Source organism: Deinococcus aerophilus (genome assembly GCF_014647075.1).
Lineage (GTDB): Bacteria > Deinococcota > Deinococci > Deinococcales > Deinococcaceae > Deinococcus > Deinococcus aerophilus.
This window is the reverse complement of record NZ_BMOM01000013.1, coordinates 1-55,500: the sequence shown is the minus strand read 5'-3', so window position 1 is coordinate 55,500 and position 55,500 is coordinate 1. Positions and strand designations below refer to the sequence as shown.

The 55,500-nt window shown below is 67.8% G+C and carries 58 protein-coding genes and 1 pseudogene (1 of these 59 only partly in view); 39 read left to right on the top strand and 20 right to left on the bottom strand.

All coding sequences use genetic code 11. The features are described 5' to 3' along the window. On the bottom strand, positions 1–635 hold the 5' portion of the coding sequence (locus tag IEY21_RS09575) for an acetamidase/formamidase family protein (protein ID WP_188903808.1). It extends 346 nt beyond the left edge of the window; 635 of the gene's 981 nt are visible here — the first part of the coding sequence; the start codon lies at positions 633–635; its stop codon lies off the left edge, out of view. Between the two features lie 31 nt (positions 636–666). Between IEY21_RS09575 and murF the strand changes: the two genes are divergently transcribed. From murF to rpsI, 14 genes are all read left to right on the top strand, one after another. Continuing rightward, the gene (gene murF, locus IEY21_RS09570) at positions 667–1,965 is read left to right on the top strand and encodes a UDP-N-acetylmuramoyl-tripeptide--D-alanyl-D-alanine ligase (RefSeq protein ID WP_188903806.1); all 1,299 of its coding nucleotides are present in this window, start codon (positions 667–669) and stop codon (positions 1,963–1,965) included. Between the two features lie 50 nt (positions 1,966–2,015). After that, positions 2,016–2,774, top strand: coding sequence for a hypothetical protein (locus tag IEY21_RS09565; protein ID WP_188903804.1), 759 nt, complete (start codon positions 2,016–2,018; stop codon positions 2,772–2,774). Between the two features lie 310 nt (positions 2,775–3,084). Next, entirely contained in the window at positions 3,085–4,263 is a 1,179-nt protein-coding gene (pilM, locus tag IEY21_RS09560; RefSeq protein WP_188903802.1) for a type IV pilus assembly protein PilM, read from the top strand. Further along, the gene (locus tag IEY21_RS09555) at positions 4,256–4,951 is read left to right on the top strand and encodes a fimbrial assembly protein (RefSeq protein ID WP_188903800.1); all 696 of its coding nucleotides are present in this window, start codon (positions 4,256–4,258) and stop codon (positions 4,949–4,951) included. Before pilM ends, IEY21_RS09555 begins: the two co-directional genes overlap by 8 nt. Before the next feature lie 34 nt (positions 4,952–4,985). After that, the gene (locus IEY21_RS09550; RefSeq protein ID WP_229753010.1) at positions 4,986–5,597 is read left to right on the top strand and encodes a type IV pilus inner membrane component PilO; all 612 of its coding nucleotides are present in this window, start codon (positions 4,986–4,988) and stop codon (positions 5,595–5,597) included. Further along, complete coding sequence (locus IEY21_RS09545) at positions 5,594–6,919, top strand: hypothetical protein (RefSeq protein WP_188903797.1); 1,326 nt, start codon at positions 5,594–5,596, stop codon at positions 6,917–6,919. Before IEY21_RS09550 ends, IEY21_RS09545 begins: the two co-directional genes overlap by 4 nt. Before the next feature lie 3 nt (positions 6,920–6,922). Beyond that, complete coding sequence (locus IEY21_RS09540; protein WP_188903795.1) at positions 6,923–8,950, top strand: secretin N-terminal domain-containing protein; 2,028 nt, start codon at positions 6,923–6,925, stop codon at positions 8,948–8,950. 119 nt (positions 8,951–9,069) lie between these two features. Then, entirely contained in the window at positions 9,070–10,218 is a 1,149-nt protein-coding gene (gene aroC, locus IEY21_RS09535) for a chorismate synthase (RefSeq protein ID WP_188903793.1), read from the top strand. Between the two features lie 197 nt (positions 10,219–10,415). Continuing rightward, positions 10,416–11,015 carry a shikimate kinase gene (locus IEY21_RS09530; RefSeq protein ID WP_188903791.1) on the top strand — a complete coding sequence of 200 codons (600 nt, stop codon included), beginning with the start codon at positions 10,416–10,418 and terminating at the stop codon, positions 11,013–11,015. Then, positions 11,002–12,066 carry a 3-dehydroquinate synthase gene (aroB, locus tag IEY21_RS09525; protein WP_188903789.1) on the top strand — a complete coding sequence of 355 codons (1,065 nt, stop codon included), beginning with the start codon at positions 11,002–11,004 and terminating at the stop codon, positions 12,064–12,066. The genes IEY21_RS09530 and aroB overlap by 14 nt, the downstream gene beginning before the upstream one ends. 90 nt (positions 12,067–12,156) lie before the next feature. Next, entirely contained in the window at positions 12,157–12,600 is a 444-nt protein-coding gene (gene aroQ, locus IEY21_RS09520) for a type II 3-dehydroquinate dehydratase (protein ID WP_188903787.1), read from the top strand. Further along, a complete protein-coding gene (locus IEY21_RS09515) occupies positions 12,597–13,427 on the top strand; it encodes an alpha/beta hydrolase (protein ID WP_188903785.1) in 831 nt (276 codons plus the stop codon). The genes aroQ and IEY21_RS09515 overlap by 4 nt, the downstream gene beginning before the upstream one ends. A gap of 239 nt (positions 13,428–13,666) precedes the next feature. After that, positions 13,667–14,122, top strand: a complete 456-nt coding sequence (rplM, locus tag IEY21_RS09510) for a 50S ribosomal protein L13 (protein WP_188903783.1) — start codon at positions 13,667–13,669, stop codon at positions 14,120–14,122. Between the two features lie 2 nt (positions 14,123–14,124). Continuing rightward, positions 14,125–14,526, top strand: coding sequence for a 30S ribosomal protein S9 (gene rpsI / locus IEY21_RS09505; RefSeq protein ID WP_188903781.1), 402 nt, complete (start codon positions 14,125–14,127; stop codon positions 14,524–14,526). 85 nt (positions 14,527–14,611) lie between these two features. On the opposite strand, the gene IEY21_RS09500 is transcribed toward rpsI, so the two are convergent. Together IEY21_RS09500 and IEY21_RS09495 are read right to left on the bottom strand one after the other, a co-directional pair. Beyond that, positions 14,612–15,079 carry an NfeD family protein gene (locus tag IEY21_RS09500; RefSeq protein ID WP_188903779.1) on the bottom strand — a complete coding sequence of 156 codons (468 nt, stop codon included), beginning with the start codon at positions 15,077–15,079 and terminating at the stop codon, positions 14,612–14,614. 5 nt (positions 15,080–15,084) lie between these two features. Further along, positions 15,085–16,005: an SPFH domain-containing protein gene (locus IEY21_RS09495; RefSeq protein ID WP_188903777.1), complete on the bottom strand. Its 921-nt coding sequence runs from the start codon at positions 16,003–16,005 to the stop codon at positions 15,085–15,087. Between the two features lie 95 nt (positions 16,006–16,100). Here IEY21_RS09495 and IEY21_RS09490 point away from each other — a divergent pair, with 95 nt between their 5' ends. Then, a complete protein-coding gene (locus tag IEY21_RS09490; protein ID WP_188903775.1) occupies positions 16,101–17,534 on the top strand; it encodes an ATP-binding cassette domain-containing protein in 1,434 nt (477 codons plus the stop codon). 53 nt (positions 17,535–17,587) lie between these two features. On the opposite strand, the gene IEY21_RS09485 is transcribed toward IEY21_RS09490, so the two are convergent. Then, on the bottom strand, positions 17,588–18,523 hold the full coding sequence (locus tag IEY21_RS09485; protein ID WP_188903773.1) for an SMP-30/gluconolactonase/LRE family protein: 936 nt from the start codon (positions 18,521–18,523) through the stop codon (positions 17,588–17,590). A gap of 138 nt (positions 18,524–18,661) precedes the next feature. Between IEY21_RS09485 and IEY21_RS09480 the strand changes: the two genes are divergently transcribed. Continuing rightward, positions 18,662–19,228 (top strand): PsbP-related protein, encoded by a 567-nt coding sequence (locus tag IEY21_RS09480; RefSeq protein WP_188903771.1) that lies wholly within the window; start codon positions 18,662–18,664, stop codon positions 19,226–19,228. A gap of 40 nt (positions 19,229–19,268) precedes the next feature. Here IEY21_RS09480 and IEY21_RS09475 read toward each other — a convergent pair whose 3' ends face one another. Continuing rightward, entirely contained in the window at positions 19,269–20,114 is an 846-nt protein-coding gene (locus IEY21_RS09475) for an HAD family hydrolase (RefSeq protein ID WP_229753009.1), read from the bottom strand. A gap of 154 nt (positions 20,115–20,268) precedes the next feature. After that, positions 20,269–20,742 carry a 50S ribosomal protein L19 gene (rplS, locus tag IEY21_RS09470; protein WP_188903769.1) on the bottom strand — a complete coding sequence of 158 codons (474 nt, stop codon included), beginning with the start codon at positions 20,740–20,742 and terminating at the stop codon, positions 20,269–20,271. Between the two features lie 225 nt (positions 20,743–20,967). Here rplS and IEY21_RS09465 point away from each other — a divergent pair, with 225 nt between their 5' ends. Continuing rightward, complete coding sequence (locus IEY21_RS09465; protein ID WP_229753008.1) at positions 20,968–21,783, top strand: hypothetical protein; 816 nt, start codon at positions 20,968–20,970, stop codon at positions 21,781–21,783. A gap of 63 nt (positions 21,784–21,846) precedes the next feature. Here IEY21_RS09465 and IEY21_RS09460 read toward each other — a convergent pair whose 3' ends face one another. Then, positions 21,847–22,374, bottom strand: coding sequence for a GNAT family N-acetyltransferase (locus IEY21_RS09460; protein WP_188903765.1), 528 nt, complete (start codon positions 22,372–22,374; stop codon positions 21,847–21,849). A 157-nt stretch (positions 22,375–22,531) separates the two neighbouring features. Here IEY21_RS09460 and lipB point away from each other — a divergent pair, with 157 nt between their 5' ends. From lipB to IEY21_RS17115, 3 genes and pseudogenes are all read left to right on the top strand, one after another. After that, positions 22,532–23,248 carry a lipoyl(octanoyl) transferase LipB gene (lipB, locus tag IEY21_RS09455; RefSeq protein WP_188903762.1) on the top strand — a complete coding sequence of 239 codons (717 nt, stop codon included), beginning with the start codon at positions 22,532–22,534 and terminating at the stop codon, positions 23,246–23,248. 2 nt (positions 23,249–23,250) lie between these two features. After that, on the top strand, positions 23,251–24,237 hold the full coding sequence (gene lipA, locus IEY21_RS09450; protein WP_188903760.1) for a lipoyl synthase: 987 nt from the start codon (positions 23,251–23,253) through the stop codon (positions 24,235–24,237). Positions 24,238–24,376: 139 nt separating this feature from the next. Further along, a pseudogene (locus IEY21_RS17115) lies at positions 24,377–24,445 on the top strand (HNH endonuclease); the annotation flags it as partial. A gap of 6 nt (positions 24,446–24,451) precedes the next feature. Here IEY21_RS17115 and IEY21_RS09440 read toward each other — a convergent pair. Continuing rightward, complete coding sequence (locus IEY21_RS09440; RefSeq protein WP_188903758.1) at positions 24,452–25,015, bottom strand: phosphotransferase-like protein; 564 nt, start codon at positions 25,013–25,015, stop codon at positions 24,452–24,454. A gap of 111 nt (positions 25,016–25,126) precedes the next feature. Between IEY21_RS09440 and IEY21_RS09435 the strand changes: the two genes are divergently transcribed. From IEY21_RS09435 to IEY21_RS09415, 5 genes are all read left to right on the top strand, one after another. After that, on the top strand, positions 25,127–25,996 hold the full coding sequence (locus IEY21_RS09435; protein WP_188903756.1) for a CBS domain-containing protein: 870 nt from the start codon (positions 25,127–25,129) through the stop codon (positions 25,994–25,996). 73 nt (positions 25,997–26,069) lie between these two features. Beyond that, a complete protein-coding gene (locus IEY21_RS09430) occupies positions 26,070–26,978 on the top strand; it encodes a histone deacetylase family protein (RefSeq protein WP_188903754.1) in 909 nt (302 codons plus the stop codon). A 152-nt stretch (positions 26,979–27,130) separates the two neighbouring features. After that, positions 27,131–27,763, top strand: coding sequence for a Crp/Fnr family transcriptional regulator (locus tag IEY21_RS09425; RefSeq protein ID WP_188903752.1), 633 nt, complete (start codon positions 27,131–27,133; stop codon positions 27,761–27,763). Between the two features lie 127 nt (positions 27,764–27,890). Then, positions 27,891–28,958 (top strand): DNA double-strand break repair nuclease NurA, encoded by a 1,068-nt coding sequence (locus IEY21_RS09420; RefSeq protein ID WP_188903750.1) that lies wholly within the window; start codon positions 27,891–27,893, stop codon positions 28,956–28,958. After that, positions 28,955–30,799 carry an ATP-binding protein gene (locus IEY21_RS09415; RefSeq protein WP_188903748.1) on the top strand — a complete coding sequence of 615 codons (1,845 nt, stop codon included), beginning with the start codon at positions 28,955–28,957 and terminating at the stop codon, positions 30,797–30,799. The genes IEY21_RS09420 and IEY21_RS09415 overlap by 4 nt, the downstream gene beginning before the upstream one ends. Before the next feature lie 93 nt (positions 30,800–30,892). Here the strand turns inward: IEY21_RS09415 and IEY21_RS09410 are convergent, their stop codons facing one another. The 5 genes from IEY21_RS09410 to IEY21_RS09390 form a co-directional block, all read right to left on the bottom strand. Further along, positions 30,893–31,582, bottom strand: coding sequence for an anti-sigma factor (locus IEY21_RS09410; RefSeq protein ID WP_188903746.1), 690 nt, complete (start codon positions 31,580–31,582; stop codon positions 30,893–30,895). A 59-nt stretch (positions 31,583–31,641) separates the two neighbouring features. Further along, a complete protein-coding gene (locus IEY21_RS09405; protein ID WP_229753007.1) occupies positions 31,642–32,187 on the bottom strand; it encodes an RNA polymerase sigma factor in 546 nt (181 codons plus the stop codon). A gap of 114 nt (positions 32,188–32,301) precedes the next feature. Continuing rightward, complete coding sequence (locus tag IEY21_RS09400) at positions 32,302–32,580, bottom strand: Sec-independent protein translocase subunit TatA/TatB (protein WP_188903744.1); 279 nt, start codon at positions 32,578–32,580, stop codon at positions 32,302–32,304. A gap of 95 nt (positions 32,581–32,675) precedes the next feature. Then, positions 32,676–33,407, bottom strand: a complete 732-nt coding sequence (locus IEY21_RS09395) for a ferritin-like domain-containing protein (protein WP_188903742.1) — start codon at positions 33,405–33,407, stop codon at positions 32,676–32,678. Positions 33,408–33,474: 67 nt separating this feature from the next. Then, a complete protein-coding gene (locus tag IEY21_RS09390; RefSeq protein ID WP_188903741.1) occupies positions 33,475–34,236 on the bottom strand; it encodes a ferritin-like domain-containing protein in 762 nt (253 codons plus the stop codon). 212 nt (positions 34,237–34,448) lie between these two features. Here IEY21_RS09390 and IEY21_RS09385 point away from each other — a divergent pair, with 212 nt between their 5' ends. From IEY21_RS09385 to dusA, 3 genes are all read left to right on the top strand, one after another. After that, a complete protein-coding gene (locus tag IEY21_RS09385; RefSeq protein ID WP_229753006.1) occupies positions 34,449–35,426 on the top strand; it encodes an RluA family pseudouridine synthase in 978 nt (325 codons plus the stop codon). A 72-nt stretch (positions 35,427–35,498) separates the two neighbouring features. Next, positions 35,499–35,735 (top strand): hypothetical protein, encoded by a 237-nt coding sequence (locus IEY21_RS09380; RefSeq protein ID WP_188903739.1) that lies wholly within the window; start codon positions 35,499–35,501, stop codon positions 35,733–35,735. A 74-nt stretch (positions 35,736–35,809) separates the two neighbouring features. Further along, positions 35,810–36,844, top strand: a complete 1,035-nt coding sequence (gene dusA / locus IEY21_RS09375; RefSeq protein ID WP_188903737.1) for a tRNA dihydrouridine(20/20a) synthase DusA — start codon at positions 35,810–35,812, stop codon at positions 36,842–36,844. A 15-nt stretch (positions 36,845–36,859) separates the two neighbouring features. Here dusA and IEY21_RS09370 read toward each other — a convergent pair whose 3' ends face one another. Together IEY21_RS09370 and IEY21_RS09365 are read right to left on the bottom strand one after the other, a co-directional pair. Further along, positions 36,860–37,702 carry a hypothetical protein gene (locus tag IEY21_RS09370; RefSeq protein ID WP_188903736.1) on the bottom strand — a complete coding sequence of 281 codons (843 nt, stop codon included), beginning with the start codon at positions 37,700–37,702 and terminating at the stop codon, positions 36,860–36,862. Between the two features lie 219 nt (positions 37,703–37,921). Beyond that, complete coding sequence (locus IEY21_RS09365; RefSeq protein WP_229753005.1) at positions 37,922–38,995, bottom strand: M42 family metallopeptidase; 1,074 nt, start codon at positions 38,993–38,995, stop codon at positions 37,922–37,924. 39 nt (positions 38,996–39,034) lie between these two features. Between IEY21_RS09365 and apaG the strand changes: the two genes are divergently transcribed. Next, complete coding sequence (gene apaG / locus IEY21_RS09360) at positions 39,035–39,448, top strand: Co2+/Mg2+ efflux facilitator ApaG/CorD (RefSeq protein WP_188903731.1); 414 nt, start codon at positions 39,035–39,037, stop codon at positions 39,446–39,448. Positions 39,449–39,486: 38 nt separating this feature from the next. On the opposite strand, the gene queA is transcribed toward apaG, so the two are convergent. Both queA and IEY21_RS09350 read right to left on the bottom strand, forming a co-directional pair. Further along, positions 39,487–40,584 carry a tRNA preQ1(34) S-adenosylmethionine ribosyltransferase-isomerase QueA gene (queA, locus tag IEY21_RS09355; RefSeq protein WP_188903729.1) on the bottom strand — a complete coding sequence of 366 codons (1,098 nt, stop codon included), beginning with the start codon at positions 40,582–40,584 and terminating at the stop codon, positions 39,487–39,489. Between the two features lie 13 nt (positions 40,585–40,597). Next, a complete protein-coding gene (locus IEY21_RS09350) occupies positions 40,598–41,170 on the bottom strand; it encodes a LabA-like NYN domain-containing protein (protein WP_188903727.1) in 573 nt (190 codons plus the stop codon). Between the two features lie 180 nt (positions 41,171–41,350). Between IEY21_RS09350 and IEY21_RS09345 the strand changes: the two genes are divergently transcribed. The 3 genes from IEY21_RS09345 to IEY21_RS09335 all read left to right on the top strand — a co-directional run bounded on the left by IEY21_RS09345 (position 41,351) and on the right by IEY21_RS09335 (position 44,956). Continuing rightward, positions 41,351–42,640 (top strand): aspartate aminotransferase type Ic, encoded by a 1,290-nt coding sequence (locus IEY21_RS09345; RefSeq protein ID WP_188903725.1) that lies wholly within the window; start codon positions 41,351–41,353, stop codon positions 42,638–42,640. A 33-nt stretch (positions 42,641–42,673) separates the two neighbouring features. Further along, positions 42,674–43,195 (top strand): MarR family winged helix-turn-helix transcriptional regulator, encoded by a 522-nt coding sequence (locus IEY21_RS09340; RefSeq protein ID WP_188903723.1) that lies wholly within the window; start codon positions 42,674–42,676, stop codon positions 43,193–43,195. 87 nt (positions 43,196–43,282) lie between these two features. Further along, a complete protein-coding gene (locus tag IEY21_RS09335; protein WP_188903721.1) occupies positions 43,283–44,956 on the top strand; it encodes a VOC family protein in 1,674 nt (557 codons plus the stop codon). Between the two features lie 28 nt (positions 44,957–44,984). Here the strand turns inward: IEY21_RS09335 and IEY21_RS09330 are convergent, their stop codons facing one another. The 3 genes from IEY21_RS09330 to lepB are packed head-to-tail and all read right to left on the bottom strand — an operon-like array spanning position 44,985 to position 46,924. Further along, positions 44,985–45,680 carry a DUF2259 domain-containing protein gene (locus IEY21_RS09330; RefSeq protein ID WP_188903719.1) on the bottom strand — a complete coding sequence of 232 codons (696 nt, stop codon included), beginning with the start codon at positions 45,678–45,680 and terminating at the stop codon, positions 44,985–44,987. 36 nt (positions 45,681–45,716) lie between these two features. Continuing rightward, a complete protein-coding gene (locus tag IEY21_RS09325; RefSeq protein ID WP_229753004.1) occupies positions 45,717–46,238 on the bottom strand; it encodes a hypothetical protein in 522 nt (173 codons plus the stop codon). Continuing rightward, complete coding sequence (gene lepB / locus IEY21_RS09320; protein ID WP_229753003.1) at positions 46,235–46,924, bottom strand: signal peptidase I; 690 nt, start codon at positions 46,922–46,924, stop codon at positions 46,235–46,237. The genes IEY21_RS09325 and lepB overlap by 4 nt, the downstream gene beginning before the upstream one ends. A 178-nt stretch (positions 46,925–47,102) precedes the next feature. On the opposite strand from lepB, the gene IEY21_RS09315 reads away from it, so the two are divergent. The 7 genes from IEY21_RS09315 to IEY21_RS09285 all read left to right on the top strand — a co-directional run bounded on the left by IEY21_RS09315 (position 47,103) and on the right by IEY21_RS09285 (position 55,371). Beyond that, positions 47,103–47,435, top strand: coding sequence for an FKBP-type peptidyl-prolyl cis-trans isomerase (locus IEY21_RS09315; RefSeq protein ID WP_188903717.1), 333 nt, complete (start codon positions 47,103–47,105; stop codon positions 47,433–47,435). A gap of 181 nt (positions 47,436–47,616) precedes the next feature. Further along, entirely contained in the window at positions 47,617–48,375 is a 759-nt protein-coding gene (locus IEY21_RS09310) for a DeoR/GlpR family DNA-binding transcription regulator (protein ID WP_229753002.1), read from the top strand. A 48-nt stretch (positions 48,376–48,423) separates the two neighbouring features. Then, complete coding sequence (locus tag IEY21_RS09305; protein ID WP_188903715.1) at positions 48,424–49,695, top strand: ABC transporter substrate-binding protein; 1,272 nt, start codon at positions 48,424–48,426, stop codon at positions 49,693–49,695. Between the two features lie 193 nt (positions 49,696–49,888). Beyond that, a complete protein-coding gene (locus tag IEY21_RS09300; protein ID WP_188903713.1) occupies positions 49,889–50,794 on the top strand; it encodes a carbohydrate ABC transporter permease in 906 nt (301 codons plus the stop codon). Next, a complete protein-coding gene (locus IEY21_RS09295; RefSeq protein ID WP_188903711.1) occupies positions 50,791–51,663 on the top strand; it encodes a carbohydrate ABC transporter permease in 873 nt (290 codons plus the stop codon). Before IEY21_RS09300 ends, IEY21_RS09295 begins: the two co-directional genes overlap by 4 nt. A 209-nt stretch (positions 51,664–51,872) precedes the next feature. Continuing rightward, the gene (locus IEY21_RS09290) at positions 51,873–53,897 is read left to right on the top strand and encodes a beta-galactosidase (protein ID WP_188903708.1); all 2,025 of its coding nucleotides are present in this window, start codon (positions 51,873–51,875) and stop codon (positions 53,895–53,897) included. Next, positions 53,890–55,371, top strand: coding sequence for a glycoside hydrolase family 36 protein (locus IEY21_RS09285; protein WP_188903706.1), 1,482 nt, complete (start codon positions 53,890–53,892; stop codon positions 55,369–55,371). The genes IEY21_RS09290 and IEY21_RS09285 overlap by 8 nt, the downstream gene beginning before the upstream one ends. Positions 55,372–55,500 lie beyond the last annotated feature (129 nt).

Here is a 55,500-nt window from a genome sequence, read left to right as displayed (position 1 = left end):
TGGGCAGCGTGCAGATCGCCCACCGAGAGCAGCGCGCCGGGAACTTCCACCGGCAAGTACAACACGCTGCCGGCCACCAGTTGCCGGATGTCCATGTTGCCGCCCACCTGCCGGGGCGGGGCGGTGGGGTGCGGCCCGTCTGCTGCCGGGGCCACCCCCACCACTCCCGGAAACGGTGCGAGGGGCAGGCGGATACCGGGCAGGAACTCCGTGTGTCCGCCGGCCCGCAGGTCCCAGAAATGGGTGTAGGGCTGGAGGCCCTCCTCCGCCAGCGCGGTGTCCAACAGACCAATGCCGTCCGGACGACAGCCGGTCCAGCCCCAGGCCGCGGGCACGATCTCCAGCATCTCGATCTTCAGGGCGTCGCCCGGCTGCGCCCCCTCCACGAAGACCGGACCGGTCAGCGGGTGGCCGCGCGGTCCTGTACGGGCAGGACACGCATCGGCGCGGATCAGGGCCTCCAGAGCGGCGGGGGTCTGCAGCTCTCCGGCCACCACCCGCCGCGCCACTCCTCCGTCCGAGGCGTCCAGGGTCTCGAGGGTCACCGTGTCACCGGGCCGGACCTCCAGCGCGGGGGGCAGCGCCCGGTCCCAGACGGTGTGGATGTGGTTGCTGTTCAGGTGGTGGTCGCTCACGCACTCCAGGCTAGCGAATATCCTGGGCCCGATGCCTGATCCCCACGCCGCCCTGCCCTTTTCCGCCGCCGTTCACCCGCAGGCCCGGCCTGCCGCCCGCCTGACCTGGGACTCGCGCGAGGCCTCTCCCAAGGTGGCCTTTGTGGCATTGCCCGGCGAGAAGATGCACGGCAACCGCTTCGTGGAGGCGGCGCTGGAGGCGGGCGCTCCCTTTGTACTCACCGATCTGGACGTGCCGCGCGCCGTGCGGGTGGACGACGCGCAGGCCGCCCTGTTCGCCTGGGCACGGGCCGAGCGGGCCCGGAATCCCCTGGTCGTGGGCATCACCGGCAGTGCGGGCAAGACGACCGCCAAGGCCTATGCGGCGGCGGCGCTGGGCGCCCACTTCATGCCGGTGTACAACACGCCACCCGCCATCGCGTGCTTTCTGATCGAGTACGGAGCCTCGCCCCGGCCGCTGGTGGTCGAGATGGGCATCGACCGCCTGGGCGAGATGGCTGAACTGGTGGATCTGGTGCGCCCGGACGTGGGGGTGGTCACGAGCATCGGTCCCGCGCATCTGGAACAGCTGGGCAGCATAGAGAACATCGCCCGCGAGAAGGGCGTCCTGCTGGAGAGAGTGCGCGGGCTGGTGGGGGCACAGGCCGCGCCGTTCTACGCTGACCGTCCAGGGGTCGAGAGCTATGGATTCGGGAATGTGACGCACGCAGGCCAGGAACTGAGCATCACTCCACAGGGCGTCACCTTCACCTTCGGCGGCCAGACGGTGAGCCTTCCCCTGGCCGCCCGCGTCCAGGCTGAGGCTGCCGTCCTGGGGCTGGTGCTGGCACAGCGAGCGGGGCTGAACGTGGCAGAGGCGGCCGGAAGACTGGGCGAGGTCAGCGTCCCGGGCGGGCGCTACCGCGTGCACGGAGGCCGCTTCACCGTGATTGACGATGCCTACAACGCCTCACCGGTGGCCGTCAGCGCCGCACTGAACGCCCTGCATGCCCTGCCCGGCCGCCGCATCAGCGTACTGGGGCGCATGCTGGAACTCGGCGAGACCGAGCGCGAGTTGCACGCGGCCGTGGGCCGGGAAGCGCGGGCGTGTGCCGATCTGACCTTCGGCGTGGGGGCCTTTGCCGCCGAACTGGGGGAACGGGCCCATGCCAGCGTGCCCGAGTTGCTGACCGATCTGCTCAGCGAGGTCCGGGACGGCGACGTGGTGCTCGTCAAGGCCAGCCGGGGCATCTCCTGGACCCCCGAGCGGCGGGCCCAGGAGGGCGTGGGGCTGGATGTGGTGGTGGACGCCCTGCTGCGCCATCGGGATGCGGACGGGAGGCCCGGCTGAAGAGCCAGCCGCCTCACGCCCCTCAGCCGGGGGCCAGGAACAATGGCCGCATGCGCTCCCTGTTGACCGTGGCTTTCGGCCTGTGTGTGCTGGCCGCCTGTGTCCCCGCACCCACCCGGCCCGTGGTCAGGGCCGCCCCGTCCTCCACGGCCGCGCCGGCCGACCCCACCTTCCGCGCCGCCTTTGGTCCCGAGGGCGTGGCGTGGGTTGCGGGCGGTCGGGCGTGCGTGGCGCGCGCGCCCTCCTACCGGCCAAACTGCCCCAAACTACCGCCCGCCGTGGACGTGGGCTGGAACGGTGGAGACGCCTGGGCCGCTGTTCCGGGGCCGGGCGCGGTGGTCACGTTGGACCGCTCGGCACAGACCGTGGTGGCGGGCCGGGTCACCGCCCTGAGCACCACCCGGATCTACCGCGAGGACGGCAGCGCCGTCACCTATGCGGGGGCCGACACCCGCGGGGTGATCGGCGGCCCCACCGCGGCCCTGACCGGCGGAGACGGCAACGATTACGTGCTGCTGGCAGGCAACCTGATGCGTGTTTCCGACGGCGCGCGGCTGGAACAGGGAGCTGGACCGCTGCTGGTGGCCACACCCACCGGGGCACAGTCGGCGGATCTGCCCGCAGTGGTCACCGTGTCTGGCCGCTACCGCCTGAGTGGCACCCGGCTAGAGCGGCTCGACGCGACGGGCCGGGTGGTGGCCACGGTAGCCCACGGACCGGGCCGGGTCGGCCTCGTCGGCTCGGAGGTCGTGACCGTCAGCCCGGACGGCCAGGTGCGGTCCTTTGGCGTAGACCTGCAGGAGCGCTGACCTCGGGACCGCTTGGCTGCGGGCCCCCCTTCTGCTCCGCCGCTCTGTGCGCCGGGGTCCGGCCCTTCATGTTGCCTGGGGACAGGCAAGTGCGGGACGCCGGAACCGGGCGGTCAGGCACAGAAAAAGCCCGCATGGCAGCGCATACGGAGGGTGTCAGAGTTCGGTAAGCGGTGGAATGGTTGCATGAAGGCGTCCATGCGCCTCTCCTTTCCCGGCCCCCTCGCCCGCAGCCATGTTCTCCTCATCGGCCCCCAGACAGGCTCCACCAGATGAGAAACCCTTAAATCCACCCCCTTCTGGAGGGAGAATGTCGAGTTTTATTCAACGCTTAGTCAATCCGCGGCCCACCGCGCTGGGTGTGGAGATCGGCACCAGCGCCATCAAGGTGGTGGTGCTGAAGGCCGGCGCGCCGCCGTCACTGCAACACGCCGTGATGACCCCCACACCCGTCGGCAGCATGCGCGACGGCATGGTGATCGAGCCGCAGGCCGTCGCCACCGCGCTCAAGGGCCTGCTCGCCGAGCACCGCATCACCACCCGCTACGCCGTCACCGCCGTGCCCAATCAGTCGGCCGTGACGCGCAACATCATGGTGCCCAAGATGGACCGCAAGGACCTTCAGGAGGCCATCAAGTGGGAGGCCGAGCGCTACATTCCGTACCCCATTGATGACGTGAGCATGGACTTCGACCTGCTCGACGACCCCGCCACCATCCCCGAGGACGGCCAGATGGAGGTCGTGATCGCCGCTGCCCCCACCGAAGCGGTGGCCCGGCAGATCGAGGTGCTGCGGCTCGCGGGCCTGGAACCCACGGTGATCGACCTCAAGAGCTTCTCGGCGCTGCGGGCCCTGCGCGGCAACCTGCTGGGCGAGCACCTCAACAAGACCACCCTGTCGGGCATCAACTACACCGAGGCCGACGAGGTGGCGCTGACCATGGAGATCGGCGCGAGCAGCTCGGTGATCAATCTGGTGCGCGGCGAACGGGTTCTGATGACCCGCAACATCAACGTGGCGGCCGACGACTTCACCACCGCGCTGCAAAAAGCCTTCGATCTGGACTTCAACGCCGCCGAGGACGTCAAGATGGGCTACGCCACGGCGACCACCCCCACCGAGGACGAGGAGGACCTGCTCAACTTCGACATGGCGCGCGAGCAGTACAGTCCGGCGCGGGTCTTCGAGGTTGTGCGGCCCGTGCTGGGAGACCTGATCACCGAGATCCGCCGGTCGCTGGAGTTCTACCGCGTGCAGAGCGGCGACGTGGTGATTGACCGGACCTTTCTTTCCGGCGGCGGGGCCAAGCTGCGCGGCCTGGCGGCGGCCATCAGCGACGCACTGGGCTTCCGGGTCGAGATCGCCAGCCCGTGGCTGAGCGTGCAGACCGATCAGGCCAACGTGGATACCGGCTACCTGCAGGTCAATGCGCCGGAGTTCACGGTGCCGCTGGGGCTGGCGCTGCGGGGGGTGAGCGGCCGTGATTGAGATCAACCTGCTGCCCGCGCAGTACCGCGTGCGCTCCGAACCCAGCGTGTGGCGTTTCGCCGCCTACGCCCTGGTTCCGCTGACCGCCGCGGCCATCCTGATTCCGGAAGTGATCACCGCCACCCGTGTGGGCGACCTGACGCGCCAGATCGACGCCCTGAACGGCGAGATCACCGCCCTGGGCCCGGCCGAAAGAGAGTTCCGGGCCCTGATGGCGGAGAAGAATCAGCTCGAGCAGGTGACCGGGGTGGCCGAACAGCTGCGCGCAACCAAGACCTACTGGACCAATGACCTGGCCGCCTTCACGGCCCGGCTGCCCAACGACAGCAGCGTGGCGGTCCAGACCATGAGCATTCACAACATCAACGCCGACAACCTGGGCACCCTGCAACAGGGCGGCATCTACGTGGGCAAGAACGTCACCCGCGAGGTCGAGCTGACCGGCTCGGCGCGCAACCAGCAGGCGGTGGTCAACCTGCTGAGGACCTTCGAGACCGACCCCAATTTCGGCGTGAACTTCCGCTCGCTGCAAAACGACAAGGACAAGGGGCTGTACACCTTCTCGGCCACCGTGGGCATCGTCGGCGCGGCGGCTCAGGATGCCGCTGCCCCGACAGACCCAGCGGCAGCTCCGGCGGCGGCCCCTGCCGCCCCGGCCGCCACCCAAGGAGCGGGCCGTGCCAACTAAGAACAGACTGTCTCCCAAAAACATTTTCCTCATCGTGCTCGCGGTGTGCTTTCTGGTGCTCGTGCTGTGGTATGTCCTGCGTTTCCAGCCCCGGCAGCAGCAGATCGCAGATCTGAGCGGCCAGCTGGAACCGCTGCAGACCCAGGCCATCAAACTGCGCTCCAACGTGGCCCAGGTGCCGGCCCTGCGCGAGAACGTGGCCCAGCTGCGCGTCACCCAGCAGGAATTTCTCACTGCGTTGCCCAGCACCGCCAATTTCGGCTCCGTCCTCGACGGTTTGCGCCAGACCACGGCGGCCACCGGCGCGACCATGAACAACTTCACCGTGCAGGGCGGTCAGGCAGACGGGCTTCCCGGCGGCGTCCGGCCCATCGGGCTGAACCTGGGCATCAGCGGAAAGTTCTCGCAGCTGTTCGAGACGCTGCGGACGCTGGAGACTGCCGGGCGCTTTACCACCGTGAGCAGCGTGGCGTTTCAGCTGCCCACCGCGACCAGCTTCAATCCTGATCTGGAGGGCACGCTGGGCCTGACGGTCTACACCTTCGACCCGGCGCAGGCGGCCAGCGCGCCCGCCGGCGAGACGTCCGCCCCCAGTGCCCCGAGCGCCCCCCCCGCCCCGGCCAGCACGCCAGGAGGAGTCCAGTGACGCGCGCCCCCGAGAAAGCCACCCAGCCCGAGCAGACCGTCCAGAAGGCCCCCACGAAGGTTTCTGCCGTGGCCCTGTCCCGCGAGATGAAGCTGCTGCTGCTGCTGCTCGTGATGGTGGCGCTGATCGGCGCGTGGTACCTGTGGACGAGCAGCCGTGACGCCGAAGAGCTGGCCGGACCGCAGCCTGACGGCGCTGCCAGCGCCCCGGCCAGCAGTGGACCCCGCCCCACGCCCGCCCCCGTACCGCAGACCGTACCGGTCGCGCCCGCCGGAACCCCCTCTGATGCCAGCGCTCCCAGCCCTGCCCTGACCGTCGAGGCGAACGGCCCGGTAGAGGTCGAGACCATTCCTCCCTTTCCCACGGCGCCTGAAGAAACGGCTCCTCCGGCGGCCCCCAGCGGCATCAACCCGCAGGCCGTGGTGGCCACGGCGCCCAGCGCCAACCCGTTCCGTCCCCTGAACCTCGACGAGCAGCCCGGAAGCGCGGCGGCCCCCGCCCCCACGATTGCGCCCGTGCCGACCGCCAGCGCACCGGTGAGTGTGCCGCGCCCCGCCGCGCCCGTGGCCCTGTCGCCGGTCAATACTGCCGGCACCGGCCCGCTGGCCCTCAGCCCCATTCCCGGTGCCAGCGGCAGCGTCAGCGTGGCGTCCGGCCCGGTCAGCGGCGCTCCCATTGCCGACAGCCCGATCAGCGGCGGCGCCCTCCCCATCCCCGTGATTCCCGGAGGCGACGGCAGCGCGGCGCTGCCCAGCCCGGCCAACCCCATGGCGGCCACTCCCGCCGTGCCGGCACCGGCACCGGCACCGGTGGTCGTTCCCCCGCCCAAGCCCATCGTTCCGCCCGTCACCGGCGTGCGCGTGCCCCAGGTGACCCGTGTGCCTGCGGCGGGCACCCCGGCCCCCTCCCCGGCCGGAGCCACCCCCGCGCCCAGTGCTCCGACCGTCGGCACGACCGCCCCCGGCAACCCCAGCGCTGGCCTCGGCGCCGCTGGAGACGCCCCCACCAGCCTGCCCACCCCAGGCACGCCTCAGGTCATCACGCAGCTGGGCCTGGGCGGTCAGGCCGCCGGTTCCCCGGACGCGTCTGCTCCTGCCGCCAACCCGCTGGAACAGTACCTGCAGGCCCATGACCTGGCCTTCGACGCCGCAGTGCTCGGGCCGGTGAACACCGCCATCTTCCGCAGCAAGGACGGCTTCGTGGTCGTTGCGGTGGGACAGACCCTTCCCGATTCTCAGGTCACGGTCAAGGAAGTCAGCACGAACAGCGCCGTCCTGGCCCTCGGCAACGACCTCAAAACCCTCGCACTGGACAAAAGGTGAGCCATGATTAACCGATTCGCACTCCTGCTGACCGCCGCGCTCGGCATGGCCGCCGCGCAGACCGCTCCCGCCCCCACGTCCCCCCTGTCGCTGCCCTCCAGCGCCCGCATCGCCGATCCCCAGCTGTCGGGGTCCGCCGTCACCTTCGAGGTCCGGCGCACGGGCAGCGACCTCGCCTCCATGCTGATTGCCCTGGCGATGAGCGCGGGCTACGAGATCATCATCGAGCCGTCCGTGGACGCGGTGTTGAAGGCCAACAGCGTCTCGGTCATGCCCCCCGGCACCCCGGCAGCCGCCACCGACGCCAGCAACATCGTGGGCTACTCCTTCAAGAACAAGCCCTTCAATGAGGTCTGGCCCCTGGTGCTCGACATCTATGGCCTGAGCTACGAGTCGCTGTCCATCGGCAGCAAGCCGGTGCTGCGCGTGGGCATCAAGCCTATCCAGAAGATTGTCCGGCTGCCCAGCGCCCTGAGCGCGGCGGCCACCGAGCGTCAGCTCAAGCTGTCCTTTGGCAGTCTGAAGCAGATCACCAGCAGCCAGACCAATGCGGCCGGACCTCAGGCCAGTGCGAGCACCACCGAGGCGACCCAGGAAGAGATCATCCTCGACTCGCCCACCATGCGCATCGTCGCCGAACCCACCTCCAACAGCATCATCATCCGGGGCACCAACCAGGAAGTCGCGCAGGTCGAGCGGCTGCTCTCGCAGATCATCGCGGCCCAAAACAACGGACAGGCTTCCCCCGTCACCGCCGTGCAGCCGCCCCAGATCGTGCAGCGCGTCTACACCGTCAAGGGGCAGCAGGACGACATCAGCGCCGTGTTCAAGGCCCAGTACCCCGAGCTCCGGATCACGCCGGTCGGCACCACCGGTCAGCTGATCCTCTCCGGCACCCAGACCCAGATTGACGCGGCCCTGGCGTTGGTGGCCCAGGTGGACCGCGCCGCACCGGTGGCGGCGGGAGCCCAGACCGTCCAGCGCGTCTTTACCCTGATCAATGCCAGCGCCGAGGAGGTCAAGGCCACCCTGGAAGGCACGCTGGCCCGTGACCTGACGCCCGCCACCCCGAACCTCGCCAACGTGCCGGTCAACGCCACCGACGCCAACGGCAACGCCGTGACCGTGACCGTGCCGACCACCAAGACCAGCGCGGGTCAGACCGACGCGGCCGCCCAGAAGGCGACCCCGGCGGCCACAACCCCGGACGGAGCGACCATCATCGCCGACGTGCGAACCAACTCGCTGATCGTGCGCGGCACCCAGACCCAGGTGGAGCAGATCGCCGAGCTGGTGCCGCAGCTCGACCGGGTCGTTCCGCAGATCAACGTGCAGGTCCGCATTCAGGAGATCAACGAGACGGCGGCGCGCAGCCTGGGCGTGGACTGGAAACTCGGCTTCGGCGGCTTCAATGTCAGCCTGGGCGGCGGCGGGCTGGCGGCCTCCTTCGACCCCACCCGCAGCCTGGTGGGCTTCAACCTGGGGCCGACCCTGAACGCCCTGGAATCTCAGGGCATGTCCAAGAGCGTCTATGACGGCTCGGTAACCATGCAGAGCGGGCAGCGTTCGCTGGGCGGCGGCGGCAACACCCAGAATGCCTCCAGCGCGGCGGCGGCGAGCATCAAGAGCGGCGGACGCCTGGAACTGAACATCCCGTCCAGCGCGGGCAACATTGAAAAGCAGATCGATTACGGCGTGAACCTGGACTTCTTCAGCCCCCAGGTCGCCCCCGACGGCTCGATTACCCTGCGGGTGCGCGGTCAGGTCAACTCCCTGACCAGCCCGATCCCCGAAACGGGACTGCCCAACGTCCTGCAGTTCACCAACAGCGAGGCGCAGAGCCTGATCACCTTCAAAAGCGGTCAGACGGTGCTCCTGAGCGGGCTGCTCAGCACCAAGGAAAGCAACACCAAGGCAGGCACGCCCTTCCTGAGCAGCCTCCCGGTGATCGGCGCAGCCTTCGGAAAACAGAGCACCAACCGCACACAGTCCCAACTGCTGGTGGTCATCACGGGGACCATCGTTCAGTAAAGCCCCCCTTCTCCTTCCAGCGTCCCCCGCTCCGGCGTGGGGACGTTTTCGTGTTGCCCCGGCCCCTGTTTGGTCATGGTGTGGGGCCGCCGGACGGGCGGGCGCTACAGTCCATCCATATGAGGTATCTGACCGCCGGGGAATCACACGGGCCGCAGCTGACGGCCATCATCGAGGGGGTGCCGTCGGGTCTGCCGCTGGGCAAGGGCGACATCGATCCGTGGCTGCGGCGGCGGCAGGGCGGTTACGGACGCGGGCGGCGCATGGTCATCGAGACCGACGAGGCGGCCATCCTCAGCGGCGTGCGGGCAGGCCGGACCACGGGTGCGCCCATCACGCTGGCCATCGAGAACAAGGACCACCGCAACTGGACCGAGATCATGTCGCCCGAGCCGGGGGGCGAGCCGCGCAAGAAGGCCCTGACCGACGCCCGCCCCGGCCACGCCGATCTCACCGGCGGCATCAAGTACCGCCACAAGGACCTGCGCGACGTGCTGGAACGCGCCAGCGCCCGCGAGACGGCCGCGCGGGTGGCGGTCGGCAGCGTGACCCTCAAGCTGCTCTCGGAACTGGGCGTGCAGGGCGCGAACTACGTGGCGAGCCTGGCCGGCATCGAGACCCGGCAGGCCTTCAGCTGGGACGCCCTGGACGCCATTGAGGACAGCGATCTGCGCACACCCGACGCCGACGCCGCGCAGCAGATGCGCGAGCGCATCGACGCGGCCAAGAAGGACGGCGACACGCTGGGCGGCATCCTGGAGGTGCGCTTCCGGGGGCTGCCGGTGGGCCTGGGCAGCTTCGTCCACTGGGACCGCAAACTCGACGGACGCATTGCCCAGGCGTGCCTGAGCGTGCAGGCCATGAAGGGCGTGGAGGTCGGACGGGCCTTCGACAATGCCCTGAAGGCCGGCAGCGGCGTCCACGACGCCATTCATTACCGGGAGGGCACCTACGCCCGCGACACCAACGGCGCGGGCGGGCTGGAGGCCGGCATGACCAACGGCGAGGAACTGGTCGTGCGGGTCGCCATGAAGCCGATTGCCACGCTGATGAAACCGCTGCCCACTGTGAATGTCGTGTCTCACGAGGCCTCCGACGCGGCCCGTGAGCGCAGCGACACCACCGCCGTGCCCGCCGCCGGGGTGATTCTGCAGTGCGTGATCGGCTGGGTGCTCGCCGACGCGGTCCTGGAAAAGTTCGGCGGCGATACCCTGGCCGAGGTGCAGGAGCGCGTATCGGCGGCCCGCGCCTACGCCCAGACCTACTGACCGTCATGGGTGCCGATCCTGCTGGGGCAGCGGCCTCCGCGCCCGCCCCGCCTGATACCCCGCTCACCGGCCTCCTCGCCGAGCGTGTGCAGCACGCCCTGCACGGGCTGTTGACTTTCCCACCCGAGCCGCCGGAAGCAGCCTCAGATCGTGCCATTGTTACGCCGCTTACGGGCGAGTCGCTTAGACTGTCCCCCATGTTCAGTTCGGGCCTGATCGAACGCCCAGTCGACTGGGTGGCTCTGGCAGGCTTCATGGGAACCGGAAAAAGCCGTGTGGGTTGGGAACTTTCCCGTGCGCTGGCGCTGCATTTCGTGGACACCGACAAGCTGATTACCAGGGTGGTGGGCAAGAGCATTCCCGAGGTGTTCGCACAGGAGGGCGAGAGCTACTTCCGCGCCTGCGAGGCCGAGGTCGTGCGCCGGGTGTCGCGGCTGGAACACGCGGTCATCAGTCTGGGGGGGGGCACCTTCATTCATGAGGACAACCGCCGCGCCCTGCTGGAACGCGGCCCGGTCGTCGTGCTGTGGGCCACGCCCGAGACCGTCTATCAGCGCACCAAGCACAGCGACCGTCCGCTGCTGCGCGTCGAGGACCCCCTGGGCCGCATCCGCAGCCTGATGGACGAGCGTGAGGGTGTGTACCGCCAGGGCACCATCCACGTTCACAGCGACGGGCGGCCCTCCGAGGAGATCGTGGAGGAGATCATCGAGCGACTGTGGGCGTGGTCCGACGCCTACCACGCCTGGACCGAGCGCCCCGAGGCCGAGGCCGTGAGCGACCGTGCGGCAGATTGAAGTTGGTGGCCCGCCGCCCTATACGGTCACGGTGGGGCCGGGGCTGCTGCGCGGCCTGCAGGTGCCCCAGCGCCACATCGCCCTGATTCATCCGGCCGACCTGCCCGCCGCCTTCGTGGAGCGCGCCCAGGCCGCCCTCTCCCCCACCGAGACCATCGCCGTGCCCGCCCGGGATGACTGCAAGACGCTGGAGGTGCTGAGCGGCGTGCTGTCGCGACTGGCCGCCGCGAACATTCCGCGTGACGGCGCGGTGGTGGGACTGGGCGGCGGCGCGGCGACCGATCTGGCCGGTTTTGCGGCGGCGAGTTACCTGCGCGGGGTGGCGTTCTACACCGCCCCCACCACCCTGCTGGGTATGGTGGACGCGGCGGTGGGCGGCAAGACCGGCGTGAACCTGCCCGAGGGCAAGAATCTGGTCGGAGCGTTCTGGCCCCCGCAGGCGGTGTGGTGCGACACCGACACGCTGGCCACACTGCCGGATGCGGTCTTCCGCGAGGGTGCGGCCGAGGCATACAAGCATGGCCTGATCGCCGATCCCAGCCTGCTGCCGCGGGTCCTCTCACCAGAATTCCGCCCCGGCGGCACGAATCTGGAAGACACCCTGGCCGACGCCATTGCCGTCAAGGCCGGCGTGGTGACCCGTGACCCCACGGAGCGCGGCGAACGTGCCTTTCTGAACTTCGGCCACACGCTGGCACACGCGCTGGAAGCGGTGACCCATCATGCGGTTCCACACGGCGAGGCGGTGGGGTACGGCCTGCATTACGCGGCCCTCCTGTCCCGCGCCCTGGGTGGAGCCGACCTGACGCCCCACACCCATGCATTCCTGCGCTGGCAGCGGCCCGCGCCCCTGCCCCCACTGACCTTCGAGCAGGTCATGCCCTACATGGCCCGCGACAAGAAGGCCGACGCCGACGGCGTGCGCTTTGTGCTGCTGCACGACCTGGCCCGTCCGTATCTGGCACGGGTGCCCGAGGCCGTCCTGCGGGCGGAGTTCGGCCGCTGGCAGGCTGATGTTCAGGGGTCAGCTTCGCTGGGTGGCCCGGGCTAGCTTCGCCGGGCCCTTCTGCGCCTCTCTCCTGTATCTCGACGTATCCCGACTTGCGCTGCCGCCTGCGTCCGGCCCTGCTACCCTCCATCCATGCTGCTGATCCTCAACGGCCCCAACCTCAATCGCCTCGGCCTGCGCGAACCGGGTGTATACGGTTCACAGACCATTGAGGACCTGGAGCGGCAGTGTGAGGCGTGGGGCGCAGAGCTTGGCGAGACCGTCACCTTTCGTCAGAGCAACTTCGAGGGCCAGCTGCTGGAATGGGTGCAGGAAGCGCAGGAGCAGGGCTTTACCGGAATCGTGATCAACCCCGGCGCACTGACGCACTACAGCTACGCGCTGCGCGACGCCATCTCCGGACAGCCGCTGCCGGTGGTCGAGGTCCACATCAGCAACGTGGACGCCCGCGAGGCGTTCCGGCACGTCTCGGTCACGGCGGCGGTGTGCCGGGGCAAGATCAGCGGCCTGGGGTTTTTCGGGTACCGCCTGGCCATGGAGTACCTGACCGAATCGGGTGTCGGGGTGGGCGCATGAGCTGGGCACCCTACGCCGCCCGGCCGGACAGCACGGTCACGGGGACGCTGCTGCAGTGGGAGGCCATCGGCGACGAACACCACGCGCCGCGCACCGTTCTGGCGTGGCTCCCCCCGTCGTACAGCACCGACACCGGGCGGGCCTACCCGGTGGTTTACTTTCATGACGGACAGAATGTCTTTGACGAGGCCACCAGCTACAATGGCGAGTGGAGGGCCGACGAGACCCTGACCGAACTGGCCGCAGAGGACCTGGAAGCCATCGCCATCGCCATCCCCAACGCGAATGAGCGGCGCTATCACGAGTACAGCCCCGTGCGTCACCCCGACTTTCCGTCTGAGCGGGGTGGGGGCGGGGGCGACGATTACGTGGCCTTTCTGATCAACAGCGTCAAGGCGCAGGTGGACAGCAGCTTCCGCACGCTGCCGGACCCGGCCCACACCCTCGTGGTGGGCAGCAGCATGGGCGGGCTGATCAGCCTGCACGCCGTGCTCACGCGCCCGGACGTGTTTGGCGGCGCGGGCGTGATGAGTCCGGCGTTCTGGGCCTGCGCGGGCGAGGCCTTCGGGCGCGTGCGCAGCGGCCCGGTGCCCACCGGCAAGATCTGGCTGGACATCGGCGGACAGGAGGGCACCGACCATCCGGAGCGGCAGCAGGCCTACTGGGACGACGCCCACGCCATGCGCGACCTGCTGCTGCAAAAGGGAATGGGCGACCGGCTGCGTTTCCAGGCCGATCCCCAGGGCATCCACCGCGAGAGCGCCTGGGCCGCGCGGCTGCCCGAAGCCCTGCGCTTTTTGCTGAAGGATCAGACTCCCTCTGCGTGATTCCCGGCGGCCTGATGTCCGGGCCGGCCTCCATCCCGCTTCCTCACACCGTCCGGTGCGCGCTGGGCCACGGAGCGCGCCCTTGCTCCCAGGGGCCCAAATCTGATACCTTGACCTTTAGTGTCTCGCGCTTGGTAGGGCCGGGATAACCGGGTGGGCACCCGGACACGCACGGACCTTCTCCCCCGCTGGAACGGGGCGTGTCGCCGCCAAATCCCACAACAGCATGGAGTACCCCCGTGAAAACCTTTGTTCCTAAAAATGATGAGCAGAACTGGATCGTGGTCGACGCGGCCAACGTTCCCCTGGGCCGTCTGGCGACCGTGGTGGCCAGCCGCATCCGTGGCAAGCACCGCCCCGACTTCACCCCCAACATGATTCAGGGCGACTTCGTGATCGTGCTGAACGCCGAGAAGGTCGTTCTGACCGGCGGCAAGCTCGACGGCAAGGTCTACACCCGCTACTCCGGCTACCAGGGCGGCCTCAAGACCGAAACCGCCCGCCAGGCGCTGGCCAAGCACCCTGACCGCGTGATCGAGCACGCCGTGTACGGCATGCTGCCCAAGGGCCGTCAGGGCCGGGCCATGCACAGCCGCCTGAAGGTCTATGCCGGTGAGCGTCACCCCCACGTGGCCCAGAACCCGCAGAAACTGGAAATCAGCAACACCGCGCACACCAAAGCAGAGGTCAAATAATCATGGCGATCCAGCAACCCGAACAGTTCTACGGCACGGGCCGCCGCAAGACCGCCGTCGCCCGCGTGTTCCTGCGCCCTGGCGAAGGCAAGATCATGGTCAACGGCAAGGAGTTCCAGGCGTACTTCCGCGGCCTGCTGCGCGCCGTGCACGCCCTGCAGGCTTTCCGTGAAACCGCCACGGCCGGCCGCTACGACGCCGTCATCACCGTGACCGGCGGTGGCCCCACCGGCCAGGCCGACGCCATCAAGCTGGGCATCGCCCGCGCGCTGCTCAAGGTCAACCCCGACTTCCGCGCGCAGATGAAGCCCAAGGGCCTGCTGACCCGCGACCCCCGCGAAGTCGAGCGCAAGAAGTACGGCCTGAAGAAGGCCCGCCGCGCTCCCCAGTTCAGCAAGCGCTGATCCCCTCTACAAAAAAGGCCCCTCCATCTTCGGAGGGGCTTTTTCATGTCTGGAACCTGTCTGTGGGTGCGTTGGGCGGCTGCGCTTACACCCACGTTCCGCTGATTTCACGGACAGTCAGGGTGGTGCCCTCGGCCCCCACGATCAGGACCTGCGCGCCCTCCGGGGTGTCGGGGCCGGTGGCCCGCCACTCGCTGTCGCCGACCCGCACGCGGCCCGACCCGTTGCGAATCGCGGCCGTGACCACGACCGTGCGGCCCACCAGTCGGCCGGCACCGGTGTTCAGGCGCTCGCCGTCCTGTCCGCCCAGCATCAGGCGGCCCACATAACGCTTGCCCACGAACACGGCCACGATGCACAGCACTGCGAAGAGAAACAGTTGCAGGGGAACGGCCAGCGGCAGCACGAACACGATCAGGCCCAGCGTGAAGGCGGCGAGCGCCAGCCACACGAAGAAGATGCCCGGCGCCGCCAGTTCCAGCATCAGCAGCACGGCGCCCAGCACCCACCAGTGGCCGGGCAGGATGCGGTCCAGGGAAGGAAGCCAGTCCACGGCCCCTACCCCTTCCGCCCGCCGAAGGCTTCTTTTGCCACCTCCGCGATGCCTTGCAGGCTGCCCAGGATGCTGGTGGCCTCGATGGGCAGAATCAGGGTCTTCTGGTTGGGGGCGGTCGCCACGTCCCGCAGCGCGTCCACGTACCGCTGCGCGATGAAGTAGTTGATGGCCTGCGCGTTGCCCCCGGCAATCGCCTCGCTGACCAGCCGGGTGGCCTCGGCTTCGGCGGCGGCCTCACGTTCGCGTGCCTCGGCCTCCAGAAAGGCAGCCTGCCGGCGGCCCTCGGCATTCAGGATCTCGGCCTGCTTCTCGCCCTCGGCCTTGAGGATGGCGGCCTGCCGGAAGCCCTCGGCGTCCAGGATGTTGGCCCGCTTCTCGCGCTCGGCCTTCATCTGACGGCCCATGCTGGCGACCAGATCGGCGGGCGGCTTGATGTCCTTGACCTCGATGCGCGTGACCTTGACGCCCCACGGCTCGGTGGCCTCGTCCACCACCGCGAGCAGGCGGGCGTTGATGGAGTCGCGGTTGCTGAGCAGGTCGTCCAGATCCATGCTGCCCATCACCGTGCGGATGTTGGTCATGGTGAGGTTCAGGGTGGCCTGTTCCAGATTGCGCACCTCGTAACTGGCCTTGGCCGAATCGAGTACCTGATAGAACACCACGCCGTCGACCGTGATCAGGGCGTTGTCGCGGGTGATGACTTCCTGGCTGGGCACGTCGAGGACCTGTTCCATCATGTTGACGCGCCGGCCGATGCGGTCAATGTACGGGATGATCAGGTTCAGGCCGGGCCGCAGGCTGCGCTGGTACTTGCCGAAGCGCTCCTGGGTCCATTCGTACCCCTGTGGCACGCTCTTGACTCCTGCCAGCAAGGTCACCAGCACCAGCAGAACCAAGAAAACAATCACGATCAGTGCACCCATGTCTTTCCTCCTGCCCGGGAATACGTGGAGGCAGCGCAGAAAGTTCCCCGCCCAGCCGGACTCCGGGCCCGCCCCAGGCACTACACTGGCCGGCGATGCTGGTGGACCTCAAGAACGTGACCGTGCGCGCCGGGGGCTGCGACCTGCTGAGCGGCGTGACCCTGGGCGTGCACCCCGGCGAAGCCGTGCGCCTGTGGGGGCCGAACGGCGGCGGCAAGACCACCCTGCTGCGGCTGCTTGCGGGCGAGGTCGCCCCGGTGGCCGGCGAGCGGACCTACCGGCTGGGCGGCGAACTTCAGACGTCGGCGGTGCAGGCCCGGCGGCAGCTGTCGGTGGTGGGCCCGGACGCCGAGGCCTTCTACCTGACCCGCGACTGGGCCCAGACCGTGCGCGACGTGCTGCTGGCCGCCTTCGAGGGAGACGTCCTGAAGCTGTGGGACGCGACCCCACAGGCCGCGGCGCGGCTGAGCGAGGTCGTGGCGCTGACGGACCTGTCAGCGCTGCTGGACCGCGACTTTCGGACCCTCAGCCACGGCCAGCGGCGGCGGGTGGTGCTCGCCCGCGCCCTGATGCCCCGGCCCCCGGCCCTGCTGCTGGACGAATTCACCGATGGTCTGAGCGCCGGAGCGCGGGCCGAGCTGGGCGGTGTCCTTGCCGCCGTCCACGCGTCCGGGGTGGCCGTGATCCTCGCCACCCACCGCCCCGAGGAAGCGCCGCCGCTGCCGTGGCGCACCGTACAGGTCGCCGGGGGCCGGGTCCGTGGCGAGGTGGCCACCTCGCCCGCTTCGTCCCGCACGGTGGACCTGCCGCGACCTCCCGGAACCGACGACCTGATCCGCCTGCAGGACGCCGAGGTCTGGCGCAACGGCGTGCGCGCCCTGGGACCCCTGAACTGGACCTGGGCAGCCGGGCAGCACTGGCTGGTCACGGGCGAGAACGGCAGCGGCAAGAGTACCCTGGCCCGCGTGATTGCCGGCGAATTGCACCCCGCCCTGGGCGGCAGCGTGCGGCGGCCATACCTGCGCCGGGACCTGCTGACCGAGCGCCGCCGCACGGTGGGGCTGGTCGGAGCCGAGGTCGGCATTCGCCAGCGGCGGGAGTGGACGGGCCGGGACGTGATCGGCAGTGCGTGGACCGGCACGGAAGGGTTCTCTCCGGCCCTGAGTGCTGCGGAACACGCGCAGGTGGAGGCCCTCGCCGCGCAGCTGCACCTCACCGACCTGCTCGAGCGTCCGGCCACCGGGCTCTCACAGGGCCAGCTGCGCCGCCTGCTGCTCGCCCGCGCCGTCGTGCACGCTCCCACCGTGCTGATTCTGGACGAGGGGCTGGATTTCGTGGACCCGGAGGCCCGCGCCCACTTCCTGGACCTGCTGCCCGCCCTGGTACACGGCGGCACCCATGTGATGGTCATTGCCCACCGGGAGAGCGACGCGCCCGGAGGATTGACCCACCACCTGCACCTGCGGGATGGCAAGGCCCAGACGGTCACGCGGCTGACCCTGCCTGAGCCCGAGGCGGCAGCACAGTAAGGCAAGAGGAGGGGACCAGTGAACGGTCGCTGGTCCCCTCCTCCGTACCCCGCTTACTTGGGAATCGCCACGCTGGACACGGTGAACGGCAGCTCCGGGTTGAGGCCCTCGCCGCGTTTGTTGAACTGAGAATTCACGACGAGCAGGCGCCCTCCCTCCTGGGCGATGGTGGTGGGGTAGCGCAGGCTGGCGTCGCTGAACGGCGTGCCCAGCGTGCCGCTGCCGAAGTCGGCCGAGAGTTTGACCGGCACGATAATGACGTCCTGGTTGCGTACCACGTAAAGGGTCTGGCCGCTGAGCAGGATGCCGTCGCCGTTCTTCACGGTGTTGCCCCCCAGATCGATCTCGCTCACCGATTTGTCGGCCACAGTGATGCGGAACAGCTTGCCGGTGTTGCTCTGGACCACGATCAGGGTCTTGCCGTCGGGCGTGGACGCGATGCCGTTGAGGTTAAAGCCGCTCTGGTACTGCAGCGCCGTGCCGGTGAAGTCCAGCCACGGCTCCAGCGTCTGCAGGCCCGAGGCATCGCGGCCCAGCCGGAACAGCACCGGGCGGCGCGAATCGGTGAAATACGCGGCGTCCGGGGTCAGGGTCACGTCGTTGATGAAGGTGGCAGTGGTATCGGGCGTGGCAAATTCCTTGATCAGCGACTTGGTCGCCGTGTCGTACACGAACACCTTGCCGCTGCCGCCGCCCGCGACATACAGCCGGCCCTGTTCGTCCACCTTCATGCCGATGGCGGTGGGCCGTTCGGAGACAGGCGGCAGAAAGACCTCGGTGGCCTTCTGGCCCAGGGTGCCGCGGAAGACGGTGCCGTCGATGGTGCTGCCCACATAGAAGGTCTGGCTGCCGTCCCGGTGGGCAATGCCCTCGGGATACACGGCGTTGCCCGGCAGGGTATAGCTGGTGACGCCGCCGGCCGGCAGGTTCAGCAGGTTGCAGGAAGCCAGCGTGGCGGTGAGGACCGCGGCAGTCAGCAATTTTTTCATGCTTCCATTTAGCTGTACGGCGGGTCAGTCGGGATGCGAAGGCGGTTTACTCGGCCTTCAGAATGAAATCCGGAACACGGACTTGCCTCCATTCCATTTCGTCAGACTCGCCTCACTTTGGGGCATTAGCCTCCGTCCATGACGCGCCTTTTGCTCACCCTCGCCCTGCTTACCGCCCCCGCCCTGATGGGGGCCACTGCCCAGACCTCCCCGGCGCAGCCCGCCGCCCCGCAGACGGGCGAGCGCATCATTGAAGCCATCACCGTGAACAGCTCGCAGGGCTACAGCATCCGCGTGCCGTCCGGCTGGACCCCGCTGAAAAATGCCCCGAACGTGGACGTGGCTTTCGTCAACGAGGTCGTCGGTGCGTTGCGCCCCACGGTTACCGTGCAGGTGCGCAATACCCCTCCCGAACTGAAGGTGACCCTGGCCGACATTCGTGACCTGTACGCCTCACAGATGCCCAAGGACGTGCCCAACCTGAAAATGCTGGGCGAGAAGACCATCAAGGTAAGCGGCAACAGCGCCATCCTATGGAGCTACACCGGCGACGGTGACGGAGGCAAGGTGCGCTGGACCCAGGTCTTTACCGTCAAGAACAACCGCCTGTACACCGTGACCCTGGTCACGCCCAGCGGAACGCCCCAGGACCTGCTGGACAGCGGGCGCGGGATCCTGAACAGTTTTGCGCTGACCACCAAGTAACAGGACAAGTAACGGGAACTGGGCTGGCCGACCGGGGGCGTTAAGCCAGCCCCAGCCGGTCGGCCCACGCGGTGAGGAAAGCTCCCAGGTCGTCCTGGCGCTGCAGCCGGGTGTGGGCGTGCCGCTCCAGCAACGGCAACTGGCCCACCTGAACGGCGTATCCCGCGATTTCCAGCATGGCCTCGTCATTGTCGCTGTCGCCGAAGGCCACCGTGCGGTCATGCGGCACACCCAGGGCGTCGGCAATCAGGGCGAGCGCCGCGCCCTTGTGTGCTCCCGCCGGGGTCACGGTCAGAAAGCTGGGGTACGGGTCCTGCGCCCCGGTCAGGACCAGGTGCGGGTGGGTGGTGCGCAGCCGCCCGGCGAGATCAGGCACCTGTGGATGATAGAAGCCGACCTTCAGGATGCCCTCGGCGGGCGCCCCGTCCAGCGGAAGGCAGTGGCGGGCCAGCATCCAGGGTTCGGGCTGCTGGCCTGCCGGCAGTTGCACGTACAGCGCCTCGGCACCGAACAGCACCACCCGCGCGTCGGCCAGCTCATGGGCCAGCACCGCCTCCAGATCTGCGGACGAGAACCGGGCCTCGGCACGCAGCTCGTCACCCACCAGAATGCGCCCGCCGTTGTTGGTGGCCACCGCGTGCGGCTGCATGGCCTCAGACACATCGCGCGGCGGCGTGTCGCGGCCCGTAATGATTGCGAGCTTCACTCCCAGCGCCCGCAGCCGTCCCAGCGCCGCGCCCACGTCATCGGCCACCCGGCGGCCCTGATCGGGAATCAGGGTGCCGTCCAGATCAAAGGCCATGAGCAGTGGAAGACCGGCCAGATGCTCGGCGGACAAGCGACCGACCATGCGGTCAGCAGAGGGAGCGAAACGGCGCGAAGTCACGCGGGCAGCCTAGAGCAGTTCTGCAGATTGCGCCACCGCCGGGCAGACGTTCGGCGGCCTCCTTCCTGCAGAGCGGTCGCCGTGGCCGGACCATGAAAAAACCGCCCGCCACATGGGCGGACGGTCGGATGGGCATACGCCCGGAACTCTGGGGTTATTCGCCCTGGGTTTCGGAAGCGGCCTGGGCGGCAGCGGCCTGCTCGCTGGCGCGGGCGGCCTTGCTCGCTTCTGCGTCCTTCATCACGCGGCTGCGGTCGCTCTTGATACGGGCCGCCTTGCCGCGCAGATCGCGCAGGTAGTACAGCTTGGCGCGGCGAACCTTGCCGCGCTCCAGCACGCTGACCTTGGCCAGCAGCGGGCTGCTGAACGGGAACACGCGCTCGACACCCTCGCCGAAGGAGATCTTGCGCACGGTGAAGCTCTTGCGGCTGCCCGAGCCGTTCAGCGCGATGACCACACCCTCGAAGGCCTGGTTGCGGGTACGGTTGCCTTCCACGACCTTGGTTTCCACGCGCACGGTGTCACCGGGGCGGAAGTCGGGGTGGTTGGTCTTGATGTGCGGCTGCTCGACGGCGCGCAGGATGGCGCCACGGTTGATCTTGCCGGTGTTCGTGTTGACGGTGCTCATTACAGACTCCTTCGGCCAGCGGACTACCCCACATCCTGACCCGGCCGGAATCACGGCGGGCGCGGGCAGAGGCATTCTTACACCTGTTGGACTGGCCCGCCTGCACGCTGGCAGCGGACCGGACTTTAGAAGTATACGCGCCTGGGGGTGTGGGCGGCAAGTCGGCAGCGTCAAGCGCAGCGCGGCTCACCTTCTTGCTTCGGCGCGCACGTCAGGATGAAAAACATGAGCGAAGATGCAAGAACCCGTGATGAACTGCTGGAGAACATCCAACATGCATCTTCCCTTCAGCGCCGCCGGGTCTCGGAGGTGCGCGCCCGCGAACACGTCGGCGCGGCAGGCTGGGCCCAGGCCAGTACCCTGGAGGCCATCATCCGGACCGGACAGGAGGGACTGGCCGCCACCGAGGCGCTGCGTCAGGTTATTTCCCTGACCGGCGAGCAGATCCGGGCCCTGCCGCTGGGCGCGCCGCAGCAGAAACGCGGCGGGGAGGTTCAGATTCTGCAGGACATCGTGACCAACGGCCAGGAACAGATGACGGTGGCCGAGGCCCTCAACCGGCTGGTGGGTCAGGCGCTGGAAGAAGTCACGCGCACGCCCCTCAGTGACCTGAACGTGGGGGGACTGCAGTTTATCCATGCCCGCGTTGAGGAACAGCTGACGGCCCTGCGGACCATCGTTCATGCAGCGCAGGCACAGGCGCAGACCCTGGAGCAGGTCGGGCAGCTCGAGGGCGTCCTGAGCGAACACCAGCGGCGCGTGGACGAACTGCGTCACTTCAGCGCCGAGGCCGAGGTTCACGCCCTGGCCGAGGCGGGCACGCAGATCGTGGAGCGCATCAGTGCCCTGGACGGGGCCGCCGCGTTCCAGGTTGACGCCCTGAGCCAGATCGCCGAGGCGGTGGTGGACCACATGGGCGAGACCAGTGTTTCCAGCGCCCAGCAAGCAGAGGCACTGGAAAAGCTGGCGCACGACATGGAGACCGAGGCCCAGACGTTGCGCGGACAGGATTCCGCAGACGGCTCGCCGCCTTCCTCCTAGCTCACCCTTTGAAGCGGCGCAGCGCCGGCCCAGACCTCCAAAAGACCCCTGCTTGCGAACTGGCTACAGCGTGATCCAGTAACGCCGCAGCGGGTGGGGGTGACCCTCCACCTGGAATTCTCCCTCCAGAACGCCGCCGTTGGCCTCGATGATGCCGCGCGAGCCGAGGTTGTCCGTATCGCAGGTCACCAGCACCTCCCGCAGCCCCAGTTCGCGCGCCCGCTCCAGCGTCAGGCGCAGCAGGGCCGTGCCGTGGCCGCGCCGCCGCGCCGAGGGGCGAACCTCGTAACCGACGTGGCCGCCGTACTCACGCAGACGGGGGGTCAGGGCATGGCGCAGGTCGGCGCGGCCCAGATACGTCTCGCCGTCCACCAGCCAGTACTCGCTGGAATGTACCCAGCCGGGGGCCAGGTCAGCCGGCGGTTCCAGACGGCGCAGGTGACTTAAAAAGGCTTCGAAGTCGGCGTCTATCTCCTGCGCGTCCCAAACTCTGGAACTCGCGAGGCCGCCCCCACCCTCGGCCTGCATCTCGCGCACCGCCTCCACGAAACTGCTTCTGTACTGGGCCGATGGACGAACAAGCTTGGACATATGCAGCAGCTTAACCCACGTCCAGCAGATCTGGACGGCTTTCTGCACGGGCCGACCAGCACAAGGGCACCCATTTACCACGGTGGCTGGTCAATGGCGGGCACAATTCAGCGCAGGGCACGGTGGTTTGGCAGACGGGAAGCGTACAATCCGGGACATGAAGGCCGCCGCATTCGAGGTCATGGATCTGGGTACCGTGCCGTACCGGGACGCCTGGGCCCTGCAGAAGGAACACCACGCGCGGGTCGTGGCGGGTGGGCATTCGGCGCTGCTGCTGGTGGAACATCCGCCGGTCCTGACGCTGGGCCGCAAAGCGCGCGAGGGCAGCAACATCGTTGTAACGCGCGAATATCTGGCGGCACAGGGCATTGAGGTGCTGGAGGTTGAGCGGGGCGGCGACGTGACCTACCACGGTCCCGGACAGCTTGTCGCCTACGCGATCTTCCCGGTGGGCCGGCGGGTGCAGGACTTCCTGCGGCTGCTTGAGGGCGCCACCATCACGGCGCTGAATGCGCTGGGCCTGCCCGACGCCCGCCCCAACCCCGGCTACGCGGGCGTGTACGTGGACCCGCGTGAGGTCAATGGCCTGCACTATGACCAGAAGATCGCTTCCTTTGGCGTGGCGGTGCAGAAGAATGTGGCCCTGCACGGACTGGCGCTGAACGTGAGCACAAATCTGCAGCATTTTGAGCTGATCGTGCCCTGCGGCCTCAGCGGCACCCAGATGACCAGCGTGGAACGCGAGTACGACTTGCGCATTCTGGGCCCGGTCCCCAATATGGACACCGCCCGCAAAGCGCTGGCCGACGCTTTTGCCACCACCTTTGAATCCTATGACTGGACGCTGCCGGAATTTGCCGGGGCAGGGAGCTGAACATGACCCAGACCGAACAGAAAGAACCCAAATTCATCAAGAACGGCATCTACCGCAAGGACTCGGTGCCGGTGCGCGAGAAAAAGCCCGAATGGCTCAAGGTCACCATCCCCACCGGTCAGGTGTTCGGCGAGGTGCGCAAGATCGTCAAGGAACACCGCCTGCACACCGTATGCGAGGAAGCGATGTGCCCCAACATCGGCGAGTGCTGGAGCCGTGGCACCGCCACCTTCATGCTGATGGGCCACATCTGCACGCGTGGGTGCCGCTTCTGCGCGGTGGATACGGGCAACCCGATGGGCAAGCTGGACCTGGACGAGCCGCAGTCGGTGGCCGAGAGCGTTCAGTTGATGGGCCTGAAATACGTGGTGCTGACCAGCGTGGACCGCGACGACCTGCCCGACGGCGGCGCGTACCACTTTGCCAAAACGGTCGCGGCGATCAAGAAGCTCAATCCCGAGACCCGTGTGGAGGCGCTGACCCCCGACTTCAGCGGCAACACCGCCTGTGTGGATCTGGTGCTGGACAGCGGCGTAGACACCTACGCGCAGAACCTGGAAACCGTGCGGCGCCTGACCCACCCGGTCCGCGACATCCGCGCCGACTACGATCAGACGCTGGCCGTCCTGGCCCATGCCAAACGTGCCCGCCCGGACGTGATCACCAAGACGAGCATCATGCTGGGCCTGGGCGAAACCCGCGAGGAAATCCGCGAGGCCATGGCCGATTGCCGGGCCGCGGGGGTGGACGTGCTGACCTTCGGCCAGTACCTGCGCCCCACCATGCACCACCTGCCGGTCGAGCGCTACGTCTCCCCCGCCGAGTTCAATGAGATCCGCGAGGAAGGCATGGCCCTGGGATTCCTGGAAATCGTGTCTGGTCCGCTGGTCCGCAGCAGCTACAAGGCCGAGCAGATCGTGATGGACCACCCGCGCGGCCTGCCCGAGCACCTGACCCATCTGGACGGGCAGGAACTCAGCCTGATCTGAGGCGCTGTGAAGGCAAGCGGGGGCCGGGGCGTGATGCCTGTGGCCCCCGTCCCTTCTATACCTTGACCGTACATCATTGCCCGCTGTGCCGTTCAGGCGGGGCGCGACAGTTCAGGAATGATCCAGCAGCTTCAGCGGGGCCAACACCAAGGGCAACCTGCAGTTGCTGTGCCGGCGCTGCAACTTGCAGACGAGCGACCGGATTTGAGGCGTCTCATGGCGCTGACGCCGGCCCACCCCCCCGCACTCCCGTCCGGCCCCGCCACCCCTCAATGACCCGCGTCATGTTCTCCGGCAGCGGCGCGGTGCAGTCCAGTTCCAGTTCGTAAGGCATGAAGGCATGCACCGTTTCAGCATCGCGGCGGGCGTCCCCGGGGCGGCGATCTCCGCGCGCCCGCTCTCTGCGTTCGAGTTCCTCGACGGGGCAACGCAGACCCACCACGTACACATCGTGCGGCGCGAGCAGGGTCCACAGGCGGTCACGCTGCTCCGCCGTCTCGATGATCAGGTCCACGACCAGCGAGTTGCCCGCCGTCAACAGTGCGGGCAGGCAACGATAGAAGCCCTCGAAGACCCTTGGGCGCAAGGTAGGCCAGTCGCGGATCTTCCCGTCCGGAGTGCGCGGCAGCACGGTGTCACCGAACATGAAGAGGTCCAGCGAGAAATGCAGGAACGGCCCCGGCAGGGCGTCACGCAGCGCCCGGCACAGCGTGGACTTGCCTGCACTGGACGCACCATTGACCAGGATCACGCTGCCGGATGTGGCGGGGGCGGACATGGCGCCAAGTCTGCCAGACAGTGGGCGACGGGACAACCAACCTCCCTGCGGCCCGGTAATCCTCCCGTAATGCCGCCGCACGACAGTGGCTCCCAGACAGGGGGTCACCACATGCTCGTCAAAGATGCCATGCACCGCCGCGCCGTCACCATCGGCATTCATGAAACGCTGCCGACCGCCGCCGTCACCATGCAGGAACTGGGGGTCAAGCGCCTACCGGTCGTGCAGGACGGCAAGGTCATCGGCATCCTGACGGACGGCGAGGTCAAACGCCGATTGCCTTCCCTGCGTGAAGGTCTCTCTCCGTGGGAATTTGCCGCCGCTGCCGGGCGGGTGCATGTGCGTGAGGCCATGCGCCAGCCCGCCCACACGGTGACGCCGGAGACGCCGCTGGACCGGGCCATTACCACCATGCTCGACCGTCACGTCGGCGGCCTGCCGGTGGTGGATGAGGACGGCGGCCTGCTGGGCATGCTGACCCTGACCGACGTGCTGCGCGCCGAGGTCACGGCCCCCCGCCTGCGCTGGGGCGCGGCCCAGCAGCACATGACCCGCGAGGTGATCACCGTGAACACCGATACTCCCGCAGGCGAGGCGGCGGCCCAGCTGCGGAGCTCGCGGCTGCGGGTGCTGCCGGTACTGGAGAACGGCATTCTGGCCGGGCTTCTGCACGAGGTAGACGTGAGCGCCGCCGCAGAACGCGAGGGCGCGGCGCACGGCAACGCGGTCGAGGGCGATGCATCTCTGCTGCAGGGCAAGGTGGCCCGCGACCTGATGCGTCCGCCCAGCGGTCACCTGCGGGAGGCCGTTCCCATGCGCGACGCCCTGAGCCAGATGCTCGCGCTGGACGTTCACGGCCTGCCGGTGGTGGACGGCGAGGGCCACCTGCTGGGGGTGGTAACCATCAGCGACGTGCTAAAGACAGTGCTGGGCCAGGTCCGCTCCGGGGCCGACGCAGCGGAGCCGCCGACCCCACGCTGAGCGCTTCCCACCCGGTGGCGGATCCGTGGCGGACCTTGCCGTCCGGCCAGCCCGGCGGCCTCAGACTGGGCGGGTGTCTGTGCCCCCCGCCCACCCCTTTCGCGCCTACTCGCCGGCCGACCATCATTTCCCGCTGCCCGAGGGCCACCGCTTTCCGTACTACAAGTACGCCGGGGTCCGTGAGCGGCTGCGTTCTGTACTCCCGGTGCTGGACACTCCTGCGCTGAGCTGGGCGGACGCGGCGCGGGCCCACGATCCCCACTGGCTGCGGCGCTGGCGACGCGGAGAGGTGGGCCGCGCCGAGGAACGCGCCTTCGGGCTGCCGTGGTCGCCGCAGGTGGTCGAGCGTTCTCGCCGGGCGGCGGGCGGCTCGCTGGCGGCCCTGCACGACGCACTGCGGACAGGCTGGGGAGCGAACCTGGCTGGAGGCACGCACCACGCTTTCCGCGACCGCGCCGAGGGCTTTTGCCTGATCAACGACGCAGCCATCCTGACCCGGGTGGCGCTGGACGGCGGCCTCGCCACCCGGGTGGCGGTCATTGATCTGGACGTGCATCAGGGCAACGGCACGGCGGCGCTGCTGGGTGCCGAGGCGCGGGCCTTTACCCTCAGCGTTCACGGCGAGCGCAACTACCCGTTTCGCAAGGAGGCCAGCTCGCTGGACCTGCCGCTGGGCGACGGCGTCAGTGACCTAGAATACCTGAGCGTGCTGCACACGCAGGCGCTGCCCGCCCTGGAGGCCTTCCGGCCCGACCTGCTGCTGTATCTGGCGGGGGCCGATGTGCTGAGCGGCGACCGCTTCGGACGCTTCGCCCTGAGTCTGGACGGCGTTCGTGAACGCAACCGGGCCGTGCTGAGCTGGGCTGCCCAGGCGGGGGTCCCCACGGTGACCATGCTGGCAGGCGGCTACAACCGTGACCACGCCCTGACCATCGAAGCCCACGCCAGCGTGGTCCTGGATGGCCTGGAAGTGTTCGCCTGACTGAACTGGGGGCAGCATTGTATCTGGGCACCCTGACGAAATGTTCATAGTGTGGGGGTTGAACGTTTCAAGGTTGAACAAAGCTTGTACACTCCTTGTCAAGAGCGCTGACCGCGTTGGAAAGGTACCGGCCTCCGGAAAAAGGAGCAATCATGACGTACACTGCCCCCTCCGCCGTCCCCACCCTCCATACCGACCTGAGCAGCCGCATGGTGCGGCGCGGACAGACGCTGTACTACGCCGGCGACAGCGCCCCCAGCCTGTACCGCCTCGACAGCGGGCTGATGCGTGCGGTGCGCCTGACCCCCCAGGGCCGCAACCTTACGGTCCGGCACATCCATCCCGGCGACGTCTTCGGCGAGGAAACGCTGCACGATCAGACCCGCGCCCATCAGGTGGTGGCCCTGACCGACGCCACCCTGACGCCGATCCACCCGCAGCACCTGTCGGCGGCGGAATTGTGGGACCTGACCCGCAGCCTCAGCGCGCAGCTTCAGCGCATGATGACCGATGGCGTTCATATTCAAGACGGCGACCTACGCGAACGCATCGCCCGTTACCTGCTGAACCTCGCGGGCAGCACCCTGGGCGGCCAGCACGCCGACGGAACCCGTTACGTGCGCGCCACCCATGAGCTGATTGCCGAGGGCACCGGCGCGACCCGTGAAAGCGTAAGCAAGCTGATCGGCGAGATGCGCGACGATGGTCTGCTGCTCCCCGCCTACCGCTGCCTGACCCTGACCGACGAGGAACGTCTGCGGAGCCTGAGCGGCTACCACGGTTGATCTGTTCCCAAAATCCGCTGCTCCCTCCCATCCCCTTGACCACCGAAGGGGATTTTTTGTGGCTTCCTGGGCCTGCCCGCTCCGTAGCCATACCGAGAAAATTCGCCCACACCGTAGAATGCTGCCCATGCGGATTCGTCTCGACCCCTGGCCCGTGGATACCCAAGACGGGCAACTGACCCTCAAGCCTTTTGCGGGGCTGGTGTTCAATGCAGAAACCGACCGCTGGGCGGCCATCGCCCCGCGCGAGGTGCCCTCCTGGCTGACGCGGGTGCTGGTGGTGGACGGCAAGCGGCGCATGGAGGCCCGGCTGCTGCTCGATGACGAGGCAGGCGGACTGAGCCTGGCGGGGTTCGGGGCCTACGTGGCGGGCGCGGTGGATCTGTGTCCCCACGGTTCGCGGCAGGCCGACCTGTTGAAGGTGGTGGCCCAGCGGGTGCTGGCCTACAGCGGGGACGGCGGCGTGACCCTGGAACCCACCCGCCTCAGCCCGCGCAACCCGCACACTGGCCAGCTGGAATACACCCCCCACGCCTTTGCCGGAACGCAACTGGAAGGCGCTCTGGGCAAGGTGCAGCGCCTGATGCTGGATGCCGAGGGGGACCTGAGCCGCCGGCTGGCCGCCGCGCTGCCCCTGGACGAACACGACCGCGCCGCCCTGCCGGACACGCTGGTGTTGCAGGATGGTCCGGTGCGGATCGGGGGGGCCGGACGCGCGGTGCTGGGCTGTGTGAAGACGCTGCACACCGACTACCTGGGAGCAGACCGCATTGGGCTGCTGGGTACGCTGAAGCCCGGCGAGCGCACGCCGGTGCTGCGCTTCCGGGTCGGGGACCAGGGCGGCAGTCAGGACAGCGAGGGGCGGGAGCAGCGTTTTACGTGGTATGTCCGGCTGTGTGATCCGCCGTTCTACCAGCACCCGCTCGCCGGGGTGATGCGCCTGGAGATGCACGCCCCCGAGGACAGCGACTTTGTGCCGCGCGCCGTGTTGCAGGTCGCCAACCTCTCGGGCCAGCTGCTGTGCCGCCTGGCAAGCACGCCACACAAGGACGCCCGCGCCCCCCAGAATCTGATTCCCACCGCCGCGCTGGAACACGCCATGGACCGGGCGATGGGCAGCGCCGAACTGGTCACGCGGCGCATCCGCTCCCACCTGGCCCGCGAGCTGGGTCAGCCCACGGGAGCGGTGGCATGACCGGGCCAGGTGCGGACACGGCGAACCGCATCGGTATGGTCCTAGGCACCGAGGACGTGATGCCCACCGTGTTCTGGTTTGCGGTCAGCGCGGGCGCGAGCGTGCAGCTGGATGATCTGGTGGTGGTGCAGACCCGGCGGCCCGACGGCCGGACCGTGCGCTTTTTCGGGCTGGTAGACAACGTGCGCAAACGCCACGAGGGCGTGACCTTCGAGTCGGACGTGGAGGACGTGGTGGCCGGGGTGCTGCCCGCCTCGGTCAGCTACGCCGCCCGGGTCCTTGTCACGCGGGTGGACCCCGAGAACTTCATTCCGCCGCAGCCCGGCGATACGGTGCGCCACGCCCACGGAGACGACCTGAAGATGGCCCTGAGCGCAGACAAGATGGGCGAGGCCAGCTTTCCCGGCGGTCTGCTCGCCGACGGTCAGCCGCTGCCACTGAATTTCCGCTTTGTCAACGGCGAGAGCGGCGGGCACATCAACATCTCGGGCATCTCGGGGGTGGCGACCAAGACCAGCTACGCCCTGTTCCTGCTGCACAGCATCTTCCGCAGCGGCGTGATGGACCGCGTGGCCCAGGCGAGCGGCGGGCGCATGGCGGGGACCTCCGGCGGGCGGGCCATCATTTTTAACGTCAAGGGCGAGGATCTGCTGTTTCTCGACAAACCCAACAGCAAGGTGCAGAAGAAAGAAGCCGAGGCGCAATCAGGCAAGGGACTGGACGCCGACCGCTACACGCTGCTGGGGCTGCCGATGTCGCCCTTTCAGGACACCCAGTTCCTGGCCCCACCCCGCGCCGGAACGTCGGGCAGCGCCATCGTGCCCCACACCGATCAGCGCTCGGAAGGCGTGACTCCCTTTGTGTTCACGCTGCGCGAATTCTGTGCCAACCGGCTGCTGCAGTACGTGTTCTCGGATGCGGGCAGCAGCCTCAACCTGGGGTTTGTGATCGGCAACATCGAGGAAAAGCTGTTCCGGCTGGCCTCGGCGCAGACGGGCAACGGAACCGGGCTGAGCGTGGACGACTGGCAGGTGGACCTCAGCGAGACGCCGCCCGAGGACCTGGAATTCGGAGAACTGGGCGGAGTCAACCTGCGGACTTTTGACCAGCTGATTTCCTACATCGAGTTCAAGCTGCTGGAGGACCGCGACGGTGAGGGCGATCCCAAGTGGGTGCTCAAGCAGGCCCCCGGTACCCTGCGCGCCTTTACCCGGCGGCTGCGCGGCGTGCAGAAGCACCTGACGCCCCTGATCCGCGGCGACCTGACTGCCAGCGAGGCCGCCCGCTACCGTCCCAACCTCCTGAGCGGGGCGCAACTCAGCGTGGTGGACATCCACAACCTCTCGGGCCCCGCGCAGATGTTTGTGGTGGGCGTGCTGCTGCGGCAGGTCTTCGACCACAAGGAGAAGTACGGGCGGCAGGACACGGTCTTTGTGGTGCTGGACGAGCTGAACAAGTACGCCCCGCGCGACGAGGGCAGCCCCATCAAGGACATCCTGCTGGAAATTGCTGAACGGGGCCGCAGCCTGGGCATCATTCTGATCGGCGCGCAGCAGACCGCCTCCGAGGTCGAGCGGCGCATCGTTTCCAACGCCGCCGTGCGGGTGGTGGGCCGCCTGGACCTCGCCGAGGCCGAGCGCCCCGAGTACCGCTTCTTGCCCCAGAGCTTCCGCGCGCGTGCGGGCATCCTGCAACCCGGCACCATGCTCGTCTCGCAGCCCGATGTGCCCAACCCGGTCCTCGTCAACTACCCGTTCCCGGCCTGGGCCACACGCGGCGATGAAGTGGACGACCTCGCGGGCCGCAGCGTGGTGGAGGTGGGCGACGACTGGCTGAGGTGAAGCCGGAACCCAGGACAGAAAGACACAGGACAGGGCAGCCGGGTCCCTACATAAACAGGACCCGGCTGCCCCTTGCCAGCCCGGGGCGCGGCGCTACAGCTGCTGCACCAGAATCGGTGTCGTGGTCGGCTGATCGCTGCCGCCGGGGGGTTCCACGCTGACCGCCAGGGTGATGCCAGTGGGGGCCTGGGCCACCAGGGTGCCCTGACCGTCCATAACCCCCAGCGACACCGGGGTCGTGCCCTGAATCTGCCACAACTGATACACCCGGTCACTGGGCGGGGCCGCCGTCAGGTACAGGTAGGCGCTGCCATCGGCGAGACGCACCACCTGTCCGATCTGCGCCTGATCCGCGCCGATCAGCGGCTGGGTCACGGCCCCCGGCTGGGCCGCATACCGGGTCAGTGGGTCACCGGCAGGCCGCAGGACAAAGAACAGAGCGGCGGCCGCAGCCAGCGCGAGCAGGCCGCCGATTCGCCAGGGCCAGACGCGGGCGGTGGGTTGTACGGGGGCGGGTGAAGGCGCTGCGACAGGGACTTGTGCGTCCGCTGTGCGCCCACCGGCCTGTTCGGCACGCAGCCGCGCCATCAGACGGTCTTCGGCCCCCGCGGGCACCTCGGCCAGGGGCAGGGCATCGGGCAGGCTATGCAGGGCCTTGAAATCGGCACGATACTGCGCCAGTGCCTCAGGGTCCTGCTGCAACGCGGCACGAACACGCGCCTCCTCCTGTGGAGAAAGGGACCCCAGGGCCAGGGCCAACAGGTCGTCTGGATTGATGGTCATGCGTGTTCACCTGCCTTCCGGGGAGCTCAGCACACAGCGCTGAGGAGAGGGAGCGGGGCTCACTGCAGACCGGAAGGATCCAGGCGAGCTTTCATGAGATTCAGGGCCGAGCGCAGTCGAGATTTTACGGTACCGACCGGCAGTCCGAGCAACACGGCCAGCTCGCTGTGGGAATAGCCCCGGTAATACGCGAGTTCGACCAGCTGGCGGTGCTGAGGCTCCAATCCTGCCACTGCCTGTTCGGCCATCAGCCGGTCGGTCGGGTCGCTGGCAGAGGTCGGGGCGTCCCAGTCCTCGATTTCCAGCGCCGTCTCCGGGCGGTCGCGCAGTTGCTGGAGAAAACGGTGGTGCGCGATGCTGACCAGCCAGGTCTTGACGCTGGCCCGCGCCGGATCGAAGCGCGCTGCATGCTTCCAGGCATTCATGAACGCATCCTGAACACAGCTCTCCACATCGTCGGCCTGGCGCAGCATCCGGTGGCCCAGGGCGTACAGCAGCCGGGCATACCGGCCGTGCAGTTCTCGCAGCGCATCTTCCTGACCACCGGCCATGGCCTGAAGCAGGGCCTCGTCGGGTAGGTCTTGAGAAAGGAAGGGTTGACTCATGGGTTCCGGACCAGCCTAGCAAGATACACAGGTCCTCAATCCGGATGAGGGTTTGGAAAACTTTGGGGTTCAGGGCTTGAGCCCGTCCCTGATGACCCCTAATGGCATGATTCCTTACGATTGAATCGGCTGCGCCGGGGGAGTGACGGAGGCGGCAGCGACGGCGGCAACGGGCTGGGCGGGCACCGAGGCGTGGATGGCCTGTGTGGGGGCCGCGGCGGCGGGAGTATTCAGGCCGCCCTCGAACTCTTCCTTGAGGCCCTGGGTGCTCTTGCGGAATTCGCGCAGGCCGTGTCCCAGACTCTTGCCGAGTTCGGGCAGCTTGCGGGGGCCAAAGACCACTAGGGCGACAATCAGGATCACGATCAGTTCTGCAGGTCCAATGTTGGGCATGGCATTTCCTCCGGAAACGTGTGGGAACAGAGCAGGGGACGGGCTGCCCGAAGGCCAGCCGGCGTCCCCTGAGGACGAGGATAAAAGTGAAGCGCTCAGCCCGACTTGATCAGCGGCCCCACGATCTTCAGGACGGTTTCCATGCTCAGCGGCTTCCAGAACGCGGTGGGAACCGGCGAGTAGCTGACATCGAAGTTATTGGTGTCGGTCTCGGAGTCGTTCGTTCCAGGCTGAGGCGCGATGTTGGTCTGGTTGGTCACGATGCCCGAGACGTAGCCCATCTCGCGGCGCAATTCCTGAATGCCGCTGGCGTGGTTGGCTTCCACCGCCAGAATGCTTGCGGCGGCCGTCAGGACCTTGCTGTTCTGGATGCTGGGTGCCTGTCCCAGATAGGCCCGGACGCCAATGGGCTCGAAGATGGCCGCGAGCTTCAGGAAGGCCTGATCGTTCAGGCTGCTGCCGTCCCCAATCAGGGGCTGGAAATCAATATTCGGCTTGGGGTTGGCGGTGCCGCCCAGTTCCTTGATGGTGGCAATCAGGGCGTCCACGTGCTTTTGTTCGTGGTCGGCCAGTTCCTTGGCGTATTCCCTGACCCGCTCCTCCTTCAGTTTGCCGGCAAAGCCGCCGTTGCCGGTAAAGGCACTGTAGAAGGTTGCTTCCAGGTATTCCAGGACCAGGGCGTACTGAAGGATGGCGATGTCCTGCTGAACGCTCTTGGTGCTCGGGCTGGTGGCGGCCAGTGCGGACAGGTTCAGGCCGCCCAGGGTCAGCGCACCTGCACCAACTCCAGCGTATTTCAGAAATGAACGGCGATTGGGGGTAGTCATGTGGGATTCTCCTCTCGGCTCAGGGCGACAGTCCGTCGGACCCGCCGTTTCTGCCTGTGGTCTCGGCTTACTTGACGATGACGGGCGACACGATGGCCAGAACCTGCTCCATCGTCAGCGCTTCCCAGAACGCGGTGGGCGTCGGGGAGTAATCCGCATCGAAATCGGCGGCGGTGGTGCTCGTCGGATTGGCGACACTCTGCGGAGCAATGGAAGTCTGCCGGGTGGGGCTCTTGTTGAAGCCGAGCTTCACGCGCAGTTCCTGAATGGCCGAGACATGGTTGGCCTCGACCGCGTGAATGGCCGCGGCCGCAGCGATCAGGTCCGGATTGCTCAGGCGGGCCACCTGGCCCAGGTAGGCGCGCACGCCGACCGGCTCAAGGGTTGCCGCCAGCTGCAGAAACAACTCGTCGTTCACGGTTTTGCCCCCAATCAGGGGACCGAAGTTGAAGTTCGGTTTGGCCACCGGGGTGCCGCCCAGATCCATGATGGTCTTCTTCAGGGCGTCCACATGGGCCTGCTCATGCTGGGCGATGACCTGGGCGTAATCCTTGACTTCCTGCCTGCTCAGCTTGGAGACGTTGGCGCCCGTTCCGGTAAAGGAGGCGTAAAAGTCGGCTTCCAGGTATTCCAGCGTCAGCGCGTAGTTCAGGATGGCGATGTCCTGTTTCTGGGCCGGCGTCATCGTGTTGATGGGCTCCTGGCGGCAGGCCACCAGCGACAGGCCCGCACCGAACAGGCCGGCGTACCCCATGAACTGACGGCGGGACGTGCCCTGGCCCCCGCTGATCTCGGGTGCGAGGGGAGTGGTCTGAGTGTTCTCCGGCATGAAAATCCTCCCTTGAGTGGCGTGAGTCGCCTGTGTGTCCGCCCGGACCTGAAGTGGCCCGGAGCGGTGGTGCAGCACCCTGAGGCCGCCGCTTTGGCAGTCCCGGAAACCAGCGCTCAACCGGATATATGCGGCCCTTTCCCGATCGGATCATGCCGGGACGAAGGGTGAAGGTCAGGTGAAGACGGGCGGGGAGGCCTTAAACTGGCGGCGTGTCTGCCCTGGCCCCTGCCCCACCCACCGAATTTCAGGCCACGCCGGGCCGACTGGACGCTGTGCTCGCAGCCCTGAGCGGGCACAGCCGCTCGCAGGTGTCAGGCTGGATCACCGCCGGGGCAGTCACCGTGGACGGAGAGGCGGTGTCCAAAACCAGCCTGAAATTGCGGGGGGGTGAGACGTTGCACGTGCAGATGCCGCCTCCGCCAGACGCGACCGTGGAAGCCGAACAGGTGCCGCTGGACGTGCTGTACGAGGACGAGCACCTGATCGCCGTGAACAAGCCTCCGGGCATGATCACCCACCCGGCGCCGGGGGTCACGGGCGGCACGCTGGTGAACGCGCTGCTGGGCCGCATGACACTGCCCGAACAGAGCGGCCACGATGGACCGGACGGCTACCGCCCCGGCATCGTGCACCGGCTGGATAAAGACACCAGCGGCGTGATCGTGGTTGCCAAGACCGTCACCGCGCACGCCCGGCTCGCCGCCGCCTTCAAGGACCGCGACACCCGCAAGACCTATCTGGCCATTGCCGCCGGAAGTTGGAAAGCCGCGGAGTCGGTCCGCGTGGACGCCCCAATCGGCCGCCACCCGGTCCAGCGCCAGCGCATGACGGTGGGGGGCGCAAATCCGCGTGAGGCGCAGACCGTCTTCACGCCGCTCTCGGCCCATCCGGACGGACACGGGCGCACCCTGGCCCTGGTGCGGGCCCAGCCGCGCACCGGGCGCACCCACCAGATCCGGGTGCATCTCGCGCACCTGGGCAGCCCGATCCTGGGCGACGCGGTGTACGGCCGCGCCAGCGAAACGATGCTCCGGCAGGCCCTGCACGCCCAGTTTCTGGAATTGCCCCATCCCCTCACCGGCAAGACGCTGCGCCTGCATGCCCCCGCACCCGACGACCTGCTGACCGCCTGGGTGGCGCTGGGGGGCGCCGTCCCGGAAACACTGGAACAGCCGCCGCTGGAATAGGCTTCCCGTCCTCCAACCCTGCATGAAGACGTTCCTTTTCCCCCATCGGGGACCACCGCCTACACTCCGGACATGACCAAGAATCCGGATGAGCAGTCACGGGCCAGAACCCAGGGCGGGCTGCCCGACGATCTGGGCAACGACATGAGTGAGCGCAGCGGACACTACGACGAGTCCGGAAGCGGCATGACCGACACCGCCATCGGCCAGGAACGGCCCTCCCCCCAGGCCGTACCGGACCGCCCCAAGGACACCGACGATTCGGGAACCACCTTCGACGCAGACACGGGAACCGGGCGCAAGTTGTAACGGACGCAACACAGACCAGGAGAGGCGCGCGGGCACGGTTGGCCGGCGCGCCTGCCTTTACACTGCCCCTTGCCATGCCTGCCTCTTCCCCACCTCCCCACACCCTCTCGGTCGCGCCGATGATGGACTGGACCGACCGCTTCTGCCGGACGTTTCACCGCACCCTGACCCGCCGGACGCTGCTGTACACCGAGATGATCACCACGGGCGCGATCCTGCACGGCGACCGCGACCGGCACCTAGCTTTCGGGAAGACCGAGCACCCGGTCGCCCTGCAACTGGGCGGCAGCGACGCGGCGGCCCTGGCCGAATGCACCCGCATTGCAGAAGACTACGGCTATGACGAGGTAAACCTGAACTGCGGCTGCCCCAGCGACCGCGTGAGCAGCGGGTCCTTCGGCGCGTGCCTGATGGCCTCGCCGGACGTGGTGGCCCGCGCCGTGGAGGCCATGCGCGGCGCGACCACCCTGCCGGTGACGGTCAAACACCGCATCGGCATTGATGATCTGGACAGCTACGACCACCTCAGCCATTTCGTGCGGACGGTGGCGGCGGCGGGATGCGAGACGTTCATCGTTCACGCACGCAAGGCATGGCTCTCGGGGCTGTCTCCCAAGGAAAACCGCGAGATTCCGCCGCTGCGCTACGACGTGGTGCGGCAGCTCAAGGCGGACTTTCCCCACCTGACGGTCGTGCTGAACGGCGGCCTGCTCACCCTGGACGCCGCCCGGGACGCCCTGGCGTGGGCCGACGGCGCCATGATCGGGCGGGCCGCCTACCAGACGCCGTACCTGCTCGCGGCCGCCGACCGTGATGTTTTTGGCGAGGACCGTGTACCGCCCACCCGCCGCGAGGCCATCGAGGCGTTCTTGCCCTTCGTGGCCGCCGAACTTCAGGCAGGACAGCCCCTGAACCGCGTGATGAAGCACACCCTGGGCCTGTTTGCCGGGCAGCCGGGAGCGCGGCACTGGAAACGGACCCTCAGCGAGCGGGCCCATCAGCCGGGCGCGGGCCTGGATGTGGTGCGAGACGCCCTTGCCGGGGTGCCAGCGGAAGTGCTGGACACCCGGATGGACGCGGGGGAAAGAGCAGCACCCCCCGCCGGCTGAACCCTGGACCTCAGCTCATGGCAGCGTTACTTCGCCTGCGTAGGTGGCCGAAGCATTCAGCCGTTCGGGCAATACCTCCGCAAAGCTGTCCAGGTTGCCGGTCATGGCGGTGATCCACGCCGCGTAGGTGTTAGCCGCCACCCCCGAACCAACGTTCAGCGTGGCGGGCAAAGCATTGGCAAAAACAGCGTCGGCCTGATCGCCGCGGATCTGGTCACCCACCACCCCAGGCCCCTTGATATAGGAGAACAGACGTTGGGTACCGGCCGGCGGCTCACCCACAAAGGTGACCTGACGGTCGGCAGTGCTCACGCTGGGCTGGGCCACGAACCCCAGCAGACCCTCGCGGGTATCCAACGAGGCCCGGGTCGTGTAGGTCACGCCGTTCTGAAACAGGCTGGCCTGATACTCGCCGTTTGGAAAGCGGGTGGCATCCGGCAGCGCCCACCAGCACCACCCGGTGGTGTCGTCCACAAACAGCGGGCAGGACAGCTGCTCACTGCCGGGCGTTTCTACCGTGAAGGTCGAGGCCTGCGTCTTTCCGCTCTCGGGGCGGTAGCGAACGGCCATGAACAGGCCCGGACTGTCTTCCGGCTTCTGGGTGTTCCATACGTAGGTACCCAGGGCCATCTCCAGACCGAAGGTGCTGACGTTCAGACTGTCCCGCTGGGTTCCGGCGCTGGCCGTGATGACCACGGGCTTTCCGGCAGCGCTCAGGCGCTTGACCGTCAGCACTCCCTCATCATCCACCTCAATAACCTGGGGCTGACTGGACGTGTAGGTCACGGCGGCGGCCATCTCGTTGCCGCCCGCATCGCGCACCACAGCGTTGAACCGGGGCGTTTCACCGATGACCACAGAGGTGCTTCCGATCAGAGATATCGAGCCTGGAGAGGGCGGTGACGGCTCTCCTCCTCCACAAGCACTGAGAAGGCCGGTCAGAACCAGGGTGGCGGGCAGAAACAGTTTGGACATGGTGGACCAGCGTATCGGGACTGCCGGACTTCCGGGCTTCAGTTTTCCTTAGGCAACAACTCCACAACGGGGGGCTCTATCCCCCAGTTTCTTTTGAAGTGGTTAACGCGTGAAGTCCGGGCCTTCCTCCAGACCCTTGACCCACGCCGCGATGATGTCGGTGCAGGCCTTCACGTCGCGGGCGTCCACCATCTCGCTGGGGCTGTGCATGTAGCGGTTGGGAATGCTCACCACCGCGCTGGGCACGCCGGCACGCACCAGGGTCAGCCCGTCGGCATCGGTACCGGTGTAGCGTCCGCTGGCGCTCAGGGTGTAGGAAATGTTCTGCGCCTTGGCCGCCGCCGTCATCTGACGCAGGATCACGGGACTGGTCATCGGGCCGACCGCCAGGTTGGCGCCCGAGCCAAAGGGAGCCACGCCGTACTTCTTCTCGCTCACGCCCGGCTGCTTGGTCTCGTGCGTCACGTCCACCGCCACGCCCGCGATCGGATCGAGCCTGTACCCGCTGACGGTCGCCCCGAAGACCCCGATCTCCTCCTGGCTGGTTCCGACCGCCACGACGCGGTGGCGCAGTTCGGTGTCTTTCAGTGCCCTGAGCGCTTCAAGGACAATGAACGCGCCCACGCGGTTGTCCAGGGCCCGGCTGACGATCTTGTCTCCCACCATGATGGGGCTCTGTTCAATCACCGCGTAGGTGCCCACCGGAATGCGCTCCTGAGCATCCTCTTTGCTCAGCCCCACATCAATCCACAGGTCTTCGAGCTTGCTCGCCTTGGTACGCTCCTCGGCCTCCATCACATGAATGGCCTTCTTGCCGATCACACCCAGCAGGTCGCCGCCGGGAGCGAGCAGGCGGATGCGCTGGCCCACCAGCACCTGCGGGTCCCAGCCGCCCACCGGCAGCACGCTCAGAAAGCCCTCGTCGCCGACGTGCGAAACGATCAGGCCGATCTCGTCGAGGTGGCCCATCAGGGCGATCACCGGCGCGCCCTCCGGCCCCAGTTCGGCGTACACGTTGCCGTAGTGGTCCTCGGAAACCTGGGCAAAGGCGGCCGCCTCGGCCTTCCAGACGTCCGCAGCGCGCCGCTCGGCGCCGCTGGGAGCCGCCTGCGACAGCAGAGCAAACAGGAAGTCATGGTTGATGGCGGAAGAAGGCTGCTCAGGAGTGGAGGTCACGGGGGGCAGTGTAGCCGCCTTCGGGTATGCTCGGAAGCGATGAGCCGTCCCCCTGTTCCGGACGAAACCGGATTCCCCTCCACCACGCCGGACCTGCGTGTGACCGTGCAGGTGGCCCATCTCGCGGCGCAGAGCACGCCCCGGCGGCGGGTGTTCGCCTACTTGATTCGCATCGAGAACCACAGCGACCAGACCTGGCAGGTGCTCGCGCGACACTGGGACATCGTGGATGCCCTGGGTCACGAGATCAGCGTGGACGGCGAGGGCGTGGTCGGCGAACAGCCGGTGATTGCGCCGGGCGGGGCCTTCGTCTACGACTCCTTCGTGACCGTCGAGGCCACACCGGGCTGGATGGCCGGGCACTACGTCGTGCAGGATGCCTGGGGCGTGCGGGCACAGGTGCCGGTGCCCGCCTTCATGCTGGACGTGCCGGGCGAGCGGACGCTGAACTAGCCGCACTCAGCAGGCCAGCCGCGCCTGCGGAACGGTGCCTACGGCGCTTCGCCGGCCGCTTCCCGCTCCAGCAGCATCGCGTCTCCCAGCGAGTAGAAGCGGTAGCCGTCTGCCAGGGCCGCGTCGTAGGCGGCCCGGATGCGCGCTTCTCCGGCAAAGGCCGCGACGAGCAGCAGCAGGGTGCTGCCGGGCAGATGCAGGTTGGTAATCAGCATGTCGGGCACCTGGACTGGAATGCCCGGGGTGATGAAGATACGGGTCTCTCCCTCACCCGCCCGGACCCGCTCGCCGTCCCACGCACTTTCCAGCGTGCGGACCGTGGTGGTGCCCACGGCAATCACGCGCCGGCCCTCGGCCTTGGCGCGGTTGATGGCCTGGGCCGTCTGCCCACCCACCGCGTAGCGCTCGGCGTGCATGGTGTGGTCTGCCACGGACCCCTGGATGGGCCGGAAGGTCCCCGCGCCCACATGCAGGGTAACGGCGCAGCGCTCCACACCCATGTCCTCCAGCCGTGAGAGCAGCTCAGGGGTGAAATGCAGTCCGGCGGTGGGGGCCGCGACGCTGCCAGGATCGCGGGCGTACACCGTCTGGTAGCGCTCGCGCCACACGTCATCGTTGTCGCCGGCCACAATGTACGGCGGAAGGGGCAAGCGCCCGATCTCGTCGAGGTGGGGCTTCAGGTCATGCTCAAAGCGCAGCAGGCGGGCACCGTCGTCCAGAACGCCCACGACCTCGGCACGGTGCTGCGTGCCGCCGGGCTGCCCCAGCCACAGCTCCCGGCCGGCCCGTTTGGCGGGCTTGAGGTAAGCGCTCCAGAGGTTTTCCTGTTCCTCACGCAGCAGCAACACCTCCACCACGCCGCCCCCGTGCTGACCGCCGTGGCCGTCCGGGGTCAGGGGCTTGCGGGCCATCACCCGGGCGGGAATCACGCGGCTCTCGTTGAACACGAGCAGGTCGCCGGGCCGCAGCAGCGCGGGCAGGTCGCGGAAGACGTGGTGCGTGATCGCGTCACGCACCACCATCAGGCGCGAGGCGTCGCGCGGCTCCGCGCCGGTCTGGGCGATGCGGTCCGGGGGCAGCGTGAAGTTCAGTCGGGCGAGGACGGCGTCGGCGTCATGTCGGCTGGAGTCGGACATAGACATTCCCGGGTCACTGCGGCGCGTCTTCCGGCTTCGGCTCGTCCGCACCCTTGCCGCCCCGCCCCCGGGCCGGCATCAGGGCCTCGTCAATGTCCGGCAGGTGGGTAAACCGGTCGGCGGCGTCAATCAGTTTCTGGGCGGTGTGTTCGCGGAAGGCGATCACCTCCACCCGCTTGCCGCGCTCCTGCAGCACCTCCACGATGTCGGTGAAGTCGCCGTCGCCGCTGCCCAGCACCACCACGTCCAGGTGATCCATCAGCCGCACCATGTCGGCCACGATGCCCATGTCCCAGTTGCCCTCATAGATGGGCTTGCCGCCGTCGGTGACGTGGTGCAGATGCAGGTTCATGCGCCGCACCTTGAAGCCCAGGGTGGAGAGCTTGTAGATGAAGGGCCGGGCGGTGGCCTCGTTCTCGCGCTCGACCGTGTACGAGATCGCGTGCAGCAGCTCACGGTCCTCGGTGGCGACGCGCAGGATGGTTTCGAAGTTCACGGTGCGCTCCAGCAGGTCGCGCGCCGAGTGGTACAGGTTCTGGGTATCGATAAACACGCCCACACGGGGGCGGTGAACAACGTATTGCATGAAATTTCTCCTGTTGTGGGGTCGGGCCAAAAACAAAGGAAAGGGGCCAAAAGGGCGGTCGGGAAAAATCTGTCCCGTTGCAAAACGGTGAGGGTCGGGACAGCCGGGCCGAAGTGTAACACCGCCGGCGGCCAAACAACTTCCCCCCCTGCCCCCCGCCGGACAGGTAACGTAGCAGTCATGACGCATGACGCCTCTGCCCACGCCGACCCCCTGAGCGCCGCCCAGGCCGCCTACGACGCCGTGCGCGCCCGGGGCCTCAAGCTGAACATGCAGCGCGGCCAGCCCTCGGACGCCGATTTTGACCTGTCGAGCGGCCTGTTCACGGCTCTGGGCGAGGACGACCTGCAGATGGACGGCCTGGACCTGCGCAACTATCCCGGCGGGGTCGCGGGGCTGCCCAGCGCCCGTCGCCTCTTCGCGGAGTACCTGGACGTCAAGCCGGAAAACATGGTCGTGTGGAACAACGCCTCGCTGGAGTTGCAGGCCTTTGTGCTGACCTTCGCCCTGCTGCACGGCACCCGCACGGCGCCGCAGCCGTGGGTAAAGGCGCCCGTCACCCCCAAATTCATCGTGACCGTTCCTGGCTACGACCGCCACTTTCTCTTGCTCAAGACGCTGGGTTTCGAACTGGTGGCGGTGGACATGCAGCCCGACGGCCCGGACGTGGACGCCATCGAGCGGCTGGCGGCGCAGGACGCCAGCATCCGGGGCGTGCTGTTCGTGCCCACCTACAGCAATCCCGGCGGCGAGACGATCAGCGCCGACAAGGCCCGGCGGCTGGCTGCCCTGCAAGCCGCCGCGCCCGACTTCCTGATTCTGGCCGACGACGCCTACCGCGCCCACCACCTGGGCACGCCCCCCGAGACGGTCAATTTCGTGGCCCTGTGCCGCGACGCGGGCCATCCCGACCGCGCCTTCGTGTTTGCCAGCACGAGCAAGATCACGCTCGCGGGGGCGGGGCTGGGTTTTGTGGCGACGAGCGAGGACAACGTGAAGTGGCTGTCCGGCTACCTCAACGCCCAGAGCATCGGCCCCAACAAGCCCGAGCAGGCGCGGCACGTCAAGTTCCTGAGCCGCTACCCCGGCGGCATTGATGGCCTGATGCGCGACCACGCCGCCCTGATTGCTCCCAAGTTCCGCGCGGTGGACGAAACGCTGCGCGCCGAGCTGGGCGAGGGCGGAGAGTACGCCACCTGGGCCACGCCGGGGGGCGGCTACTTCATCAGCCTGGACACCACCGCGCCGGTGGCCGCGCGTGTGATCGAGCTTGCCGAGGCCGCCGGGGTCAGCCTGACTCCTGCCGGGGCCACCTATCCAGAAGGCCAGGATCCCCACAACCGCAACATCCGCCTAGCCCCCACCCGTCCGCCGGTCAGCGAGGTCTACACCGCCATGGGTGTGGTTGCCACCTGTATTCGCCTGGCCACCGAGGAGCACCGCGCCGGTCAGGGTCAGGGCCGGACTTGATTTCTCCGGCCCCGTGGCGCGAGGATGCCGCCCATGCCGAACCGCTTTGAAGGGTCTGAAGACCAGCGGGCCGCGCTGGACGCCTACATTAAGCTGTGGCGCGCCGCGCAGGCCGTGGAGGTTGCGGCCAACCGTCACCTGACAGATCACGGCCTGACCATCAGCCAGTTCGCGGTGCTGGAGGCGGTCTACCACCTGGGGCCTCTGAGTCAGCGTCAGCTGGCCGACAAGATCCTGCGCTCCAGCGGCAACCTGACCATGGTGATCGACAACCTGGAGCGTGACGGACTCGTACGGCGCGAACGCGACCTCAATGACCGCCGCGTCTTTCAGGTCACCCTGACCGACGCCGGCCACGCCCTGATCTCGCGCATCCTGCCCGGACACGCCCAGGGGATTCACGAGCTGTTCGGCGTGCTGGAGCCGGATGAACTCGCCCAGCTCACGGCGCTGACCCGCAAGCTGGGGCTGGGCGTCAGCGCCCGGCGCACCGGGGAACCGGCCCAGACCGGCGGGAAGACGCCGCGCCGACGCCCGGCACGCCCCCCTGGGTAGTCCTGGCGAGCGCGCCGCCTTCCCCGCATCCATGAACTGAGAGGGCCGTCGCCTTCTGATCGCTTAACGTTAAGCTATCATGGCACCATGACTGCATCCCCCCAGACCTCCCCCGTTCAGGGCCTGCACCACGTCACCGTGATGGCGAGCGACCCGCAGCGCAACATCGACTTCTACAGCCGGGTGCTCGGGCAGCGGCTGGTCAAGGTCACGGTGAACTTTGACGATCCGGGCACCTACCACCTGTATTACGGCGACCTCACCGGGCAGCCGGGCACGGTCATGACCCACTTTCCATGGCCCGGAGCGCAGCGCGGCGTGCGGGGCAACGGCGAGGTGGTGGCCACCGCCTACAGCGCCCCGGCGACCTCTGTGGATTACTGGCAAGAACGCCTGACGGCGCAGGGCATGAAGGTGCAGGCAGGGCGCCGTTTCGGCCACCCCACCCTGACCTTCGACGACCCGGACGGCACCTGGGTCGAGCTGGTGTTTGAGGACGGTGCGCCGGTGGAGGTGTGGCCTGCTTCCCCGGTTCCTGCAGAGCACGCCCTGCGCGGATTTCATTCGGTGACGGCCTGGGTGGAGCGAACGCAGGGGGTGCGCGAACTGCTCGTCGGACAGCTGGGTTTCACGGAAGTGGGGCAGGAACCTGACCCCCACGGCACGCGCACCCGCTTCCAGGGCAGCGGCGACGGCCCGGACGGCTCCGGCGTCGGCCTGTTCGTGGACGTGGTGGAACGGCCCGGCGCGGCGCGCGGCTCGTTCGGGGCGGGCAGCATTCACCACGTTGCGCTGCGAACGCGCGACGACGCCGAGCAGGCGGCGTATCTGGCGCAGCTGACGGCGGCGGGCCACGCGCCCACGCCCGTGCAGGACCGGCAGTACTTTCACAGCATCTACTTCCGGGAACACAGCGGGGTGCTTTTCGAGATCGCCACCGACGCCCCCGGCTTTCCCGATGATGAACCGGTGAGCGAGCTGGGCCGTCACCTCAAGCTCCCCGCATGGTATGAAGCCCGCCGTCCCACCATCGAGGCACATCTGCCCCGCATTGTTTCGCCCGAATACGGCGTGACGCTGGGCACGCGCGACCTGGGAACCGGCCCCCAGGCCACCGCGCAGACAGCGGCCTCCTCTGACATCCAGGTTCTGACCGCCGGACGCCCCCCACAACAGGCCCGTGTGGCCACTGTCCTGCTGCACGGACGGGGAGGCACGGCCCAGGACATTCTGGGGCTGGAAGGACAGCTCAATCTCAGTGCCTTTGCCTATCTGGCCCCGCAGGCGCCTGGCAACAGCTGGTATCCGCAGTCCTTCCTGGCTCCGCTGGAGCAGAACCAGCCCGAGCTGGACACCGCCCTGGCCACCATTGACGCGGTGCTGGAGGAACTGCAGGCCCAGGGAATCCCCCCACAGAACGTGGTGCTGGCCGGGTTCAGCCAGGGCGCGTGCCTGGCGCTGGAATACGCGGGCAGGGACCGGAAGCTGGGCGGCGTGGTGGCCCTGAGCGGCGCCCTGATCACGCTGGACCACACGGGCGACCTGGGCGGCCTGCCGGTCTACATGGGGGTGGCCCCCGACGACGCCCACATTCCGCTGCAGCGCTTCGAGGCCAGCGCCGACCACCTGCGTGCGCGCGGCGCGGCGGTGGAGGCCCGCGTGTTTCCCGGCCTGGGCCACGCCATCAATACGCAGGAGCTGGACGCCATGCGGACTTTGATGCAAAACGTTGCCGCACATCTGGATTCCGCCCGGGAATGAGATCCCGAGTTTCCGGAAACAATGCCGGTCAGTGCAGCGTCGCCGCCACGAAGACCGCCGTGGCATCGGGCCCCTCGAATCCCGGGCCATAGGAGCGCACGGTCATAAGGACGCGGTTGCCGCGCACGTCCACACGCTCCAGCGCGTAACGGGCAGCGCAGCGGCGCTCAGGGGGCAGGGCCGTGTCCAGGTGAATGGTCTGACTGTTCACTGTCAGGCTGAAGCCGGCGGGAATGTCACCCGACTGCAGCATGTCGGGGTACGGGCAGGAGGACGGCAGGGCGTACACCCGGAGCGTGATCGGCACCGGCCCCGACCACAGATTCACCGGAATCACGCCCGTCTGTCCCGCACCCAGGCCGTCACTCCACTGCGGGTAGGGCTGCGGATAGACACGGTTGTACTTTGCGCTGGAGACCACTCCGGGCAACAGGCCGAAGGCCGCAAGCTTGGTCGGTGCAGGCGGCTGGGTGAGCAGATTCCAGCGCAGGGTGTTGGGCGCGGCGTCGGCCGTGCGGTCCCGGGTGTACAGCGCCACTCCCGAGGACGTGCTGAAGACCCTGAGCTGCGCGGTGCCGAGGCCGGAACCGTCCCGGAGTCCCGAGGTCAGCACCATCACCCGTGAGGAGTCGCCCGAGAAGCGGACATGATCCACCGGAATCCGCTCGTTCGCCAGCGCGGCGGCAAAGTTGGCGGTCAGGGCCAGGGCCAGCAGAGGTCGCATGCTCCACCGTACACTGCCGGGGCCACCCGGGCCAGATTACGGAAAACGCAGCGTGGCAAGGACCTTGCTGAACAGCGCCGTGGCCGCCGCATACCGGGCGGGCGAGTCGGTCAGCTGAAACGAATACAGGTTCTTGGCTCCGTTGCCGAACCACACGCGCATGCGCAGCTGACCCTGCGGGTGCGAGACCGTGTATTCGCGCTCGGTGCCGCCCACTCCTCCGTAACGCACCTGCCGGCTCGCCGTCTGTTTGAGGCTGGCCCCGGAGGCCTTGACCCCCGACTCGAACTTGCCGAACTCGGTGGTCAGGTTGATCGCCGCGCCGTTCTTGGGCGTGAACAGCAGCCGCATCAGCGTGGCGGGCGGAGCCTTGGCCGACACCAGGCTGACGCCCGAGGCCCCGTCCCCGAAGTCCGCGCCCAGCCATCCGGCGGGCAGGCTGACCTGAAAGGGCAGTTTGGGGTCGCTGAAAGCCACCAGTTTTTGTGCGCCGGCCGTACCCACGCTCACGGCCATGCCCGCAGTCAGCGCGGCGACAAGAAAGGCGGAGGAGTTCATACGCCGAACGTTAGCAACCGAGTGTGAGAGCCTGCTTCCCCCGCGCCGCCGTCTGGCCCTTTCCGCCGAACCTCGGGATCGCCCCAGCCCAGCCCACCCACCCACCCGGGCCGGGGCCACAGCCGCAGGTTGGCCGGACCGGCGGTGTCGCTCAGGGCCACCAGGCCGTACGCCCGGCTGTCCAGGCTGGCCCCCAGGCGGCGGTTGTCCCCGATGACCCAGACCTTGCCCGGCGGCACCGTCAGCGCAGGTTGATCGGCCACAAAGCCCTCGCTGGCATAGGGTTCACGCAGGGGCACTCCATTGACCACCACCCGGCCGTCCTGCACGGCCACGCTGTCTCCGGCCAGGGCCACCGCCCGCTTGACGTTGTAGGGACGGTGGCGCACTCCCCACAGGGTCTCGTAACTGTAGGGACTGTCCGGCGGGGCCTTGAAGATCAGCAGATCACCCCGGCGCGGATACGGCGTGGGCAGGCCGGCGGCCCGCAGCCAGCGCGGATACTTCAGCAGCAGCAGCACGTCGCCGCTGCGCAGCGTCTCGTTCATGGAGTCGCCGTCCACCCGGGCCAGCGTTCCCCCCAGGGTGGTCAGCAGATACACCGGCAGCAGCGCCCCCAGAATCCAGGTACGCCAGGCCCGCCGCAGCGCTGTGGCCGGGCGGGAAGGGGGCGGAGAAGTACTCACCGCCTGGCAGGCTAGCAAAGCGCGGCTGAGAAGCGACGCACCCGCGCGGGCAAGGTTCAGAACGTGAAGCGGCACACGCTGTTTTTCAAGGGGGAAGGGGCGCTCCGGTACGCCAGAATCTTTATGTTCACTTCAGACAGTGGGGGAAAAAGGCGCTGCGGCGTTTACCCTGCCCTCTATGAGCGCCGAAGGCTTGAAGATCGAGAAATATGAAGAGGGCACGGGAACTCCGGCACAGACCGGGAAAATGGTCCGCGTGCATTACACCGGCATGCTGGAAAACGGCCAGAAGTTCGATTCCAGCCGCGACCGGGGAGAGCCCATCGAGTTTCCGCTGGGGGTGGGCTACGTGATTCCCGGCTGGGATCAGGGCATCGCGCAGCTGCGGGTGGGCGACAAGGCCAAACTGACCATTCCCGCCGCACTGGGCTACGGCGAGGCGGGCGTGCCCGGTGTGATTCCCGGCGGCGCGACCCTGATCTTCGATGTGGAACTCGTCGACGTGCGCTGACCCGTCTGCCCTTACCCCAACTCGTCTGGCCCTGCGTGGCCCCTTATCTCCTGGCCCCTCACGGGGCTTTTTTTTGTCTTCCCGCCCGGCGCGCCGACTGAGCACCGGTCAGCATTGACGGCGACCCCACCTTTCCTTTAGACTTCGAAAGTAACGAAACTTAGGCACAAAGGAGGCGAGCTTGATTCAGGCCCGCAGAGGAGAAATCCTATCTCTGGTTCAGCAAAACGGCGAGGTCTCCGCAACAGAACTTTCAAAACTCCTGGGGGTTTCGGAAGTTACAGTTCGCAGCGACCTGAACGCCCTGGCACATGCTGGACAGCTGCGGCGCACGCGCGGCGGCGCGCGGCTCCCCCTGGACGTGATCCGCGAATCCCCGCTGGAGGAAACCCGCCGCAAGCACGCAGCGGCCAAGCGGCGCATCGGGCGCGCGGCGGCGGCACTCGTGCGCGACGGCGAGACGGTTTTTCTGGACGTGGGCAGCACCACCACCGAGGTGACCCGCGCCCTCTCCCCCACCCTGCGCGACGTAACGGTAATCACCAACGGCCTGAACATCGCGCTGGAACTGGAGCGTCTGCCCAACCTGCGGGTCATCGTGACGGGCGGCACCCTGAGGCCGCTGCAACACTCGCTGGTCAGTCCCTACGCGTTGGGCGTGCTGCGTCATGTTCACGCCGACCGGCTGTTCCTGGGCTGCAACGGCCTGAGCGCCGCCGCAGGCGTGACCAATGCCAACCACGAGGAAGCCGAGATCAAGCGGCTGATGGTCGAGCAGGCGCGCGCGGTGGTGGTGGTCGCCGACCACAGCAAGCTCGGACAGGTCAGCCGCGCACAGGTGGCCCCCGCCGAGGCCGTGACCATCCTGATCACCGACCGACAGCCGGGGGCGCCGCCCGCCGAGTTGCGCGGCGTCATTCCCAGCATCGAACTCGTTTAGTCCGCTCCTTATCCCCCGCCCACTGTCCTTTCCCCAACCGGAGGTTTTATGAAGAAACTCGTACTGTCCCTGTCTGCCCTGCTGCTCGCCGGTTCCGCCGCCGCCCAGGACCTGTCCGGCACCATCACCGTCTGGTCGTGGGACGCGGCCGCCAAGGCCCTGGAGAGCACCATTCCCAGCTTCAACAAGAAGTACCCCAACGTGAAGGTGAAGGTGGAGGATCTGGGCAACCAGAACGTGTATGACCGCGGGCTGGCCGGCTGCGCCGCCGGGGGCCAAGACATGCCCGACGTTTACTCCATCGAGAACAACGAGGCCGAGGTGTTCTGGGCGCGTTTCCCGAACTGCTTTGTTGACCTGAACACCAAGGGCGCCGACAAGCTGGTCAAGGATTTCCCGGCCTTCAAGTGGACCGAGCTGATGGCGGGCAACAAACGCTACGCCATGCCGTGGGATTCCGGCCCCGTGGTGATGTTCTACCGCCGGGACCTGTACCAGCAGGCCGGCGTCAACCCGGACAGCATCAAGACCTGGGATGACTTCATCGCGGCGGGCAAGAAGGTCAATGCCAAGTTCGGCAACAACGTGAAGCTGGCAACCATCGCCAACGGCCAGGACGACGAGTGGTTCCGGATGCTCGCCAACCAGAACGGCTGCTTCTACTTCGACAACGCGGCCAAGGCCGTGACGGTTAACCAGCCCGGATGCGTGACGGCGCTGAACACCATCAAGAAGCTGTACGACGCGCAGGTGGTCACCACCGGCGACTGGGGCGGCCAGATCACCAACATCAAGGCGGGCAAGACCGCCAGCGCCATGTTCGGCGCGTGGTACGAGGGCACCATCCGCACCAACGCCCCGGACCAGAAGGGCAAGTGGGGCGTGTACCTGATGCCCGCCTCCAAGGCCGGGGGCGTGCGCGCCAGCAACCTGGGCGGCAGCGCCCTGGCGATTCCCAGCTCCAGCAAGAACCAGGCCGCGGCCTACGCCTTCCTGGAACATGCCCTGGCCACCGCTGGCGGTCAGGTCACCATGCTCAAGTCCCAGGGTCTGGTTCCCAGCCTGCTGAGCGCCACCAAGGACCCCTACGTGAAGACCGCGCAGCCGTACTGGGGCAACCAGCCCGTGTGGCAGACCATTCTGGGCACCCTGGGTGACGTTCCCCAGGCACGCGGCACGCAGTACTTCCAGGACGCCCGTCAGATCATGATCGTGGTGCAGGCCGACTACATCAAGGGCCGCTACAAGACCGCCAAGGAAGCCCTGGACGACGCGGCCAAGAAGATCAGCAGCGCCACGGGCCTGCCTGTCGCCAAGTAAGGCCAGGGCAGAGGCGAGTGCCTGGACCCCCACGTCTTCTGCCACGCCGTCTGAGTGACGCGCCGGGCCTGAACGCGGCGTGAGGACAGGGGCGAGGGAATGGCGAGCACACGGACGCCCGCTTCCCTCGCCCGCTTCTGTTTGTGCTGTCCTCCTTCCCTTCGCCTCTTGTCCGTGTACTGCCGAGGTAGTCATGACCACTTCACAGCCGCTGTCTCCCCCACCCCGGCGCGCAGGACGCTGGGCGCGCACGCCCAAGGCGCCGTACCTGTTTATCCTGCCGTACCTGCTGATCTTTGCCACCTTCTGGGCGTGGCCCATCGTCAGCTCGTTTCTGATGAGCTTCAAGGACTCGCGGCTGGGGGCAGACGCACCCTACGCCCTGTCCAACTGGTCCCGGCTGATCGAGGACGAGTTCTTCCGCACGGCCCTGCGCAATACCATGGTGATTCTGGTGGTCCAGGTGCCGCTGATGCTGTCGCTGGCCACCGTGCTGGCCGTGGCCCTGAACAGCAAACTTCTGAAGGCCGCCGGATGGTTCCGTTTCGCCTTCTTTGCGCCGCTGGTGGTGGGGACGGTGGCGTACTCGGCAGTGTTCCGGCTGCTGTTCAACACCGATTTCGGCGTGGTCAACCGTGCCCTGACCGGAATTGGCCTGCCCGCCGTGGACTGGCTCAACCAGTCCGGGCCGGCCATGTCGGTGATCATCATGGCCATGACCTGGCGCTGGACCGGCTACAACGCCATCATTCTGCTGGCCGGCCTGCAGGGCATCAGCGAGGACGTGTACGAGGCGGCCAGCATCGACGGAGCCACACCCGCGCAGCAGTTCTGGAAGATCACGCTGCCGCTGCTGCGCCCCACCCTGCTGTTCTGCATGGTCCTGAGCGTGATCGGCACGCTGCAACTGTTCACCGAACCCGCCCTGATCACCAACAGCGGCCCCGGCAACGCCACCATGACGCTGGGCACCTACCTGTACCAGCAGGGGTTCCGCTCGTTTAACTTCGGCTACGCCAGCGCCATCGCCTACACCGTGGCCGCCATCGCCGCCGTGTTCAGCCTGATCCAGCTTCGCCTGTTCGGGAGGGAAAGATGACCGCCAGACCGCAGGTGGCCGTCCCGGTTTCGCCGGGCGTCACGCCCCGCAAACGCACGGGCGCCCTCTGGCTGCATCTGGCCCTGCTGCCGCTGGCGCTGATCTTTCTGGCCCCGCTGTGGATCATGGCCGTGTTCAGCACCCACCCGGAAACGGCCATCTTCAGCCCCAATCCGCCGCTGTGGTTCGGCGGTGCATTCATGGAAAACTTCCGGGGACTGCAGGCCGACACCAACTTCTTGCGGACGCTGTTCAACAGCACCATGATCGCTTCGCTGTACACGGTCTTCAGCATGCTGCTCACCAGCATGGGCGGCTACGCCTTCGCCAAGTTTGATTTTCCCGGCAAGAACTGGCTGTTCGGCCTGATCCTGGCGACACTGACCATTCCCACCTTCGTGACCATCATTCCGCAGTTCATTCTGGTGGCGCGCGATCTGAAGCTCTCGAACACCTACTGGGCGGTCATCCTGCCCACGCTGGCGAACACCATCGGCATTTTCTACATGCGTCAGGCCTTCCAGACCGTTCCCAGCGATCTGCTGAATGCCGCGCGCATCGACGGCGCCTCGGAGGGCCGCATCTTCTGGCAGATCGCGCTGCCCATCGTGCGTCCGGCGCTGGCGGCGCTGGCGATTCTGCTGTTCCTGGCTTCCTGGAACGATTACTTGTGGCCGCTGATCGTGCTGACCCAGAAGGACAGCTACACCATGCCGGTGGCGCTGGGCACCCTGGTGGGCCTGACCCGCGTGTCGTGGGGCGGCATCATGGTGGGAACGGCGATTGCTACCATTCCCTTTCTGGTGCTGTTCCTGTCGCTGCAGCGGCATTTTGTGGCCGGCATCGCGGGCGGGGCCGTCAAGGATTGATGGTGGGGGCCGGGGCTTCCGGCCCAGCCCTCCGCCTCTGTTCGGGTGAAAGTTCGTGCCCACCTGCCCTGCCCACCCGTGATGTTTGGCCCCGTCCAGCGGCCTTTGGTGTCCGCCCCGGTACAGCGATTCCGTGCGCCGACAATGCCCGGCACCCGGCCGGCAGACCTTCAGATCCTCAGCCCTCTTTCCCTTCCCCAGGACCTGCCATGACCCAATCCACCTCTACCCCTGCCCCCCATCTCCTTCTCGGCTCCTGCGACTACCCGGAGCACGTGCCCCAGGACCGCTGGGCCGCTTACGCGCAGCAGCAAAAGGAGCTGGGGCTGACCTTCGTCCGCATCGCCGAGTTTGCCTGGAGCCGCATGGAACCGCGTCCCGGCGAGTACGACTGGAGCTGGCTGGACACCGCCATCGACGCCTACCACGCCGCCGGTATGCGCGTCGTGCTGTGTACGCCCACCGCCACGCCGCCCGCATGGCTCATACGCGCCCACCCCGAAATCCTGCCCGTAGACGCCCAGGGCCGCGTGCGTGAATTCGGCGCGCGGCGGCACTACGACTTTGCCAGTCCGGTGTACCGCGAGCATTCCCGGCGCATCACGCGGGCGATGGCCGAACGCTACGGCGGGCATCCGGCGGTGGCCGGCTGGCAGACCGACAACGAGTTCGGCTGCCACAACACCTCCCGCAGCTACGGAGGCGCGAGCGCAGCCGCCTTTCCCGGCTGGCTGGAACGCAGGTACGGCACGCTGGACGCCCTGAACGCGGCCTGGGGCAATGTCTTCTGGAGCATGGAATACACGGCCTGGGAGCAGATCAAGCCGCCGAACCTGACGGTGGCCGAGCCGAACCCGTCGCATGTGCTGGACTTCTACCGCTTCGCCTCGGACATGATCGCCGGGTTTCAGGCCGAACAGGTGGCGATTCTGCGCGAGCTGTCGCCGGGGCGCTTCGTCACGCACAATTTCATGATCTTCGAGATGGGTTTTGACCACTACGATGTGGCGCGGGGACTGGACTTCGTGACCTGGGACAACTACCCACTGGGCATGCTGGAGTTCTTCGCTCCGCCCGGCAGCGGTGAGGACGTCAAGACCCACTTTGCCCGCACGGGACACCCAGACCTGATCGCCTTCAACCATGACCTGTACCGGGGCCTGCTGGGTAGAAAGAATGCGCTGGGACGCGACGGCCAGGGCACCCCGAACGGTCCCTGGGTGATGGAGCAGCAGTGCGGACAGGTCAACTGGGCGCCCTTTAACCCGCTGCCCGCCGACGGCGCGGTGCAACTCTGGACGGCGCAGGCCTGGGCGCACGGTGCGGACGTGGTGAGCTACTTCCGCTGGCGGGCGGCCACCATGGCGCAGGAAGTCATGCACTCCGGCCTGCTCAGACACGATGAAACGCCGGACCGGGGTTTTGCCGAGGTGGCCGGGCTGGACACCACGCAGTTTCCGGTGGGCGGGGTGCCAGCAAAAGTCGCTGTGCTGCACGACTACGACAGCCTGTGGCTGTACGACGAGCAAAAGCACAGCGCGTCCCTGAGCTACTGGACGCAGACCCTGGCCTACTACTCGGCGCTGCGGGCGCTGGGGGTGGACGTGGACGTGATTCATGCCGACGCGGACCTGAGCGGCTACGCCGTGATCGTCGCTCCCGCCATCACGCTCGTCCCGCAGCAGCGGGCGGCGCACTGGACCGCGGCAGTCAAAGGCGGTGCGCGGCTGGTCTGCGGCCCACGCACCGCCTTCCGCACGCCCGGCGGAGAAACCTGGGCCGACGGGCAGTTCGGCCCGCTGTCGGAGCTGGTGGGCGCGAGGCTGCTTCAGTACGATTCGCTGCGCCCCACCCTCTCCCAGCACGTGACCGGCGACGGCGGGACCTTCGAGGCCCACGCCTGGGCCGAGAGCTACCGCGTGAAGGGAGCCGAAACGCTGTACACCTACTCCGGCGGCCCGCTGGACGGCCAGAGCGCCGTGATCCGCCACGGCAACGTGACCGTGATCGGCGCGCACAGCAGCGAACTGATCGGTACGGTGCTGGCCGGGGTGCTGGCAGAGGCGGACGTGGCCACCACCCCGTTGCCCGGGGGCGTGCGCCTCAGCCGCCGGGCGGGGCGGACCCTGCTGCAGAACTGGAACCCGGAACGGGTGGAGTGGAACGGGCAAATGCTGGAGCCGGTCAGCTTCACTGTGCTGGAGGACGCCGTGCTGGAGAGCGCCCATGCCTGAGTGGACCCTGGCCACCGATCCGGCACAGGTCCGGGTCCTCGTCAGCGGCTACCAGTCGTGGAGCGAGGCCGAGCTGCGCCCGCTGACCGACGTGCAGTCCGTGCCCTTGATGCGCTGGCGGCACGAACAGGGCCACGACCCGGCCTTCCTGCCCAGCGGCGAGGCGGGCGTGTGGCGCAGCCATACCGTGCTGGCGCTGGTTCGCCCCGATGGGGGCGGCTGGGTGGGCGCGGCACAGGACGCCACCCACACCTTTACCCACTGGGAGGCCCGCGCCGAGGGCGACCGGGTGCGCGTGACCTGCAGTCAGGAGGGGCCAGCCACCGCCGTGGCGTGGGAACCCACAGACGACGTGATCACGATCCTGGAAACGCTGAGCGCGCAGCTGGGGGCGAACATGCACGCCCGCACGCCCGCGCCGCAGCGGGTGTGGTGCAGCTGGTACAGCTATTACCGTGACGTGACGCTGACCGCCATGCTGGACAACGCCCGGCTGGCCCGGGAGCACGGTCTTCCCTTCGATGTCTTTCAGCTGGATGACGGCTTTCAGAGCGATCTGGGCGACTGGTTCACACCGAGCAGCCATTTTGGAGGACATGCCCGCGACCTCCCGACCCAGCTGGGGGACCTGGGATTCACGGCCGGACTGTGGCTGGCCCCCTTTCTGGCCTCGCCGACCTCTGAACTGTTCCGCGAGCACCGCGACTGGATGCTGCGTGGCGCGGACGGCCAGCCGCTCACCGTGGGCCACAACTGGGGCGGGGCTTACTACGCGCTGGACACCACCCGCCCCGAGGTGCTGGACTGGCTGCGCACGCTCGCAGCCACGGCGCGCGGTTGGGGCTACCCGTACCTGAAGCTGGACTTTCTGTACGGCGCGGCGCTGCCGGGGGTACGGCACGATCCTTCGGTGGGCCGGGCGGCGGCGTACCGCATGGGCCTGCAGGCCCTGCGCGACGGAGCCGGAGACGACGCCTTTTTGCTGGGCTGCGGCGCACCGCTTGCGGCCAGCATCGGCGTGGTGGATGCCATGCGAACCGGGCCAGACGTGGCCCCGCTGTGGGACGAGGACTCGCGCCGGGTATGGCTGGGCGACGCCACCGGCCCCAGCGCCCGCAATGCCCTGCACACTGCCCTGTCGCGCTGGTACCAGCACACGTGGTACCAGCCGGACCCGGACGTGGCGATCTGCCGCCGCGAACTCAGCTTGCTGAACAGCAACGAACGCCACGCCGTCGCCGGCATGCTGGATGTGGTGGGGGGCCTGCGGGCGAGCAGTGATCCCATCGCCCTGCTGGACGCCGAGGGCCTGGGCCTGTTGCGCGACTGCCTGACCCTCAGCGCGCCCGACCGCCCCACCACCCTCACCCACAGCCTCGGCGGCGCAGTCACCCACTTCCGCCGGGGAACTTTCAATCTGACCGATGCCTCCCTGGACGGCCTTGCTCCCCACAGCTATCAGAGGCAGACATGATTCAGACGCCCGGCAGCACTGCCTACAGCGCCGATTTCCTCAAGGCCGATGGCCGCGCGCTGACGCTGTACGGCTTGGCGCCCATCGTGGTCACGTCCGAGATTCCCAGCCCCAGCCCGGAGCCGGTCG

Coding starts and splice junctions, on each gene's coding strand:
- IEY21_RS09495 (WP_188903777.1), bottom strand. CDS start 16,005: ATGGGTGCACTGATCGTGATTGTTTTCTTGGTTCTGCTGGTGCTGGTG.
- IEY21_RS09485 (WP_188903773.1), bottom strand. CDS start 18,523: ATGAAAAAATTGCTGACTGCCGCGGTCCTCACCGCCACGCTGGCTTCC.
- IEY21_RS09420 (WP_188903750.1), top strand. CDS start 27,891: ATGCGGATTCGTCTCGACCCCTGGCCCGTGGATACCCAAGACGGGCAA.
- apaG (WP_188903731.1), top strand. CDS start 39,035: ATGAGCCGTCCCCCTGTTCCGGACGAAACCGGATTCCCCTCCACCACG.
- queA (WP_188903729.1), bottom strand. CDS start 40,584: ATGTCCGACTCCAGCCGACATGACGCCGACGCCGTCCTCGCCCGACTG.
- IEY21_RS09565 (WP_188903804.1), top strand. CDS start 2,016: ATGCGCTCCCTGTTGACCGTGGCTTTCGGCCTGTGTGTGCTGGCCGCC.
- IEY21_RS09285 (WP_188903706.1), top strand. CDS start 53,890: ATGCCTGAGTGGACCCTGGCCACCGATCCGGCACAGGTCCGGGTCCTC.
- rplS (WP_188903769.1), bottom strand. CDS start 20,742: ATGAGCACCGTCAACACGAACACCGGCAAGATCAACCGTGGCGCCATC.
- IEY21_RS09295 (WP_188903711.1), top strand. CDS start 50,791: ATGACCGCCAGACCGCAGGTGGCCGTCCCGGTTTCGCCGGGCGTCACG.
- IEY21_RS09300 (WP_188903713.1), top strand. CDS start 49,889: ATGACCACTTCACAGCCGCTGTCTCCCCCACCCCGGCGCGCAGGACGC.
- IEY21_RS09410 (WP_188903746.1), bottom strand. CDS start 31,582: ATGACCATCAATCCAGACGACCTGTTGGCCCTGGCCCTGGGGTCCCTT.
- IEY21_RS09425 (WP_188903752.1), top strand. CDS start 27,131: ATGACGTACACTGCCCCCTCCGCCGTCCCCACCCTCCATACCGACCTG.
- IEY21_RS09380 (WP_188903739.1), top strand. CDS start 35,499: ATGACCAAGAATCCGGATGAGCAGTCACGGGCCAGAACCCAGGGCGGG.
- IEY21_RS09290 (WP_188903708.1), top strand. CDS start 51,873: ATGACCCAATCCACCTCTACCCCTGCCCCCCATCTCCTTCTCGGCTCC.
- IEY21_RS09405 (WP_229753007.1), bottom strand. CDS start 32,187: ATGAGTCAACCCTTCCTTTCTCAAGACCTACCCGACGAGGCCCTGCTT.
- murF (WP_188903806.1), top strand. CDS start 667: ATGCCTGATCCCCACGCCGCCCTGCCCTTTTCCGCCGCCGTTCACCCG.
- IEY21_RS09530 (WP_188903791.1), top strand. CDS start 10,416: ATGTTCAGTTCGGGCCTGATCGAACGCCCAGTCGACTGGGTGGCTCTG.
- IEY21_RS09340 (WP_188903723.1), top strand. CDS start 42,674: ATGCCGAACCGCTTTGAAGGGTCTGAAGACCAGCGGGCCGCGCTGGAC.
- IEY21_RS09435 (WP_188903756.1), top strand. CDS start 25,127: ATGCTCGTCAAAGATGCCATGCACCGCCGCGCCGTCACCATCGGCATT.
- IEY21_RS09415 (WP_188903748.1), top strand. CDS start 28,955: ATGACCGGGCCAGGTGCGGACACGGCGAACCGCATCGGTATGGTCCTA.
- aroC (WP_188903793.1), top strand. CDS start 9,070: ATGAGGTATCTGACCGCCGGGGAATCACACGGGCCGCAGCTGACGGCC.
- IEY21_RS09515 (WP_188903785.1), top strand. CDS start 12,597: ATGAGCTGGGCACCCTACGCCGCCCGGCCGGACAGCACGGTCACGGGG.
- dusA (WP_188903737.1), top strand. CDS start 35,810: ATGCCTGCCTCTTCCCCACCTCCCCACACCCTCTCGGTCGCGCCGATG.
- IEY21_RS09335 (WP_188903721.1), top strand. CDS start 43,283: ATGACTGCATCCCCCCAGACCTCCCCCGTTCAGGGCCTGCACCACGTC.
- IEY21_RS09390 (WP_188903741.1), bottom strand. CDS start 34,236: ATGCCGGAGAACACTCAGACCACTCCCCTCGCACCCGAGATCAGCGGG.
- IEY21_RS09305 (WP_188903715.1), top strand. CDS start 48,424: ATGAAGAAACTCGTACTGTCCCTGTCTGCCCTGCTGCTCGCCGGTTCC.
- IEY21_RS09400 (WP_188903744.1), bottom strand. CDS start 32,580: ATGCCCAACATTGGACCTGCAGAACTGATCGTGATCCTGATTGTCGCC.
- IEY21_RS09350 (WP_188903727.1), bottom strand. CDS start 41,170: ATGCAATACGTTGTTCACCGCCCCCGTGTGGGCGTGTTTATCGATACC.
- rpsI (WP_188903781.1), top strand. CDS start 14,125: ATGGCGATCCAGCAACCCGAACAGTTCTACGGCACGGGCCGCCGCAAG.
- IEY21_RS09315 (WP_188903717.1), top strand. CDS start 47,103: ATGAGCGCCGAAGGCTTGAAGATCGAGAAATATGAAGAGGGCACGGGA.
- IEY21_RS09460 (WP_188903765.1), bottom strand. CDS start 22,374: ATGTCCAAGCTTGTTCGTCCATCGGCCCAGTACAGAAGCAGTTTCGTG.
- pilM (WP_188903802.1), top strand. CDS start 3,085: ATGTCGAGTTTTATTCAACGCTTAGTCAATCCGCGGCCCACCGCGCTG.
- lipB (WP_188903762.1), top strand. CDS start 22,532: ATGAAGGCCGCCGCATTCGAGGTCATGGATCTGGGTACCGTGCCGTAC.
- IEY21_RS09490 (WP_188903775.1), top strand. CDS start 16,101: ATGCTGGTGGACCTCAAGAACGTGACCGTGCGCGCCGGGGGCTGCGAC.
- IEY21_RS09395 (WP_188903742.1), bottom strand. CDS start 33,407: ATGACTACCCCCAATCGCCGTTCATTTCTGAAATACGCTGGAGTTGGT.
- IEY21_RS09480 (WP_188903771.1), top strand. CDS start 18,662: ATGACGCGCCTTTTGCTCACCCTCGCCCTGCTTACCGCCCCCGCCCTG.
- IEY21_RS09330 (WP_188903719.1), bottom strand. CDS start 45,680: ATGCGACCTCTGCTGGCCCTGGCCCTGACCGCCAACTTTGCCGCCGCG.
- IEY21_RS09540 (WP_188903795.1), top strand. CDS start 6,923: ATGATTAACCGATTCGCACTCCTGCTGACCGCCGCGCTCGGCATGGCC.
- IEY21_RS09325 (WP_229753004.1), bottom strand. CDS start 46,238: ATGAACTCCTCCGCCTTTCTTGTCGCCGCGCTGACTGCGGGCATGGCC.
- aroQ (WP_188903787.1), top strand. CDS start 12,157: ATGCTGCTGATCCTCAACGGCCCCAACCTCAATCGCCTCGGCCTGCGC.
- lipA (WP_188903760.1), top strand. CDS start 23,251: ATGACCCAGACCGAACAGAAAGAACCCAAATTCATCAAGAACGGCATC.
- IEY21_RS09440 (WP_188903758.1), bottom strand. CDS start 25,015: ATGTCCGCCCCCGCCACATCCGGCAGCGTGATCCTGGTCAATGGTGCG.
- IEY21_RS09345 (WP_188903725.1), top strand. CDS start 41,351: ATGACGCATGACGCCTCTGCCCACGCCGACCCCCTGAGCGCCGCCCAG.
- IEY21_RS09465 (WP_229753008.1), top strand. CDS start 20,968: ATGAGCGAAGATGCAAGAACCCGTGATGAACTGCTGGAGAACATCCAA.